The 45,729-nt window shown below is 42.8% G+C and carries 36 protein-coding genes and 1 tRNA gene; 16 read left to right on the top strand and 21 right to left on the bottom strand.

Features of this window, described 5'->3' with window-relative positions; translation table 11 throughout:
- Window positions 1-73 precede the first annotated feature (73 nt).
- On the top strand, window positions 74-517 hold the full coding sequence (locus B3D47_RS06855; protein WP_026056769.1) for a DUF2726 domain-containing protein: 444 nt from the start codon (window positions 74-76) through the stop codon (window positions 515-517).
- An 18-nt stretch (window positions 518-535) separates the two neighbouring features.
- Here B3D47_RS06855 and B3D47_RS06850 read toward each other — a convergent pair whose 3' ends face one another.
- The 6 genes from B3D47_RS06850 to glnA all read right to left on the bottom strand — a co-directional run bounded on the left by B3D47_RS06850 (window position 536) and on the right by glnA (window position 5,426).
- Complete coding sequence (locus B3D47_RS06850; RefSeq protein WP_005221434.1) at window positions 536-802, bottom strand: hypothetical protein; 267 nt, start codon at window positions 800-802, stop codon at window positions 536-538.
- A gap of 119 nt (window positions 803-921) precedes the next feature.
- On the bottom strand, window positions 922-2,091 hold the full coding sequence (locus B3D47_RS06845; RefSeq protein ID WP_228127683.1) for an alpha/beta hydrolase: 1,170 nt from the start codon (window positions 2,089-2,091) through the stop codon (window positions 922-924).
- A 164-nt stretch (window positions 2,092-2,255) separates the two neighbouring features.
- Window positions 2,256-3,134: a 4-hydroxybenzoate octaprenyltransferase gene (gene ubiA / locus B3D47_RS06840; protein ID WP_004893927.1), complete on the bottom strand. Its 879-nt coding sequence runs from the start codon at window positions 3,132-3,134 to the stop codon at window positions 2,256-2,258.
- 6 nt (window positions 3,135-3,140) lie between these two features.
- Window positions 3,141-3,662 (bottom strand): chorismate--pyruvate lyase family protein, encoded by a 522-nt coding sequence (locus B3D47_RS06835; RefSeq protein ID WP_017401580.1) that lies wholly within the window; start codon window positions 3,660-3,662, stop codon window positions 3,141-3,143.
- On the bottom strand, window positions 3,655-3,930 hold the full coding sequence (locus tag B3D47_RS06830) for a hypothetical protein (RefSeq protein ID WP_004893922.1): 276 nt from the start codon (window positions 3,928-3,930) through the stop codon (window positions 3,655-3,657). The genes B3D47_RS06835 and B3D47_RS06830 overlap by 8 nt, the downstream gene beginning before the upstream one ends.
- Before the next feature lie 86 nt (window positions 3,931-4,016).
- A complete protein-coding gene (gene glnA, locus B3D47_RS06825) occupies window positions 4,017-5,426 on the bottom strand; it encodes a type I glutamate--ammonia ligase (RefSeq protein ID WP_004810587.1) in 1,410 nt (469 codons plus the stop codon).
- An 808-nt stretch (window positions 5,427-6,234) separates the two neighbouring features.
- Between glnA and B3D47_RS06820 the strand changes: the two genes are divergently transcribed.
- From B3D47_RS06820 to B3D47_RS06790, 7 genes are all read left to right on the top strand, one after another.
- On the top strand, window positions 6,235-6,819 hold the full coding sequence (locus B3D47_RS06820) for an anthranilate synthase component II (RefSeq protein WP_004893775.1): 585 nt from the start codon (window positions 6,235-6,237) through the stop codon (window positions 6,817-6,819).
- A gap of 6 nt (window positions 6,820-6,825) precedes the next feature.
- Window positions 6,826-7,872 (top strand): anthranilate phosphoribosyltransferase, encoded by a 1,047-nt coding sequence (trpD, locus tag B3D47_RS06815; protein ID WP_034434201.1) that lies wholly within the window; start codon window positions 6,826-6,828, stop codon window positions 7,870-7,872.
- Between the two features lie 20 nt (window positions 7,873-7,892).
- A complete protein-coding gene (gene trpC / locus B3D47_RS06810; protein ID WP_005221426.1) occupies window positions 7,893-8,699 on the top strand; it encodes an indole-3-glycerol phosphate synthase TrpC in 807 nt (268 codons plus the stop codon).
- A 350-nt stretch (window positions 8,700-9,049) separates the two neighbouring features.
- Window positions 9,050-9,733 carry a Smr/MutS family protein gene (locus tag B3D47_RS06805; RefSeq protein ID WP_005221425.1) on the top strand — a complete coding sequence of 228 codons (684 nt, stop codon included), beginning with the start codon at window positions 9,050-9,052 and terminating at the stop codon, window positions 9,731-9,733.
- Window positions 9,734-9,826: 93 nt separating this feature from the next.
- Complete coding sequence (gene folE, locus B3D47_RS06800) at window positions 9,827-10,375, top strand: GTP cyclohydrolase I FolE (protein ID WP_171063874.1); 549 nt, start codon at window positions 9,827-9,829, stop codon at window positions 10,373-10,375.
- Between the two features lie 95 nt (window positions 10,376-10,470).
- On the top strand, window positions 10,471-10,830 hold the full coding sequence (locus B3D47_RS06795; protein ID WP_005221423.1) for a cupin domain-containing protein: 360 nt from the start codon (window positions 10,471-10,473) through the stop codon (window positions 10,828-10,830).
- A gap of 256 nt (window positions 10,831-11,086) precedes the next feature.
- Complete coding sequence (locus B3D47_RS06790) at window positions 11,087-11,650, top strand: DUF4385 domain-containing protein (RefSeq protein ID WP_005221421.1); 564 nt, start codon at window positions 11,087-11,089, stop codon at window positions 11,648-11,650.
- A gap of 1 nt (window position 11,651) precedes the next feature.
- On the opposite strand, the gene B3D47_RS06785 is transcribed toward B3D47_RS06790, so the two are convergent.
- The 5 genes from B3D47_RS06785 to hemE all read right to left on the bottom strand — a co-directional run bounded on the left by B3D47_RS06785 (window position 11,652) and on the right by hemE (window position 17,689).
- Window positions 11,652-13,055: a diguanylate cyclase gene (locus tag B3D47_RS06785; protein ID WP_034433947.1), complete on the bottom strand. Its 1,404-nt coding sequence runs from the start codon at window positions 13,053-13,055 to the stop codon at window positions 11,652-11,654.
- Between the two features lie 178 nt (window positions 13,056-13,233).
- Window positions 13,234-15,120 carry a DUF4105 domain-containing protein gene (locus B3D47_RS06780; RefSeq protein WP_005221418.1) on the bottom strand — a complete coding sequence of 629 codons (1,887 nt, stop codon included), beginning with the start codon at window positions 15,118-15,120 and terminating at the stop codon, window positions 13,234-13,236.
- Window positions 15,121-15,192: 72 nt separating this feature from the next.
- Window positions 15,193-15,663 (bottom strand): DUF3015 family protein, encoded by a 471-nt coding sequence (locus B3D47_RS06775; RefSeq protein ID WP_005221416.1) that lies wholly within the window; start codon window positions 15,661-15,663, stop codon window positions 15,193-15,195.
- A gap of 138 nt (window positions 15,664-15,801) precedes the next feature.
- A complete protein-coding gene (locus B3D47_RS06770) occupies window positions 15,802-16,608 on the bottom strand; it encodes a DUF817 family protein (RefSeq protein WP_005221414.1) in 807 nt (268 codons plus the stop codon).
- 10 nt (window positions 16,609-16,618) lie between these two features.
- Entirely contained in the window at window positions 16,619-17,689 is a 1,071-nt protein-coding gene (hemE, locus tag B3D47_RS06765) for a uroporphyrinogen decarboxylase (RefSeq protein WP_005221411.1), read from the bottom strand.
- Between the two features lie 198 nt (window positions 17,690-17,887).
- Here hemE and B3D47_RS06760 point away from each other — a divergent pair, with 198 nt between their 5' ends.
- The 3 genes from B3D47_RS06760 (at window position 17,888) to B3D47_RS06750 (ending at window position 21,263) form a co-directional block, all read left to right on the top strand.
- Window positions 17,888-19,111, top strand: a complete 1,224-nt coding sequence (locus B3D47_RS06760) for a L,D-transpeptidase family protein (RefSeq protein WP_253169665.1) — start codon at window positions 17,888-17,890, stop codon at window positions 19,109-19,111.
- A gap of 163 nt (window positions 19,112-19,274) precedes the next feature.
- Entirely contained in the window at window positions 19,275-19,973 is a 699-nt protein-coding gene (locus B3D47_RS06755) for a pirin family protein (protein ID WP_163166667.1), read from the top strand.
- Window positions 19,974-20,291: 318 nt separating this feature from the next.
- Window positions 20,292-21,263, top strand: coding sequence for a methyltransferase (locus tag B3D47_RS06750; protein WP_163171656.1), 972 nt, complete (start codon window positions 20,292-20,294; stop codon window positions 21,261-21,263).
- Window positions 21,264-21,425: 162 nt separating this feature from the next.
- Here the strand turns inward: B3D47_RS06750 and B3D47_RS06745 are convergent, their stop codons facing one another.
- Complete coding sequence (locus tag B3D47_RS06745) at window positions 21,426-32,687, bottom strand: ESPR-type extended signal peptide-containing protein (protein ID WP_286860798.1); 11,262 nt, start codon at window positions 32,685-32,687, stop codon at window positions 21,426-21,428.
- A gap of 602 nt (window positions 32,688-33,289) precedes the next feature.
- Here B3D47_RS06745 and B3D47_RS06740 point away from each other — a divergent pair.
- Both B3D47_RS06740 and B3D47_RS06735 read left to right on the top strand, forming a co-directional pair.
- Window positions 33,290-33,964, top strand: coding sequence for a response regulator transcription factor (locus tag B3D47_RS06740; protein ID WP_286860795.1), 675 nt, complete (start codon window positions 33,290-33,292; stop codon window positions 33,962-33,964).
- A complete protein-coding gene (locus B3D47_RS06735) occupies window positions 33,874-35,793 on the top strand; it encodes a sensor histidine kinase (protein ID WP_228722195.1) in 1,920 nt (639 codons plus the stop codon). Before B3D47_RS06740 ends, B3D47_RS06735 begins: the two co-directional genes overlap by 91 nt.
- A gap of 202 nt (window positions 35,794-35,995) precedes the next feature.
- Here the strand turns inward: B3D47_RS06735 and B3D47_RS06730 are convergent, their stop codons facing one another.
- The 3 genes from B3D47_RS06730 to B3D47_RS06720 are packed head-to-tail and all read right to left on the bottom strand — an operon-like array spanning window position 35,996 to window position 37,705.
- Window positions 35,996-36,868: an MBL fold metallo-hydrolase gene (locus tag B3D47_RS06730; RefSeq protein WP_163172731.1), complete on the bottom strand. Its 873-nt coding sequence runs from the start codon at window positions 36,866-36,868 to the stop codon at window positions 35,996-35,998.
- Window positions 36,869-36,870: 2 nt separating this feature from the next.
- Window positions 36,871-37,287, bottom strand: coding sequence for a DUF6691 family protein (locus B3D47_RS06725; RefSeq protein WP_004893727.1), 417 nt, complete (start codon window positions 37,285-37,287; stop codon window positions 36,871-36,873).
- 1 nt (window position 37,288) lies between these two features.
- Window positions 37,289-37,705, bottom strand: a complete 417-nt coding sequence (locus B3D47_RS06720; RefSeq protein WP_004810628.1) for a YeeE/YedE family protein — start codon at window positions 37,703-37,705, stop codon at window positions 37,289-37,291.
- A 120-nt stretch (window positions 37,706-37,825) separates the two neighbouring features.
- Here B3D47_RS06720 and B3D47_RS06715 point away from each other — a divergent pair, with 120 nt between their 5' ends.
- On the top strand, window positions 37,826-38,146 hold the full coding sequence (locus B3D47_RS06715) for an ArsR/SmtB family transcription factor (protein ID WP_286860790.1): 321 nt from the start codon (window positions 37,826-37,828) through the stop codon (window positions 38,144-38,146).
- Here the strand turns inward: B3D47_RS06715 and B3D47_RS06710 are convergent.
- The 4 genes from B3D47_RS06710 to dsbD all read right to left on the bottom strand — a co-directional run bounded on the left by B3D47_RS06710 (window position 38,143) and on the right by dsbD (window position 42,097).
- Window positions 38,143-38,505: a YidH family protein gene (locus B3D47_RS06710; RefSeq protein WP_286860788.1), complete on the bottom strand. Its 363-nt coding sequence runs from the start codon at window positions 38,503-38,505 to the stop codon at window positions 38,143-38,145. The genes B3D47_RS06715 and B3D47_RS06710 overlap by 4 nt on opposite strands.
- Window positions 38,506-38,612: 107 nt before the next feature.
- Window positions 38,613-39,353 (bottom strand): thiol:disulfide interchange protein DsbG, encoded by a 741-nt coding sequence (dsbG, locus tag B3D47_RS06705; RefSeq protein WP_286860786.1) that lies wholly within the window; start codon window positions 39,351-39,353, stop codon window positions 38,613-38,615.
- An 18-nt stretch (window positions 39,354-39,371) separates the two neighbouring features.
- Window positions 39,372-40,220, bottom strand: a complete 849-nt coding sequence (locus B3D47_RS06700; protein ID WP_286860784.1) for a TlpA disulfide reductase family protein — start codon at window positions 40,218-40,220, stop codon at window positions 39,372-39,374.
- Window positions 40,217-42,097, bottom strand: a complete 1,881-nt coding sequence (gene dsbD, locus B3D47_RS06695; RefSeq protein ID WP_286860782.1) for a protein-disulfide reductase DsbD — start codon at window positions 42,095-42,097, stop codon at window positions 40,217-40,219. Before dsbD ends, B3D47_RS06700 begins: the two co-directional genes overlap by 4 nt.
- A 166-nt stretch (window positions 42,098-42,263) precedes the next feature.
- Between dsbD and B3D47_RS06690 the strand changes: the two genes are divergently transcribed.
- A complete protein-coding gene (locus B3D47_RS06690) occupies window positions 42,264-42,938 on the top strand; it encodes a response regulator (protein WP_286860780.1) in 675 nt (224 codons plus the stop codon).
- Window positions 42,931-44,295 (top strand): sensor histidine kinase, encoded by a 1,365-nt coding sequence (locus tag B3D47_RS06685; RefSeq protein ID WP_286860778.1) that lies wholly within the window; start codon window positions 42,931-42,933, stop codon window positions 44,293-44,295. The genes B3D47_RS06690 and B3D47_RS06685 overlap by 8 nt, the downstream gene beginning before the upstream one ends.
- 626 nt (window positions 44,296-44,921) lie before the next feature.
- On the opposite strand, the gene B3D47_RS06680 is transcribed toward B3D47_RS06685, so the two are convergent.
- Together B3D47_RS06680 and B3D47_RS06675 are read right to left on the bottom strand one after the other, a co-directional pair.
- Window positions 44,922-45,012, bottom strand: a tRNA-Ser gene (locus tag B3D47_RS06680).
- Window positions 45,013-45,099: 87 nt separating this feature from the next.
- Window positions 45,100-45,729: FAD-dependent oxidoreductase (locus tag B3D47_RS06675; protein ID WP_286860776.1), on the bottom strand; the 630-nt coding region annotated here is incomplete at its 5' end.

Below are 45,729 nucleotides of genomic sequence, written 5' to 3'. Positions count from 1 at the left end.
AGGTGGGAGAGCCAAGATTCTCGAAGAACCCACTCATTATGAAGTGGGTTTTTTATTTGCCCTAAGTTCTGCTGTGTTTCATTTGAGTCAGATTATTTTTTTTGTGATTGGCTGTCTGGCAAGTTTCGCTTTATTTTGCCTGCTCTTCCCGCACCTGTTTACCCGCCAGCAAAAATTTTATCCCAAACGTGTCATTACTGCCTTTGAAAGCAGGATGTTTACTCGTCTGAAAGATGCTTTTCCCCATCATCATATTTTGGCACAAGTTGCTTTCAGTGCCTTGATTACTCATGACCAGATGAATATGCGGAGTAAATTCAATCGCAAGGTGACTGACTTTGTAGTGATGGACCGGGAATATAATGTCGTTGCAATTGTAGAGCTCGATGATCCGAGTCATTTTGGCAAAGAAAAGGAAGATGCAGAACGCGATGCCATGCTGATTGCAGCAGGCTATACCGTTGTCCGATACACGGAAATACCGAGCATCAGACAACTACAACGGGATTTAAGATAATAAATTTATATAAAATACTTATTGCTGAATATTGGCCTCTGAGGCTGCCTGCACATCTGTTTCAGCATTTTCTTGCTGTTCCACTGCCTGCTTTTTCTCAGCTGCCTCTCGTGCTTCAATTCGGGCGATCATTTCAGTCTGCTGCTGTTTATACTTTTCCTGATTTTTGGCATCACTATTTACAGCCAGAAATGCCATCGTGACCAAAAAAATTGGAATACATAAAGCCAGGGTTCCAAAAATAACCAGTTTCTTGACACTGCGGGGTTTTGTCTGTTGCGACATAACAAACCTATACTCTTGACCTAAAATCTTGAGCCACTATAACAAACTCAGATGATTGCTCAAGACTTAGCAAGATAACAAATAAAAAAGGAGCCGAAGCTCCTTGCAACATTCTATTTCTATTGATTCATAAACTCGTCTACTTTGTCTACAATAGCAGAAATATTCTGCGTCATAATCGTTTGATGATTAGCATCTGGATCAAGAAATAAATCATCATTATCCATTTCTTCTGCAACCTCTAAAAGTTTCGGAAACAATAATGTTGTAGTTATATAAGCAGGCACAGTTGTATCTTGTTCACCCTGGAATACATATACAGGTTTAGGAATTGGATTTTGTCCTGGCAAGTTTTCCTCTAAATAAGTACTCACATCATCATCCAGGATAAAGTTGGGTTGCAAAGCCTGATAAGTAGCGTACGTTCCACCATTATCAATATAAGACTGAATATCATTCCTAAAACCTTCAGCAACTCGTGGTGAACATTCAACTTCCGCAATTTGTGCAAGAGGAACTTTAGTTTCCAGGAAAGCCTGACTGTATTGGAAAGCTGGTCTTTCTGCCTTAATTCCTGAACTTACAATTGCCGCATAACCATATAAGGTTCCAGCAATCTGTTTTGCCGCCTGGATAGCTTCCGGTGTACCGGGATCTGCAACAGTAGCAGCAACACCCAATCCATAATTTAAAGTTTCTGCCAGATAAGACGCTGGAGCAATTGCTACTGCACCCTTGTAATCAAAGTTAGTTAGCACACTACTAAATTCTGCAGCAGCAAGCGCTGCATGCCCACCTTGTGACCACCCTACCACGCTCCACTCATCAGCTAAAACATTGCCATAATATTTTTTAGCTTCGCTAATAGCAGAAAGAATAGAATTGGCTGCACTTTCAAGATTTAAATAAGGATGTGGTTCATTATTATTACCCAGACCCTCATAGTCTGGTGCAATGACCGCATAACCGCGCTCTACCAATTCCATGACCAGATCTTTTTCCTCTCCAGTTAATGGAAGACGTGAAGGAGCACATTTGTCTGCCGCTCCGGTCGTGCCATGCGCCCAAACCACAATCGGCCAACCACCTGCAGGTGGTGTACCTTTAGGTGTAAAGACCAAGGTTGTAGCACGAATATTTTTATCTTGAACGCTCTGCATGCTATAGCTGAAAATATCATGACGGTCGACCATTGCCTTTACTTCATCATCGACTGCATAGATTTGTACTGGATTAAATCCGATAAATTCATCATCACCGTCATTACATGCTGTTATTAACAGTGTCATTGAACATATGACTGCCAAAGAAGTTTTTTTGAAACCGTTTTTCATTATGCTATTCATATTCTAATCCCTTATTGTTGTTAATCTTTTTCATGGAGCAGATTTGAATTAATCATAAAAAAAAGCACCCTTATAGGATGCTTTTGTTATGAATTGACAGTATGCAGTTACAGAAGTGCAGCAAAGATTCCCAGGAAAATCATCAGGCCAACCCAACGGTTATGCCGAAAAGCCCAGAAACAGCGCTGCGGATCTTTGTCTCTGGTTTTTAACCACTGGTAAGCAAAATCGATTGCTACCGCAATTAAACCAATCAAGCCAAATGGAACGAGTAAGCCTTCGACCCATAAGGCTGTGCCAATCAAAACAAGACTAATGACCTGCAGTACACTGATGATTTGAATATCATATTGACCAAATAAAATGGCAGTCGATTTCACGCCAATTTTCAAGTCATATTCACGATCGGTAATTGCATATTGGGTGTCATATGCTACAGTCCAGGCCAGATTACCAAAATACAGCAACCAGCAGGTTAAATCCGGAGTCTGCCCTACTGCGGTATAAGCCATGGGAATGGACCATGAAAATGCCGCACCCAAGAATACCTGCGGTAAATGCGTATAGCGTTTCATAAAAGGATAAATGAAAGCTAGAAATAAAGCCCCAAATGACCAATAGAACGTTTCAATCGGTAAGAAGAACAGTAAGCAGGCACTAGCAGCCACCAGCACCAGGAACACCATCACTGCTTCTTTACCACTAATGATTCCAGTTGCCAGTGGACGTGTTTTGGTTCGCTCCACATGTGCATCCACCTTTCGGTCGGCAAAGTCATTAATGGCACAACCTGCTGCACGCATAAGGATGACACCAAGAATCATCAGCATCAGAATACTCAGATCAGGTATTCCCTTTGCAGCCACCCAAAGTGCCCACATGGTGGGCCAAAAAACCAGTTCTGTGCCAATAGGCTTATCAAAACGACAAAGATAATAATAGGCGCTCAGACGTTCACGCCAGCTAATTGCTTGTGCAGTTGCCATATCAAGTTAAGCCTGTTGATTTTCTATATATTGCTGGAAAGCCGGTAAAAATGTTTCTTGTACGATAAATTTACAGCCATGCCAAGTATAACAGCTCTGGCGGGTCCACCCATCTTCAAGATAGATCACACGACGCTCACAATACGGATTGGTACGCTGGAATAACAACCAGCCAATCGGCTTCGATCCAATATGCTGAAAAATCCGTGCCCGTTTTTGCAGGCTTAAAATCGGGAAAATACTTTTAGCCTTCACCCAAGGTTGTTCATCACAACCATATAAATAGCTTTCCCGCACCCAAGAGGTATGCTGATGTGGCATCCTCATCCAACTGGCATTTTCAAAGCTTAATCGCTGAAAATGTTCTTTTAACGGCCGCACCCTAAATTGCCCATCTGCCAAATCAGTTAGTTGCTGGGTCAATGATCCTGATGCATATAGCCATTCCCGAAATACAGCTGGTATCTGCTGTCTAGGCTGATTCTTAAATTTTAAACTCACAACATTCCCAACTTCATGATCAGGCATTATCTGTCTTGGCGATAACTTCATATTTGCCACTTGGCAGTTTTTTCAGAATTATTCCATCTGTGGTGATATAAAAGCTTTGCGGATAGTCATAATCCAAAGCCAATTCAGGATTTCGCAATGCAATGAATTCCACCTGCTTATAACCTTCAGGTGTACGTCCGACTTCTATATAGGTCACTTCAGAAAAATTCAGTTTAAAACCTTTACTGTGATCTTGCGGATCAATCCAGGGAAAAAAGCCAGTATGTTTTTTACGTGCTGCCATAATCATTTATCTTTAATCAATAACAGCATCATACAAAAAAACCCGCACTAAGGCGGGTCTTTTTTACAGTGAAATTCTTGGAAGAATTACAGGCTGTAGTACATATCAAATTCAACTGGGTGAGTAGTCGTGTTCAGACGACGAACTTCTTCAGTTTTAAGCTCGATATAGGCATCAAGCATTTCTTTAGTGAACACACCACCTTTAAGCAGGTAATCCTGGTCCGCTTGAAGCGCTTCAAGAGCCATTTCAAGACTGTGTGCCACTGTAGGGATTTTAGCCTCTTCTTCTGGAGGAAGATCGTACAAGTTCTTGTCTGCAGCTTCACCTGGGTGGATCTTGTTCTGGATACCGTCAAGACCAGCCATCAACAATGCAGCGAAACCTAGGTACGGGTTCATCATTGGATCAGGGAAACGTGCTTCGATACGTTTGCCTTTAGGGCTAGAAACGTATGGAATACGGATAGAAGCAGAACGGTTACGCGCAGAGTAAGCCAACATAATTGGTGCTTCGAAGTGCGGTACCAGACGCTTGTATGAGTTTGTAGACGGGTTAGTGATCGCATTCAATGAACGTGCGTGTTTGATCACACCACCGATGAAGTAAAGTGCAGTTTCAGAAAGACCTGCATATTCATCACCAGCAAACAGGTTCTTGCCATCTTTAGAGATTGACATGTGAACGTGCATACCAGAACCGTTGTCGCCTACCATTGGTTTAGGCATGAAAGTCGCAGTTTTCGCGTATTGGTGCGCAACGTTCCAAACAGCATATTTAAACTGTTGTACTTCGTCTGCTTTACGAACCATTGTGTTGAAGCTTACACCGATTTCAAGCTGGCAAGATGCAACTTCGTGGTGATGTACTTCTACACGGCCTGGGCCCATGATCTCTTCGATTTTTGCACACATGTCTGCACGCATATCGTGGTGAGAATCTACAGGAGGAACTGGGAAGTAACCGCCTTTAACACGTGGACGGTGACCAGAGTTACCTGATTCGTAGTCTTTGCCAGTTGACCATGCAGCCTCTTCAGCGATCAATGTATGGCGAGCGCCAGACATGTCGATTTCCCATTTTACTTCGTCAAATACGAAAAATTCTGGCTCAGGACCGAAAAATGCAGTATCACCAATACCAGTAGATTTCAGGTATTCTTCTGCACGGCGAGCGATTGAACGTGGGTCACGGTCATAACCTTGACCAGTTGAAGGTTCAATGACATCACAAGTTACAACAACTGTAGGCTCAGCGAAGAACGGGTCGATAAAACCTGTTTCAGCATCTGGGCGTAAAATCATATCTGACGCTTCAATACCTTTCCAGCCAGAGATTGAAGAACCATCGAACATTTTACCGTCTTCAAATGTATCTTCATCAATAGTGTCTGCTGGGTAAGTCACGTGTTGCTCTTTACCTTTAGTGTCTGTAAAACGGAAGTCTACCCATTTTGCGCCACTTTCTTGGATGAGTTGAAGGACCTTGTTCGCCATGCTCAATTTGCTCCGATGTTTTTTTGTTGCACTTACTAAGTGCGTGTTAGTAGTTGGTAGTTATTAAGCAATTACCGTACCAACTTTTAAAAGTATAGCTAAAATCTTGAAATCCTTATGAGAATACGTGGATTGAAAGAAATACTTTCGGCCTATTATACTGTCTGTATAATTAAATGCACTATATTCAAGCATTCTCTGTGATTTTTGTTTCGTTAGATTTCACACTGCACCTTAACAGTGCGGTAAAATCACTATAGATGTTATTTCTGGTAAGTAATGATGAGCTTATGTAGCTTTTATAAACTTTAGGTGAGTTCTTAATCGATTTAAAAAGTATTTTTGTATTTTACTGCAAATATTCAGTTTTTCTTAAAAACTAAGATTAAGAAAATGCTCACCAAATTGAGTCACTTTGGATAAATAAACGATAAGAATACTATTCCATTTTCTCCGCCTGCTAATCAACTATTGTTTTTTAAAGCAACTTATAAAAAAAAATTAAAACATCAAAATTATGTGTACATATTTTTTGACCTTAACTTACTTTTAGTTATTTACTATTTTTTGGTTATATCACCGTGTGTGTTGAGCCTTATCAACCCTGTTCATTTGGCTAAGCAGAAAAATTGGGCAAATTGTTGCGCCGTAGTTTCAGATTATTTGCTATGATGATTGTCGCTTTATTTTCACACAATGAAATCAACAGTTTAATCAGCTTTTCTAGCTAGCTAAAAAACTGCTAATAAAGCACGCTCTGAATTACTCAAGCACAATTTAAGTGCATTAATTTCAATAGGTTAAGCTCATGCTTTTAATGATCGACAACTATGACTCCTTTACTTACAACATCGTCCAGTACTTTGGCGAGCTGAATCAAGAAGTAAAAGTAGTCCGTAATGATGCCGTGACTTTAGAAGATATTGAGCGATGGCAACCTAAATATCTGGTCATTGGCCCTGGTCCATGTTCTCCAAGTGAAGCCGGTATTTCTATTCCTGCGATTCAGCACTTTTCTGGCAAGATTCCGCTATTAGGCGTATGTCTCGGCCATCAAAGTATTGGTCAGGCATTTGGCGGTGACATTGTGCGCGCTAAACGTGTCATGCACGGCCGTCTATCCGACATGTATCACAGTGACAAAGGGATTTTCAGCAACCTGCCTTCTCCATTTTCTGCGACGCGCTATCACTCACTGGTGATTGATCAGGCGACCTTGCCGGAATGTCTGGAAGTGACCTGCTGGACCAATGAAGCAGATGGCTCAATGGAAGAAATCATGGGCGTAAAACATAAGACATTACCTGTTGAAGGTGTGCAGTTCCATCCGGAGTCCATCCTAAGCCAGCATGGCCATCAAATCTTTAAAAACTTCCTAGAAATTTATGCGTAAATAATGATGAATATTCAACAAGCTTTAAACCATATTACAAAAAACATTCACCTGACTCAGCCACAAATGGAAGACGTGATGCGTTGCATCATGTCGGGTGAAGCCACCGATGCACAAATTGGCGCCCTGATGATGGGTCTACGCTTAAAAGGCGAAAGTATCGATGAAATTACTGCTGCAGCACGTGTGATGCGTGAATTAGCTCTGAAAATTGATGTCAGCGATTTGCCATATTTGGTCGACATTGTCGGTACAGGTGGTGATGGTCAGAATTTATTTAACGTCTCTACTGCTTCAAGTTTTGTGATTGCGGCTGCAGGCGGAACTGTTGCTAAACATGGCGGTCGTGGTGTATCTGGTAAATCCGGTTCATCCGATGTCCTAGAGCAAGCAGGTATTCGCCTTGATCTGAGTCTTGAGCAAAGTGAACGTTGCATTCGTGAAATTGGTGTAGGGTTTTTATTCGCCCCAAATCACCACAAAGCCATGAAATATGCCGCTACGCCACGTAAAGAATTGGGTTTCCGTAGTATTTTTAACTTACTCGGCCCGCTTACGAATCCGGCTGGAGTAAAACGCTTTGTCATTGGTGTCTTCTCGCATGAATTGTGCCGCCCAATGGCTGAAGTGCTTAAGCAACTCGGTGCTGAACATGTCATGGTGGTGCATTCACAAGATGGTTTAGATGAAATCAGTTTAGCATCTAAAACTTATGTGGCTGAACTCAAGAATGGTGAAATCACTGAATGGGAAATCATTCCTGAACAGGTCGATATTGCCTCTCAAACCTTAACAGGTCTAACCATTGACAGTGCTGCCGACAGCTTAAAACTGATTAAAGACGCGTTAAGCAAAAAGAAATCTGAAATTGGTGAGAAAGCCGCAAATATGGTGGCGCTTAATGCTGGTGCAGGTATCTATGTAGCTGGTTTAACCACCAGCTATAAACAAGGTGTTGCTCTTGCCCATGACATTATTTATGGGGGGCAAGCTCTAGAAAAAATGGGCATTTTGGCAGAATTTGGCAATACGCTCAAAGAATACGACATCTAAGACAGCAGGAATTTTTAATCATGGTAGATATCGCAAATACAATTCTAGGTAAGATCGTAGACCGGAAAAAAGAAGAATTTGCTACACGTCTGAAGCAAAAAAGTTATAAGGATGTTGAAGAGCTGGCTCAAGCTGCCACACCTGTACGTGGCTTTGCTCAATCATTGCTGGCTAAGCACCCGGGGGTGATTGCTGAAATCAAGAAAGCGTCTCCATCCAAAGGCATTATCCGTGAAAACTTTAATCCAGCGGAAATTGCCGCACAGTATCAGGATGCAGGCGCTGCATGTTTGTCCGTCTTGACCGATGTGGATTTCTTCCAGGGTGCTGATGAGAATATTCAGATTGCACGTTCGCATTGTGATTTGCCAGCCCTACGTAAAGATTTCCTGATTGATCCTTATGGGGTGATTGAAGCGCGTGCTTTACATGCAGACTGTATCTTGCTGATCGTGGCTTGCCTGTCTGATCAGCAACTGGAAGAAATGTCGAAGACTGCTTTTGAGCATAATCTGGATATTTTAGTCGAAGTGCATGATGAAGCCGAACTTGAACGTGCGCTTAAACTTTCAGATCGCTGCCTGTTGGGTGTAAATAACCGTAACTTGAAGACCTTTGATGTTGATTTAAATACCTCACTGCGTTTAAAACAGTTACTCGATCCATCTCGCTTGTTGGTGACTGAAAGTGGTATAGCAACACCTGCAGATGTCGCGATGATGCAGGAACATGATATTCATGCCTTTCTGGTTGGTGAAAGCTTTATGAAACAGCCACGTCCGGATCATGCATTCCGCGACCTGTTTGGTGAACCAGAAACTGTATAAAAATTTTCAATTCAGGGCAAAATTCGTTTTGCCCTGATTCTTCCCACTCCCTGAATCAACTTTTAGACCTTCTAATTTATCTGTTTTTCTGTTCTGCCCCAGCTTGAAATCTCTCTCTAAAATTCAGCCTATCAGCCTGGATATAATCAAATACATTCTGCTTATATGAACAGTAAGACCTAAAAAATCAAATAATAAACGTGAGCTCTTATTGTATATTCACGTTTAAATTTCATTTAAATATTCACTTGAACAGAATACCTAAACAGTATGCGCGCAATGCAGTTCTCATTTTCTTGAATCAGGACTATAATTTATCAATATTTTCGCATCTTGCATGTTTTTTGATTATGAGCAAACACGATTCTTCGCTTTCCAAAGATCAGTTTAATTTGCTGAAGCAATTTAAAAAACAGATCAGCAATCCACAGCCACGCGTTGAAGTTGAAGCACCTGCGGTGAAAACACCTGAACAGGAACAAGCTGATGAGCTGGAATTGTTTCGTAAACAGATGCAGGGTGTACAAAAAATCGATAATAGCAATATCGCAAAAATCGAAAAAGCCGGCAAGAAAAAACCGGATGCACAGACACTAGCCAAACGTGCTGCTGCTGAAGGTCCGATGCAGACTGATGAAACTGCCCTTTCAGATACCCAAGCCATGCTGAATCCAGTCGGAAGTCAGGCTGCGCTGAGCTATCGCATTGCGACCCTCCAGCATAAAGTCTTTGAAGATCTGAAAGCCGGCAATCTGCGCTGGTATGAAGCAGTCGATCTGCACGGCTGTACCGTGGAAGAAGCACGTGTTGCAGTATTGCAAATTATCCAGATGGCGAAAGATGAAAACCAGAACGTGATTAAGATCGTGCATGGTAAAGGTCCGGAAGCCATTTTAAAGACCTACGTAAATGGCTGGCTGCGTCAGCACCGTGATGTTTTGGCCTTTGTCAGCGCACCTGAAAACCAGGGCGGTACTGGCGCTGTGCTGGTTCTGCTCAAGCGTGCGGAAAAGAATCCAAAGTTCAAACAGTAATCGGAATTAACTCCAAATTAAGGCAATGTAATAGTTTTCTGCTACAATGCCGTCCTTGTTCTATCTCAGTGTAAGTGAATACGTCATATGACTATGCAGCAATCCTACGCAAACATTCTTACTGCCGTTGGTGAAGATTTAAATCGCCCTGGTCTCAAAGATACGCCTGTGCGTGCTGCGAAAGCGTTTTCGTATTTAACTTCCGGCTATAGCCAGACTCTGGAAGAAGTGACCAATAATGCGGTATTCCCGTCTGATAACCATGAGATGGTTCTGGTCAAAAATATCGAATTCTATTCGCTGTGTGAACACCATTTATTGCCATTTTATGGTCGTGTGCACATTGCTTATTTGCCAGAAGGCCATGTTTTAGGCCTGTCTAAATTTGCCCGTATTACTGAAATGTTTGCACGTCGCTTACAGATTCAGGAAAATCTGACCCAGCAAATTGCAGAAGCAGTGGCTGAAGTGACTGGCGCACGTGGTGTGGCTGTGGTGATTGATTCTGCGCATATGTGCATGATGATGCGTGGTGTGGGCAAGCAGGAATCAACGACACGTACTGTTTCTTTTGTGGGTGATTTTAAAACCAATAAAGAAGAACGTCGTGAATTCCTGAGCGCAGTACCTGAAGCTTATTAATCGTTTTGATTTCAAAAGCCTCGACACTTGTTGAGGCTTTTTTATATGTGCTTTAATTTGTTCAATTTCAGATAACTTTAGCTTGAGGATTCACTATGTCATCGATTTGGTTAGCAGGTCACGGTTTAACCCAGAGTGAAACCACAATTGATTATCCCCGTCCTGATCGCCTGGTCACTGGCAATCCTAAACGTTCTACACAAAGCTTGTATGATCATCCCAATATGAATTGCGGTATCTGGGAATGTGAAATAGGTGCATGGAATATTGTGTTCGCTGAGAATAAACAGGAATTCTTTACGGTCATTGAAGGTACAGTTCGCCTGCATGATGCCAACAAAAAAAGTTATGTAGAAATCAAAGCAGGTGATGCAGGTATTATTCCGCCAGGCTTTGTCGGTACTTTTGAAGTGGTACAGGCAGTCAAAAAGTACTTTGTCGTAGTTGAAGCCTAAAACCTGCTTTTGCAGGTTTTTCTTTTTTAAAGCTATAAATAAATTCTACTTCTACAATTCATTACAGCATCACTACCCGCTTTAGCACTCTTCCATCCTACATTATTCCTGATCATCTGTGCATTTATGCAGATTGATCTGCTTGTGTATATGCACTTAATAAAAAATACATACATTTTAAGAAAGCTCATGGACTTCAAAAATACAGACAGGCATTCATGGTTATAGGGGAAATATAGATACATAAGGAGAAAATATGACGATTAAAAAAGTTTCAAAAAATGTTCCCCGTAAAACCTCACGGGCAGTTTCGACCAGTTTTGATTACTCGCTGGATTTTGAAAAAATTGATTTTAGAAAACGGCCTGAATTGTACCGGATTGGACGTGGTGAACAGGGCGTGCTTTCAGTTGAACCGTATAAATCGGAAATTTTGCCACATTGGCGTTTTGCCGATGAAGAGAAGGCTCAAGCAAGCAGCACTAAGATTTATGCCATGTTTATAGATTATCTGGAAAAAGAAGATTTTATTGGTGCGGATATGGCACGTAAATTCTTGCAGATGGGCTATACCCGTGCCCGCCGCTATGCCAATCATAAAGGCGGTAAAAAATATGACGGTCCGGTGCCAGATGACAAAAAAGGATTGAGCGGCGCCCACGGCAGAGACGAATTACCTCGTCAGCGAGAAGATCCCGTGAAAGCTGCCGCAGCACGTATCTTTAAACAAAAATGGGATGAAGCCAAACTGCATCCCGAGTACATTAAGCAAAAACAGAAATTTAAAGACTGGATTGAATCGCTGCAATCCCATCAATAATTTAGGTCAGTGATGGCGTATTCAATACTCGTGTATCCGGGTCATTTTTTGCCAGATACACTCGATTACGACCAGTATTTTTTGCTGCATATAAAGCTGTATCGGCAGTATCCAGGAACTTCTGGTAATCTGGATGACCGTCATAAATCACACAGCCAATACTCACGGTAAACTTGAACTGAATACCCTGTGCAGTCGTGATTATGCCTTCTTCAATAAATTTACGGATATTTTTTGCAATATTCATGGCACGGCGTTGATCGGTATCGACCAGCAATAGCAAGAATTCTTCACCACCCACACGGAAAGCATAGTCACTGCCCTGACTGTATTTCTGTAATCCATCCGCAATAAATTTCAGGGCCAGATCACCCGCCGCATGACCAAATTTGTCGTTAATGGTTTTAAAAAAATCGGCATCCAGCGCCAATAAGGCAAGCGGTGTCTGGTTCTGACGTGAATAAGTAATTTCGCGGGAAATAATGGTATTTAGATAGCGACGATTGAGTAATTGAGTCAGGGAATCATTACCCGATTCAATATATTCTGCCACCTGAAATAGCTGATCAATCAGATGCTGAATCTCACGATTCAGCTCACGAATCTGCTGAATCAGGTTCAGTTTTTTTGTTTTGTCCTGACATTCTAAAATGATCTGATTTAGCGTATCGACCTGATGAATGCGTTCAATAATTAGCTGAACTTGATCTGAGCCGGTAAATGCATACGAGGCTTTATGAATAAACCATAGGCCAAATTCAGATTTGGACAGTAGCGGATGACGTAAGGTTTCCTGACCTGAGAACACTTTGTACATCAGCTCATTTTCCCAGTCGAGTAAGCAACTACGCTGCTTATCTTTTTGTACTGCAACATCCTGCATGGCAGAGAACAGACGATAACTATGCTTTATTTCCTGATTTTTGGCAGTTTTTGCCTCATAGGAACGGCACATGATTTCAGTGGCAAAGCTCATAACCTGTACCAGATAGCTACAGGTCGTCAGCGTCAGCAACTGTTCATCTTCTTCTAACAGCTCAAATATCTTGCGTTCAATTTCACGTACACCACGCATAATCAGCCAGGATGGAATACCTACCCGGGCATGGACATGACCTACGGTATGCTGTTTCTGTACTGCCTGTAAATAGTGCTTATTAATACCCACACTAAAACTTTCTAACAGCCATTGATGCAAGGTGTTGCGCAGGCGCTGCTGAATCAGATCGTCAGAAAAGAACTCTGCCGACTCTTTTTCCACCAGCATATTTTTATAAAACTCTTCCACCAGTATCAGGGCATTATCCTGTATAAACTGGAAGGCATGGACTAAATCATCTGATGAATAATTTTGGCATATATGCTGCCACTGTCCCGCTAGCATATCCATACATTCATTGTCCATACTCAAACACCCCAATAAATCAGGTGAACAATATATCAAATTTATAAGCTATCGTTATCCCATGCATCCATAATTTTGATAAAACGACATCTAAATCGGCCACAAGATCCTTATATCTTTGTAACTTCTATTTTTTATTTAAATCAGCAACTTTTAGAGATTTTACTCGAAAATTCACTTAAAAATAACGAATATAGTGTAAATGCAATGCCTGCCAGTCCAGACTCCCCTGCTGCTGGTATTGCCATCCAATCCGAATGGCATTTTGCATATTTAGGCTATATTGCAGTTCTGTATTCAGGTTGAGCATCCATTGCTGACTGTCATGCCAATAAGGGAGCTCTATCTGTACCAGACTGTTAATTCGGTCCGTCCAGATATTCTGACAGCCTGCGGTTGGTCCCAGGCCTGCACGCCAGCCATCATCAAGTGCTTTACCAGCCTGCACATGCGTTTGTAATTGCACATAACATAGATGTTCACGTTCGGCATTAGCCCAGCTATAGCCACCCTGTACCTGAAAATTGGCTACACCATGCTGCTGCTCAGTACTGAACCCTCCTTCCCGGTCAAGCGCTTCCTGTTTCCAGCCCAGATTAAAGCCCCAAGACAACGGAACCTTAAATGCATGAATCGGGTTATAAGAATTAACTGTTAACAGGTCCAGATGTTCCAGTTTTATACGATCATCACGGTATTGCAGCGCACCATCGAGAAATAATAATTGAGTGCCTGTGCGTAATCCGCCTTGTGGATCCATCAGATCATGATAAGCCTGACGGAAACCTAACTGAATCGCAGTTTGATCCTGTACCTGTCCAGCCTTAAATACGAAATTACGTGCATGATGGCTTTGTGTCGGATCTACTTTTGGAGTTTCTGGCTGCTGACGCTGTTTCTCTATGGCCAGCTGACTCCTTAATCCCAATAACTTGCGAAAGCGGGGTTGGGCAAATGCTTCATCTACTTCCTGACGCAGAAAATCCAGATATAAATGATCATAAGCCATTTCCAGTATCTTGGCCTGATCTTCAGCAGGATAATTCTGCAAGATCTCAGACATCTTAGCAGTTTCTGCATAAGCGACCTGATGTGCAGTTTTTGCCAGAACTTTACCATGCTGGCGAGATTGAGCCAGCAACTGGGTTTCGAGGGCTGGTCGGTAGATTTTTTCCCGAATCAGCCCCTGCTGCTCTACAACTTTTAGGGTTTCTACCGGAATAGTGGTCGTACCGAACTGTTTTTGCAGATTCAGTCCAGGTCGGACTAAGTCGAGCAGACCTAAGAGACGATATGAACAATTATCATTAATAAAATAATAAGGGAAATTGACCTGTTGCATTTCCCACAGATGCTGTACCAGAAAAGTGGTTTCTTCGGGCGTCAGATTAAGTTCATATTCCCATAAATCCCGGCTTTCAAAATCGCCATATTCTTTGACCTTACGGTAATAAGGCATCAGTGAATATTCACCCGGATATTGTCCGGTTAGGCCTTTCCAGGCAAAGGACCAGTTATCATTACTGTCTACGGTCGCTGCATAATTGACTGCATAAGAAATCAGCTTCAGTTCCTGCTGGTCTTTAGGGTCCAGACGCAGCAAAGTATGCCCAAACATTGAGCTCGGATTCCCCATAAAATCTGTCGCATAAATCAGGGTAGCTTTATAAGGCTTCACCTCCCCAATCCAGCGTTCAAGATCAGGGCAACTTAGCTCAGGCAATTGCTGCTCAGAGATATTTAACTGCTGCATGAGCCAGTGACTACGTGCGGGAAACTTGCAGCGCACGGACTGGTTGGGGGCAGCTGCTAAAAATAATGCCTGTATATTCTGCTGCATTTCCTGTTGCAGGTTACTTCCTCCCTGCTCTGCCAGAAAATAACCAGAGTAGCTGACCTCACTCTGACCTTTGCTATTGGCATACATTAAACGCTGCCAGGTTTCCGCCTTAAATAGCTGCTTCTGTACCGCCTGATCAAGATAAGGCTGAATATCTGGGGAAATGGTCGTAGCAAAACTTACGGGACTCGATAGCAAAGCTATGAGTAAAAAGGCATATTTCATTCAGTCAATGTATTCTTGGGTTTTTATAGTCATAAGAAAACCCTGCCAGTAGCAGGGTTTTTTAAGGATCCGTTAGATGTAAGATTTTAACACTTCATCTTTAGCCATCACGTTTTGTAATGAGCTCAAAACCTGTAAAGTATTTTGATTTTCTTCTGAATAGATTTCAGAGAAATTCTGCTTGGATAAAGTAAAGAAGCGTGCTTTATCTTCAGATTTAATATTCAGCAATTCTGCAAGTACATTCAGGCTTTCACCTTCACCAACAGCCATATCGCGTGCCAATGCTTCCGCATTTTCATTGGTAAACGTCACAACTTGTGCAGTGACTGTTCCTCCCTGACTACAACCCAAGGTACCGAAAGTAATCCCTAGCCATTGGTTAGTAAACAGAACGTTTGTAGTACCAGCAAGCAGTTTAGGAATAATGCCTGACTGACCTGCCCACACCTGACTACCGACACCACAACCAACATCATTGTCAGCCATCGCCAGGCTCGAACCAGTCGTTAATACTGCTGCGAGCATAATTTTTTTCAACATACTTATTCTCCGGTTATTCTCTGCATCTTTGTTATTGATATAATTATGTAATTTATATTACACATTAAGCAGATTAGCTGGAAGCTGATCGATACGCAATGTCAAAAACGTCCATGTTAACCAAAGAAAACATTAATTTTATGAAGAAGCTTTCAACTGCCAATTTCCTCTAGAATCACGCACCCCTAAAATCTTCATAACCAGAACCAGACTGAGCAATAATAACAAGTACCAGGAACCTAATTTTGCCCAGCCGACCATATGCCATTTTTCTACCTGACTTGGATAGAGCCAGATCTGGTAAAAGGTACTGATATTCTCTGCAATCCAGATAATAAAAGCCAGTAAAGCCAGGACCGGTAACATCGGCAACTGAAAGGAATGCCGGTTCAGCTGAAAGCGGATTTGAGTTTTCCAGAAGATCAGCGCGCTCCAGATAAAAAGAAGAATACGATAGTCTGGAATAAAGAACTTGCTCATGAAGTTAATATAGGACAACACGGCCAGTGCCATCATATTGGCAAAACCAGGCAAGTGATTAAAAGAGACCTGAAACAGACGTAATGAACGCGCAAAAAAACTGCCTACAGCTGAATACATAAAGCCTGCAAACAACGGGACGGTTAAGATCTTGAAAATGGCGGGTTGTGGATAATGCCAGGAAGCAATCGCTGGATGAGTCAGAAAAATTTCCATCACCATCGCTAGAATATGAAATAGCGCAATGACTCTGGCTTCTGCCCAGGATTCTAATTTGGCATACAATAGAATGACCTGAATCACCAGAGCATAAAATAGAAGATAGTCATAACGGTAGAAGCCGTAAAACAGTTCACTCCCCATTGAAGCACTAAAAGCAAAAGCCAGCAGGAGTAAGATCCCAAATAAGGCAGCCGATGCTGCCTTATAAGAAAATTCAACCCCTGATTTGAGTAGGTCGATCAAGGTTTACATCCTAAAGATATTTAGCGCTGTACTCATGCACGGTATCAATAAACGCTTTAGGATGGGCTGGATCTACCCATTGTGTAATGCCATGTCCAAGATTTGCCACATAACCGGTCTTTTCACCATTGGCATAGGCATCATCCAACATCAGCCGGGTAGCTTTAGCAATTGCGTCTGGAGAACCATATAAGGTTGCAGGATCAAGGTTGCCTTGTAATGCTGCACGACCAGCAACAGTCTGACGGGCAACATTCAACGGCGTAGTCCAGTCCAGTCCAAAAGCATCTGCACCTGTTGCTACCATTGGCTCAAGCCACTGGCCACCACCTTTGGTGAAAAGGATCACAGGGATCTTGCGGCCTTCTTTTTCACGCTGCAAACCTGCGACAATTTTCTGCATATAATTAAGTGAAAATTCGATATATTCACGATGCGCTAGTGCACCACCCCAACTATCAAAAATCTGCACCGCCTGAGCACCTGCATCAATCTGGGCATTCAGGTAATCCGTTACTGCATCTGCCAGACGTGTAAGTAATGCATGCAGCACTTCAGGCTGTGCATACATCATTTGTTTGGTAAAGCGGAAATCCTTGCTGGAACCACCTTCAACCATATAAGTCGCCAGTGTCCATGGACTGCCCGAGAAGCCAATTAAGGGAACTTGTCCACCTAATGCTGAACGGATCGTAGTAACCGCATTCATGACATAGTCTAGATCTGCTTTGGCATTAAATGCTGGCAGATTCGCTACATCCTGCTCGGTACGTACGGTTTTATGAAACTTAGGACCTTCACCGGCTTCAAAATACAGACCCAGACCTAATGCATCCGGCACAGTCAAAATGTCCGAAAATAGAATGGCTGCATCAAGTTCATAACGGCGCAGCGGCTGCAAGGTCACTTCACAGGCAAATTCGGTATTCTTGCAAAGAGACAGGAAATCCCCTGCCTTAGCGCGTGTTTCACGGTATTCTGGTAAATAACGGCCTGCCTGGCGCATCATCCATACGGGTGTGGTATCTACAGGTTCACGCAACAATGCACGCAGAAAACGATCATTTTTTAAGGTCGTCATTCACATTACCATCAATCTTTGACATTCAAGACATCATAGCAAAAAGCCTCCATTTTTAATAACTTCACATTACTTTAAAAATCGATCATCATAAGTGAAGAATTAAGGGTGTCACAAAACAACTACTGCATCTCCATAGTTTTTCTGTAATACTTATTACGTTATTTAAATAGTTTATGAATAATTAGGTTGAATTACATGTTCGTTCGCACAATGCTCGCAATGAGTTTAAGTTGCATTATTGCAGGTACTGCCTTCGCTGCTTCTGCTACTGAACAGCCATTAAATCCCAAAAAAGTAGCGAGCGATGTTACGGTTCAAGACCCGATCGATCCGCTTGCTACAGAAGCATCAGCAGCCAAATCTACAGATACTCCTATTTCAGCTCAGGAACAAAGCGATCTTACTCAGGCTTCTGAGACCCTGGATGGACTGCAGGCAGCTGAAGATCAAAATGCGGATATCGGTGCTGCCCCAACAGCAGCCGCTAAAAGCACTTCTGCTCATGCCAATAAAGCCTCTTGGACGCTAGATGGTCTGAATAATGCTGAATGGTATGAAGACATCGGTAAAGGTCAGTTCCCTGTATACGCACGTGCACATGTCATGTTGAACAATGCTCATGCTTCGCCAGGTGCAATTGATGGAACCAGTGGTAAAAATACCCTGAAAGCACTGGCTTCTTTCCAGCAAATGAATGGTATCAAGCCGACCGGTACATTGACCAAAGAAACCTGGGATAAGCTGATAGAGTTGCAAGCATCTAAGCCTGCATTTGTCGAATACACCATTTCAGCAGAAGATCTGAAAGTACCTTTGGCAAAATCAATTCCATCTGATTATGCGCTACAGGCTAAAATGCCTGGTCTGTACTACACCAGCATGTCGGAAATGCTTGCTGAAAAATTCCACATGGATGAAGCATTCCTGAAACAGCTCAATCCGGGAGCAAACTTCAGCAAAGCAGGCCAAAAACTTCTGGTTGCCAATGTCCGTAACAACCTGCCAGAAGACATTCATTTGATTGTAGCGCACAAAGGTGCCAAACAGCTGTATCTGTTTAACAGCAAAAATAAAATGATTGCCTCTTTCCCGGCAAGTATTGGTAATACCAGTACGCCTTCTCCAACGGGTACTTATAAAGTAACAGGTGTGGCGCGTAACCCGTATTATAGCTATTCACCTTCTAACTTTGTTCAAGGTAATAATACCAAACCGCTTTCCTTACCACCTGGCCCGAATGGTCCAGTCGGTAATATCTGGATTGGTCTGAGCAAGAAATCATTTGGTATTCATGGTACGCCAAATCCATCGATGATTTCCAAGTCTTATTCACACGGTTGTATCCGTTTGACCAACTGGGATGCCAATGATCTTGGCCGTAAAGTGAAGTCAGGTGTAACTGTCCGCTTCCTGGAATAATCAGTTCTATATAAAAAATGCCCGCTTTCGAGTGGGCTTTTTTATGCTTCAATAAAATTCAGATCGTTGCAAAACTGCAATGATCTGTCGCATGGATAGGCTTTTTATAAAATAAATACAACGCTAAGATAGGATCATGTTAAAAAAATAGATGAGATGAAAAATGGATGCTTTCCTGCATAAAAGCGAAAACCGTGGTCATGTCAAAATGGGCTGGCTGGAATCTAAACACAGCTTTTCATTTGGTAACTGGTATAACCCTAAATATATGGGTATCAGCGCACTGCGTGTGATTAATGACGACTTGATCGATGGTCACCAAGGCTTTGGTCAACACCCACACGACAATATGGAAATCCTGACCTGTGTACTTAAAGGTACGATTACCCATCAGGACAGCATGGGCAATCACGGCGGGATTTCTGCGGGTGAGTGGCAACTGATGAGTGCCGGTACAGGTGTTCGCCATAGTGAAATGAACCAGGGTGATGAACAGGTCCATTTGCTACAAATCTGGATCATTCCAAACGAACATGATGCACAACCGAACTATCAGCAAATTAAGCTGGATCCACGTGAACAACCTAACCAGTGGCATCTGATTTGTGGACCAAATGATAACGCACCGATGCATATTCGCCAGAATGCTGAAGTGAAAACCGCAGTGATTAAAAAAGATCAGGCTTTAGCAATCAAAGCCTCTCAGCATATTAACTATGTGCATGTGATTTCAGGTGCAGTACAGATTGCCGAATACACCTTAAATGCAGGTGATGCAATCGCTTTCCTGGATGAAGTAGATATGAGAGCTCTGGATGATGCTCAAGTAATCTGGTTTGATTTGCCGGAAGTCAAAGACTAAGATTTTTATCAATTTTAGTTCTAAAAGGCTATTCATCTCATCTGCAAGGTGGATAGCCTTTATTTTTGATATCGTGAACTTATTTCTCTCTATGCAAGCTTGCAGATAAAAATAAATAATACCAATCCACAGCACTTCTTTACCTAAGAGTTTCCCATTTTCAGCGATGATTAAGCTTATTCATTTTAAACAACCGTCTATTTATAACGTACGAAGAAACTTAACCAATTCTTATGGCTATCCTTCGAGTCATTTTTTATTATGAGCACAACAGAATGATTACTTGATATTTTCTAAGAATCAGAAGAGAAAATCCTTATGAACCAGATCTTAGATATAAAAACCAGCCAACAGCAGGCCTTACTTTATTTATTGAATTTCTTAAAACAGCAAGACTATCAATTTACTGCAATTACCCCACTTTCTCATCAACGGATTCTGGATCGTAAACAAAATGATTTAAATAAAGAAATTACGCTCAAGGATATATTTGGCTGGAATCTTGGATTTAAAAAAACAGATCTTGATCCTGCGCTTTTTTCCATACTTGAAGAACATCAGCTTCTTAAATTTCAGGAAAACTTATATTTAAGTCAGGTACGGGTAGCTTCTCTCAACAATGCGTTATTTATTCACTCTGCCTTTCCGACCATAGAACAAGATGCAGTATTTTTTGGCCCAGATACTTATCGTTTTGCCTATCACTTGAAGCAACATTTAGCGAGCCGATCTGATCCATTGAAACGCGCAGTTGAACTATGTTGTGGTACTTCGGCAGCTGCCGTCAGTATCGCAAAATATTTTCCAGATTATGATGAGCTGATTGTCGCGGATCTTAATCCGAAAGCCCTGTTATATAGTCAAATGAATATCGACTTTGCTGGTTTAAAAAAAATCCATCCGGTACAGAGTGATTTATTTGCAAATCTGCAAGGTCAGTTTGACCTGATTTTTGCCAATCCCCCCTATTTAATCGACCCGTATCAACGTCAATACCGGCATGGCGGTGATGAGCTAGATGGCAATGCTCTCTCTTTTCGCATCATTAAAGAAGGTATCCAGCATCTTTATCCACGGGGATGTATATTCTTATATACAGGCGTTACCGTCACTCAGGATGGCAATCGTTTTTTAGCGCATTTAGAAAACTTAATGAGTCAGTATAAAAATATCAGCTGGTCTTATGAAGAGATTGACCCGGACATCTTTGGAGAAGAATTAGAACAACCGGCTTATCAGCATGTGGACAGGATTGCTTTGGCGTTAGTGAAAATTGAAGTCAAACAATAATATTGTCGTCATTAAAAGTTCTTTATTTAATGGGTAAGTACTCAGAAAATTTATAAATTTTTATGAAAAATCTATAAAAAATATCCCAGTAATTTATTGATATTTTAAAGGTTTATCTTTAATAAAAAACCGGCCTAAGCCGGTTTTTTATTAACTCATCTATTACCAGTTCAGCTCTAAACCGATACTTCCGCCTTGATCACTCGAACTTGATGAAGCGTACTTTCCATAGTACTGACCAAAAATTGACAGATTGGTAATCGAGGTCATTTTAAAGCCCACATTCATATCAAAACTATTACGTTGTGGTTCACCACCTTGTGTCCTAAAGACATAACCTGGTGCAGAAACAAAACTTGCATCCATTTCTCGTTTGCTAGACAACTCATGGCTGAATGCAAAACGGGCATATGGCTGAATCACGCCTTCGCTAAAGACAAAGTTTTTGTCAAACTGCGCACCGATGAATAACGGCGCACTATAGACACTCGTTTTTTCATACTGTAAAGCCAATGGATCTGTACTTTCTAACGCCGATTCGCGGAATGCTTTTGTATCTAGTTGGCTATACTGCGCTCCGATAAACGGGGTCACATTTACAGCATCTAATTCAAACAGACGCCCCGTCTCTAAACGCAGACTGTAGGCATCTGCCTTAGCTTCACCAGTCAGATTATTTTCAACACCTGCCACCTGAACTATTGGATCTAGAGCAGGATCAATGAATGCATAACGATTTACTTCGGTTGAAACTTGGTCATATCCAATCAAAGCTTTTACGTATGCGTCCTGAATACGATGTGAAGCAAATATATTCACTCCTTCAAAGTCCATTAAACCTGTAGTCAAACGGTCCTGAACTTCATACTGGGTCTTGCCATTGCTATATGCCACACCAACCAGCGTATTTGGCGATAGCGCATAGTCCAGTCCGACCATGGTACGATAACTGTCGCTATTGACATTTGCCATGCCTGAAGATGTTTTGCCACGTTGCTCCTGCTCGCCATTGTGACCTGCGATCCATAAGCTCCATTTATTATCTTCCAGACAGTTTTTCACATCTGTACGTGCAGAACCGGCTTCATTTTCAGCTGAACAACTTACTGTAGCAAATCCATTATTTTGGGCATGTGCCGATTTCGAACGCCAAAAATCGATATGCATCGAAAGGTCTGACATCACACCTGCATTTTGGGTGAAGTACAATTGTTGGCTAGCCACACTCCCTTCACCACTCAATAGATTATACGTTTCCTGTAAAGCCTCTAAATCAGGTCGGTAGAATAGTGGTGCTGCAACAGGTCTAAATGTTGCAATTTCTGCTAACTGGATTTGATTAATCACTTCACCCAAACTTGCAGCATTTTGACTTAAGCCAGTAGGTGCAAAATTAATATTTGAAACAATCGCACCGTTACCATTCATCAAGCTGCGATTATAGGTCGCAACAGCAGAAGCAACTGCATCTAGTTTTAAAGCACTGATATCAACTGTATTCGCATTGATAAAATTAAGTGCAAAATCACCAGGTTTAACATAGCCTGAATCCATAATATTAATAGATAGCACGCCATCGACCACTGCATTACCACTAACATTTAAGACATCGTAATTTGGTGTTGCCGCAGCCAAAGCTCGGGCATTTATACCGGCTGAAGATGCTGCAGATTTAAAGTTCCAGTCCCAGAATAAAGTTCCCGATTGCTCCTGACTGAAGTCCCCAATCAAGTCAGTTTGACCAACCAGATTTACCCCCGATACCGCCCAGTTCGCTTCATTACGGGCCACCCCATTAATCACTTGTGATTGACCTGAAATAATCCAGCCATCACCTCTATTATTCAATGCATTTGTACCTGAACCTAAATCCAGATTTCCTGTGATAAAACCAGTGTTGTTAATCGTGTCTTCGGCATTACCGGCCAATACGGCATTTGCATTTAACAGACCAATATCAATCAAATCATGTTGACCTGATAAATATTGACCAAAGACGTTATCAGATGCGGATCCGGTCAAGATACCTGCGTTATGAATAGCGTTGTCACGTCCATCAATCAGACGAATCGCAGCACCCTCTGCTGATCCACCACGAATCAGTGCATCTGCAGTGTTGTTAATGATAATCGTGCCCGCATTAAAGCCTGTACTTTGTGCCAAAATCCCTACAGAGCCAACCCCTGTCGTATAGATATTGTCATGCTGATCCACATTCACATTACCTGCATTACCGCTCACTAATGCACTCTGAGCAACTGTCTGGTAACCAGTAACATTACCTGAAGCATCAACGTTATTGCTATAACCCCCACCATTTGAAATGGATTGAGCAATAATACCGTGGGCATAATTACCGAATGTGGTAATCCCTTTAGATGGAGTGGTATCAGTACCAGATGCTGCAAGTTTTCTTGTCGCTAAGGTTCCATTAGTCACGCTTACGTCAGCACCGTTTCCCATACCATTGCCAGCGCTTACATTGCCATTGACGACACCCGCAGCAAAACCGCCACCACCACCAATGGATTGCGCAACAATTGCAGACGAACCATCTGTGGTTGTTTCAATATATCCACTATTACTTACAGTAACATCTTCTGCATGACTGTCAGCATTATCTGCTCCACCCAAAACCAACTGATGGCTAAGTGCTGTAGCCCCACCACCCCCAGAGATGGATTGAGCAATAATCCCTTGAGATAATTTATCTTTGGTAAATAAAACACCAGAGTTACTAACACTCACTGTATTGGCTAAGCCTGTAGCGCCTTCTGCACCTAACTGGGCAAATTGACTGATTTGATCAATGCCACTGCTTAGCCCCCCACCGCCGCCAATCGATTGGGCAACGATCACACTTGAATTTTGTCCAAAGGTAAAAGCTTCACCTGCATGATCAACTTGTACAGCCCCAGAGATACCGCTCGCACCAGCTGATGCACCAGCGACAAGTAGGCCAGCTGTACTACCCGTCGAACCACCACCGCCAGCAATAGACTGTGCAACTATGGCCTCTGAAGCATGACCTGATGTCTGCACGGCACTATCCGGACCAAGGCTTAATCTGACTGTTCCTGCATCACCACCTTTAACAGATCCTGACATTAAATATTCTTTAATATACGGCGTCACCCAACCAGACACCTTTTCAATCACAGTATCTGCAAGGTCTAATGGCTTCATTAATATTTTATTGACACCGCTTCCTAAACCTATGGATTCAATTTCATCGCGAATTTCATCCGTTGAGAAACCTTTGGTACTACCTGCAACACCACCACCACCACCAATGGATTGCAGCAATATACCTTTAGAGTTATTGCCTAAGGTTTGGATCTGGGCATCATGTTTTACAGTTAAATCGTTACCATTACCACCTGCAGAACCGTTCCCCCCTACAGATAACATTGCACTCTTGGTTTCGTTGTTTTTATTGCCGCCATCGCTGTTTCCGCCAACACCACCACCACCGCCAATGGATTGAGCTAAAATTGCGGATGAGTCATCTCCTAAAGTCTGTAGATTTGAGAGGTTATCAATGGATACAACACCGCCATCACCACCTGCGGCTCCCGCTCCACCAACAGCTACAGTTCCGCTAGCATGACCACCTACACCACCGCCACCACCAATAGACTGTGCAAGTATTGCTGATGAGAGATTTCCTTGAGTTGCAATCGTAGTCAGTTTAGCTTTACTTCCACTCAAAACTTTCACTAACCCGCCGTCTTGCCCATTATTAACAGGTAAATTGGCTCCAAAACCATTTAGTAAAGTCGTGAGTGTTCCGCCACCTAATGCAATGGTTGCCTGTTCCACACTGCCACCAGCACCACCACCGCCCCCAATGGACTGCGCCAATATACCTTCTGACATTGTGCTTTGTGTATAAATAGAGCCTTGGTTATTAACAGAAACCTCACCACCTTTACCCGCCATGGATCCTGAACCACCAATACCGATGGTTGATTTTCCATCTGAATCTCCACCTGCACCACCACCACCACCAACGGATTGGGCAAAAATACCACGTGAGGATTTGTTCCCAGTATACAAATCGAGTTCGTTATTGACAGTTACAACACCGCCATCACCACCCGCACCGCCATCGCCACCGAGTGCAAATAAACCCCCATCTGCTTTCTTAATAGTCTGTTTAACTGTCTTCGGAGCATATATATCATTACCGTACTCATCTTTTTCACCAGTAGGTAAATTGACCTCAATTTCGAAAGCAATTTCAGGTGTCCCCCCTTCGACAGTACCACCTATACCACCACCACCACCAACTGATTGAGCAAAGATCGCGTCGGAGAATTGACCTTGAGTCATGATGAAATTCTTGAGCGTAAATGTAGTCTGATCCGCTCGAGTGAATTCAATTTCTCCAGCTTCCGCATCGAGTCGAGTATTTACGATGACATCACCACCATCACCAGCAGCACCATCTGTTAAACGGGGCAAAATTTTTGCAAGTTCATCTGCACCTAAGTTAGATAATGATTCTTTGAGTTTGTCGAGCAAGTGACTCATCTCATCTTGGAATGCTCCACCACCGACACCAATTTTGGAACCCGAAGTATCACCACCATTACCACCGCCACCACCAATAGATTCAGCTAAAATACCTTTTGAATTATAGCCATTGGTCATGATTGAATTGGCATGTGTGACACTCACATCACCACCATGACCACCTGAACCATAATAACCGCCAATTCCTACAGAAAAATTAGATGAACCTGCCTTTTGGGCACCAGTGATTGTCGTAGAGTTTGCAAATGTGCTACCACCGTCGCCCCCACCACCACCAATGGATTGTGCGTAGATACCGTTCGAACTATTTCCTTGAGTTTGAATTAAGCCTTTGGTATTGACGGTAACAGTATTAGCATCATTTCCAATCCCACCTAAGCCACCAATACTGGTAGAAATCGATGTTGATGGAGGTGAAGATAAGTTTTCATTTTTTAGTTGATCCGCACATACTTCATCGCATTGCATATTCACTGCGAGTGTTGAGGCATTACCACCATTACCCCCACCACCTCCAATGGATTGTGCTTGTACTGCGCTTGAACGATCACCTTCGGTATAGATATCGCCCGTATGCTGAACATCCACTTCGCCTGATTTATTCCCTTCACCAGCGAAACCACCTAGTGCAAAAGTAAATGACGTTGTTTTCCCTTGAGGTCCTACAGATGGTGCCATTAAAGTACCTGAATAGGCATTACCACCATCACCTCCACCGCCGCCAATCGACTGCGCTAAGATGGCTTGAGCGCTATCACCTCGTGTTATCAACAGCCCATCATTCTTCACTGTGACTTTATCGGAGAAGCCTCCATCACCGCCCCAACCACCTACTGCAGCTGTAATAACAAAATTACTTTTTATATTAATGCCTTTGGCATCAAATGCAGCTGAAGTACCACCATTACCACCGCCACCACCAATCGACTGTGCCTTAATTGCTTGTGATTTAAAGCCTTTTGTCAGAATGGTTCCAACATTATCTATGTTGACCTTGCTACCAGCATGTCCATCACCACCAGCCCCACCCAAAGTAAAACCAAGTTGGTAGGAGTCAGCTTTAGCTAAATTTGCAGTGATTGCCATACCGCCATCACCACCGCCACCTCCAATGGACTGTGCAAAAATACCCACCGCCTCTGTACCATACGTATAAATATCGCCCATGCGGTTCACAGTCACCACATCAGCGCTGTTTCCATTACCCCCGAAACCACCTACACTCGCATTTGCTTGAAATGTTGCAACATTACTAGACAGCGATCCTGTTACAGCAAAACCACCATCACCACCGCCACCGCCTAGAGATTTCGCATATACTGCATGCGAATAATCTCCTTTTGTAATAATTAAACCTTCTGAATCAACCTGAACTTGGCCCGCTAAACTCCCTGAACCACCTTTTCCGCCCAGTGTAACGCCTAAATCAATTCCTGTTCCTTCGGTGGCATTGATATTCACATCGAGTGCTTTACCGCCACTACCACCACCTCCACCAATGGATTCAGCCTTAATACCTATCGCATTTATACCTTTGGTGACAATATTGTCTGTGCTATCCACATAAACATCACCCGCACGGTTGCCTGTACCACCACCGCCACCAATCGTTACACTTGCAGATAATGAACTACTTTGAGGCTGAGGCGTACCTGGTATACCTTTATTATTGCCATAATTTAAGCTAAAGTTCCCCGCAAATCCGCCTTGACCACCGCCACCGCCAATGGACTTAGCCGCAATACCATGAGACAGATCCCCTAGGGTCGAAATGGTTGCAATATCTTCTAAGGTTTCAGCATCTTTTAATGAAGCCTGATTATTCGAAATAACAGTTACATCACCCGCCTCATTACCTATACCACCCCCACCTCCAACACTTGCAGTAAGTGAAGCTGCTTGTACTTTGGCATTGGTTAAACTCGCAGAAATGGACGTACCACCTTTACCGCCATTACCACCAATCGATTCAGCGAGAATAGCACTTGAGTTTTTACCCGTCGTTTCAATCAGAGTGTTCTGATTATTAACCAAGACATCCCCAGCTACACCACCATCACCACCGCCACCACCAACGGCAACAGCCAAGTTGGTTGCAGACCGGCCTGAACTTAATGTGCCATTAATGCTAAGACCACCTGTGCCACCATTACCACCTATAGACTGGGCAACAATGGCATCAGCATTCATTCCCGAGGTTTGAATCACTTTAATGTCATCAGTATGGGTGAATTGTTTTCCAACGTTCACAGTGACATGATTGAGATTGCGCTCTCGCTCTAGTTTTTCAGTCAAAATGGCCGCTAAATAGTTTTTCCAGTCCCCGTTGTATTGATCTACAGTTGTCAAAACTCGTTTAGCTTCAAAATCACTCATTTGAGGAATATTTGAGAGATCAATACTTCCCCATTGGCTCTGATCAATGTGAATAACATTTTTTTGACTATCTATTTCTTCTGTTCCATCAGCTTTAACCTTGTTACCGACCTCATTCACATTACCCTGAGCTGTAACAATGTAACCTTCTGATGTCACCTCATAACCTTGATCGTTATACCGCTTTCCATCAACTAGATAGTTACCATTCTGATCTCGCTCACGCCCTTCGGCATCTACAATTTTGTTATCATCTAAGATGAAATGACCATGAGCAGTAACACGATACCCCTCACTATTAACAATCTTTCCTGCACTATCAAGTAAACGCCCTTCTTCGTCGACCTTTTTACCACTTAAGTTTCGATAAGTCCCATTTACATTTAAACGGCCATACTGATCTTTCAGATCATTACCATCTTTATCTTTAAAGGTAGCCACGCCGCCACCTTCTCCACCAATAGAAACTGATGCAGTTGTAGCAGGACCATTGGATAAAGACACAGATGCATTTATGGCGTTACCACCGCTACCGCCATTACCATTAATTGACTGTGCAAGAATCGCATGTGAAAAATCACCAGCCGTATTGATATTGCTCTGGCTATTTACTTCAACACTTTTCGCTGTACCACCATTTCCCCCATCTCCACCAACACTTGCACCTAAGCTCAATGCAGCAGATGAGCCCGCTGCGGCAGAAACTGCCAAAGACATTCCACCTTTACCACCTGTACCACCGATTGACTGTGCATAGATAGCAGATGAATTGTGCCCCTCAGTCGCAATATCAGCAAAAGAATCGACATTCACTGTGCCTGCCTGACCACCATCACCGCCAGTTCCGCCCACAGCGACACTGGCTGCAATAGCACCTACTTTTGATGCGCTTAGGCTAAATGCACCTGAAAAACCACCACTACCACCGCCACCACCAAGTGATTGAGCAAGTATGGCATTGGAGTTATTACCTTTTGTGCCAATAATATTATGGCTGGTCAGCTCTACAGATTTTGCAATGCCTCCACTACCACCTTTACCCCCAACTGCCGCACTTAAAGCTACAGATGGGAGACCGCCTGCATTTACAATACCAGCCAATGACCCAGTCGCAGCGATACCCAATGCCATGCCACCATTACCACCATCGCCCCCCATAGATTGAGCCGTCAATCCAGTTGAATTTTCACCTTCTGTAAATATTGCATGATGTGAGGTTAAGGTCACAGCTTCGGCTGAACCTCCCTTGCCACCAGTCCCACCAAGTGCAACACCTGCACTCAAACCACCAGCGACATTTACATTGGCAGCAGCTCCAATAGCATATCCGCCATTACCTCCAGAACCACCGATAGACTGCGCCAAAACTGCACCCGAGTTAAGACCTTGTGTTATAACCACGCCTTCCAATGCAGTGGTTTCATCACCAATAACCACTTCGACAGCACCAGCTTTTCCACCAGTCCCACCTGTACCGCCAACGCCAATACCAGCTCCTGCCAAGGCTGAGCCAGACACACCAATTGCATTGCCGCCATTACCCCCATCTCCACCGATAGATTGGGCAATAATTGCCGTGGCGTTATCACCTTTTGTTATTATTCTTTCTGCAAGTGAATGTATTTTAGAAAGTTTTGCAGTACCACCTGCACGAGATTGACCACCTAAAGAAAGTCCGGCGCTTATGTTACCCAATGCACCAGTAATTGCTGTTCCTGCATTACCACCGCTGCCCCCAATAGACTGACTTAAAATGGCAGATGAACTCGTGCCTTGAGTCATAATATCCGCGCTATTGATGACGGTAACAGAATTACTAACACCTCCCGCACCACCTGTGCCACCCAGTCCAACTGCGCCAGCATACATTCCTCCCGAGAAGCTATACACTGCTCCTCCTGCACCGCCATCACCACCGATCGACTGCGCAACAATAGCTGACGAATCAGCTCCTTGAGTATGGATTAAGCTATTATTGTTGACTTCGACAGTTCCCGTTGTACCTCCATGTCCACCTTCTCCCCCCAAACTTAAGCCAAGGCTAAAACCAACTGATACACTGCCAGTTCCAGCAACACCACCATCACCACCTGCACCGCCAATGGACTGTGCAACAATAGCAGCTGAACGATCTCCTTGAGTAAGAAGCTCCCCACTTAAAGTATCAATCCGCACATCACCAGATGTACCTCCAGCACCACCATCTTTAGCCATCGCTAAGCTAAAGCTAAATCCGCCGCCAACACTATTAGATACTGCATAACCCGCATTACCACCACCACCGCCAATCGACTGTGCTTTAATTGCGTTAGATTGATTTGCTTTTGTTGAAATCCTCGGCTCAGAACCATCAGTACCACCATGACGAACCTGGACATTACCTGAGTCACCTCCAGCTCCACCTTTGCCGCCCAGCGCTAAACTGACAAAAGCCCCTGTTGCAACTGAATTACCACCATTACCACCACCACCGCCAATCGATTGGGCCAAGATACCAATGGAACCAACTTGCTGTGCTTTTTCTATTTGTCGTTCACTATCATTATTTGCTGTAGATAAATAATTTGTTGTTATATTTGCATTATTATTGACAGTAACCGTAGTACCGTGACCACCTTTACCGCCATTGGCACCGAAAGAGACTAAACCTGTGCTTAGGCCTGCATTACCACCACCGCCACCAATGGACTGTGCAATCACCGCATGTGCACCATCACCGAGGGTTGCAATATCTCCACCAATGGTATTATTTACTCTAACTACACCTGCATTACCGCCACCAGCACTACTTTCTGTCTGCTTTCCACCCAATGCCACCATGCCAGCAGTTAAACCAGTATTACCACCACCACCACCAATAGATTGGGCAACAATACCGTGTGATGACTGTCCCTCAACTGTCAGTTGATTACTATTCGTGACATCAACAATTGAACTATTACCACCTGCACCATTCATAGAGCCTAGTGTAACCAGTCCAAATCCACTACCGCCATTACCACCACCACCGCCAACCGATTGCGCAGTAATCGCATTGGATTGTGTTCCTTTAATTACTATCTCAGCTTCATTTATAATTTTTACATTATTGGCATTTCCACCATGACCGCCTTGCCCACCCATCGATACAATACCGATACTGGCACCGGAGGAACCGCCTGCTCCCCCCACCGATTGTGCTAAAAGACCATTACCATGTGATCCAATAATTTCTATTCGGCTTTGGCTATCTGTATAAATTTCAACTTCGCCAGCTTGTCCAGCGTTATTTCCTTTACCACCAGATGAGACAATACCTCCAGCTTTACCACCATTACCACCATCACCCGCTGCACTGATCGCAACCACGCCTGATGAATAATCATCATTAATCATGATGTGAGTATTGAATATATTTGCAGATGCTTTTTTGCCTTCTCCGCCTACATTCCCTTTTCCGCCCCCAGCGTCAATCGTATAAGAACCACCACCATCACCACCATCACCGCCCTGAGACTTCACTAAGACGCCGGTACTGCCTTTACCTACCCCTGTTGCTCGCGTTGACGCAACAATAGCAATGTCTAGATCATGTAAGTTTAGAACCGAATTTGAAGCATCCCCACCTACACCGCCCGGTTTTCCTTTTCCACCTAAAATATATTGCCCGCCATTTCCGCCATCACCACCGCGACTGCTTAATTCCACAGCGGTCGCTGTTTTAGTAAAGTTGAGCGTCTGATTTTCCCCATGAACGGAATAGTTCAGTTCAGCATTAAGATGTTGACCTGATGTACTGGTCTGGTCTCTATCTTCTAAATCTATATTCAAATCATAATGCGGAATTTGAACACTTTTTAGATATGTTTCTTGACCAGTATTTGAATCGACATTGAATTCTAAAGTGACATTTACCGTAGTTGTGTTTATTGCTGAAGCCACACCACTCGATGAATAGTTAACGGTATTGACCTGATACCTAGGATTGACTTCATCTAAAAAAATGTCATTTCCATCTACATCATGTGGAGTGAATGTAGCCTGCATATATTCACCGCTTGGCACACCTCCACCATTAAACGCCCCATCATTATGGTAAATGACAACAATTGGATCTAAGCCGTTTGTTTCAGATATATCAGAGTTCACAACATAGCTATATTCCCAGCTCGTCCCAACATCCCCACCTGGTTTACCCGCTTTGGGCTTAACAAATAATGCACCTGTACGGCCATTACTACCATCATTAGCTCTTGCTGTAATCGAGATTACTTGATCGGTATATGCTTGTTCATGGCTTTGTTTTAATACAACAGAATCAAATAAATTGGTAAATGACTTACAAACCTCATCTGGCATACAAAGTTCATTTTTAGCGAATGCGGGAATATGTATCAAACTGATGAGTGTTGTAACGGAAAGAGCAGCTAATTTTACTGATGATCTTTTCCCTTTTCTTTTTACATTCTCTGCAACTGCAACCCATGCCCCTAAAGTTTCATTCCAGATAATACGGTAGATGTGGTTCATGACTTTCTATCTCATGCAACGACTCTCATCTCAATGTCAATTAAAAAAATAAATAAAAACATATATTTAAATTATTAAAATTGACGAGATTAAAATGCAGTCCTAGTTAACTCAATCCAAACACCTGTTACAAAAGTGCATGGTTCTCCTATCATGAATTACATCAATGAAAAGAAACTTTACATATCCCTGAAAATTGGTATTTTCCAAAATTATTCATCTGATTTAGGTCATGTTTAGAAAACTAAATGCTCCATAAATCTCCCGTTAAAATCATAAAAATTTTCGGTCAACTAAAAAAATGGCATTTGTTCATTTCGATTTTTCCTAGTATTTATTCTTCTTATAACGAAACGAAAAAGGTTAGAGGTGTATTGAACGTATGGAATAGAACAGAAAAATTTGATATTTGTTATAGGAAATAATGCATAAATTGTAAGTTAAAAATATCCGCTCTAAAGTATTAAAAATATTTGTAATATATATAAAATTTAGGCTACATTAATAAAGCACCACAACGACTGAATTATAAATAGCGTCCTTTCCTGCAGGCGCATGCTCTTTCATAAAATGCACTTTGATTTGAGGGAGACATCAATCTGATGCTGACGTACGAAATGGAATTACCTGCCCCCATATTAGTTTTAGAAGATGATATTTTCATGCAACAACGGACTGAAAAACTGTTGCGAGAACTGGGCTATACTTCCGACGTCATTTATTATGCGCAGTCAGTTAAACAGGCGCATACCTTCATTGATCAATATTCTTTTGCACTTGCCTTGATCGATCTCGGCTTACCTGATGGCTCAGGACTAGAGGTCATTCAAACCCTACATCATCTGAATGCAGAACTCCCGATTCTGGTCATTTCGACCTGCTGCACACAGAACATTATCCTTCAGGCCATCCATACCGGGGCAACAGGTTATTTTTTAAAAGAACGTGATGACTTTGAAATATTACTCTCCATACGTAATGTCATTGGGGGAGGTGCACCAATCGATCCTTTTATTGCGCAGCAAATTCTGAAAAATATTTCTTTTGAATCAATAGAAAAGCATTCAAACCTAGAGAAAAATGATTTACTCTCTAAACGTGAATATGAAATTTTAAATCTGGTCGCTCAGGGGATGAGTAATAGAGAGATTGCCGAAGCATTGTTTCTATCAAAATATACAATCGAATGTCATATCAAAAATATTTATCGCAAACTTTGCGTGAGCAACAGGTCGAAAGCTATCCATACTGCACGCACTATGGGGTTAATCTCTTAATTTTATGCCTGCTGTTTTTCTTCGTCTGTCAATTGCATGCCCAATCACCAGAGTCTTCCTCAACCTCCTGTAAAGCATACATTACAGAAAGTTTTATCGCCAAAGCAATTCCTAATAACCCTGTTGAACGACCAACAACAGGCTGGGCAAAAGTCGAGCACTTTCCTGATTTCATCAATTCACACTGGAAAGATTATAAAGGTAATGCCTGGTATAAAATTCACTGGACCTATGACTGTAAAAATAAGCCTGACCACCCCCTGAGTCTTGTTATTAGTCATATTAATATGGCTGGAAAAGTCTATTTAAACGATGATTTACTTTGGAAAGATCAATCTTTAACTGAACCACTATCACGAAGTTGGAATATTCCACGTAGCTGGCAAATTCCCATCTCTGCTCTTAAGACAAAAGAAAATACGATCTGGATATATGTAGCAAGCGCATCAATTCAGGAAGGAAATTTAGGTCATGTCCATATTGGACCTTATAACCAGCTACTGCCACTTTATCAAGAGTATCAATTCAAGCAAAAGACATTGATTTCAATTGGTTTTTTAATCAATGTAATTATTGGTATTTTTTACTTTATGGTATGGATTATATACCGTAAGGAATCAGCATATCTCTGGATCAGTGCGAATGTCTTGTTTTGGCTCGGCTATTCCCTGTTCTTTCTGCTGTATTCAACCCCACTCAGCAGTATTCAGGTCGACAGGTTGCTCGCCTGGTTATTTTCAACCTATACCTTGGTCTCCTGTGTTTCTATCTGGCGCTTTGCCAATCTGAAATTTCCTCGAATTGAAAAACTGCTTTTGTTTATATTTTTTCTTGCCACTGCTGTACTCGCAGTTATTCCAGATGAATATTTAAAACAAACTATTCATTTCTTTTTCATCCTTAATATGATTATTTTCTTATTAGAAAATTCTACTTATCCATTTTTAACTTATAAATCTAAACAAATTGAAGTGTATTTAATGGCAGGATTACATGCATTTTTTGTTCCGGTTGCGATTCATGATGCTTATCAAATCCTGACTTATCAAAATGAATTCTGGTCACCTTTTATTTCACCATTTAGTGCTTTATTCTTAGGGCTTTTACTAGGTCTGCGTTTATATCGTAACAATAAGGTGATTTCACGATTTAATAAAACTTTAAAAGACGAAATTGATAATGTGACTCAAAAACTCAGTTCATCTTTAAATTCTCAGTACCAATTAGCTTTAGAAAATATTCGCCTTCAAGAACGCGTTAATTTATCTCGTGATTTGCATGATGGTATTGGTGGTTCAATTGTTCGTTCAATCGAACTGGTGAGCCGCAATGATCATTTAGAAAAAGAAAAATTTTTATCGATTTTAAAATTATTAAGTAATGACTTACGCCAGATTATTGATCATGGTTCAAGTCTGGATGCAAAAATACCTGATAGTCCAATATTATGGGCAGCGCCAACCCGCCATCGCTTTATGGAAATTTTTGATGAGCTGCACATTGCTGCACATTGGCAAATACCAGATAAATGGAACAAGTTGCCCACACCTCTGCAATGTTTAACCCTGACACGTATTCTTGAAGAAGCACTGACCAATATTATTAAACATAGTCAGGCAAGTGAGATTAGTATCGGGCTTGAACAGACAGAGCAGGCATTAATCCTGAATATTCGGGATAATGGCGTCGGTTTTGATCCTAAATGTATTATAGAAGCCAAGCATATAGGGCTACAAAGTATGAAAATACGTGCTCAACGTGCGAATGGTACACTGAATATCCTGTCTTCAGGTCGGGGAACTCATATTCAGGTCATGTTAAGTTTTTAAAATTATTTAGGATAGTTAAACACCTATTTTAATATATCAAGACTAAGCTGCTCTTTTCCTCCGATGCTTAAATGTAGTGTGGCACAGAATGAGGTGAAGTATAGAAAGAAAATAAAATGATCTGGCATTTTCCTTTTATAATCAAGTGTTATGAACAATAAAGCCCTGTATCTACAGGGCTTACAGAAACAGCAGCTCAAAATTATTTAAAATAATTCAATGGCAATTTCAAATAAGACACACCATTGGCTTCAGGCTCAGGGAACTGCCCTGCTTTCATATTGATCTGAATTGCCGGCAGAATCAGTTTCGGCATATTTAAAGTAGCATCACGCTGATGTCGCATTTCGACAAACTCTGCTTTACTGGTGCCTTCGTGGATATGAATATTCTGGGTTTTCTGGGTGTGTACATCAGTTTCACACACATAATCATGACGCGTTGCAGGCAAATAGTCATGACACAAGAACATACGAGTTTCAGGCGAAAGCTGATACAGTGACTGTACCGAATCGAATAAAGTCGATGCACTACCACGCGGGAAATCGCAACGCGCTGTACCATAATCCGGCATAAACAGGGTATCACCTACAAATACCGCATCCCCGATCACATAGCTGAGACAGGCCGGTGTATGCCCTGGTGTAGGAATATTATAGGCATCCATTTCACCAATCTTGAAATGCTCATGATCCTCAAACAGGTAGTCGAATGGTTGCAGGGCATTAAACTGTTTTATGTCCAGATGATAAATCGCACCAAAGGTTTCCTGTACCACAGAAATCTTCTGGCTCATGGCAATTTTACCACCCAGTTCTGCCTTGAGATATTGCGCTGCAGTCAGATGATCAGCATGTACATGGGTTTCTAGAATCCACTCGACCGTTAAATCCTGCTCTTTAATATAGGCAATAATTTTATCGGCATGAATAGTTGAGGTACTTGCTGATGCCGGATCATAATCCAGAACGCTATCAATAATGGCGCAGGCCTTGGTCTCCGGATCACGTACAACATAACTGAAGGTATTGGTATCTTCGTGAAAAAAATCTTTTACTATAGGTAAGTTTGACATCATTAAGCTCCTGACCATTTACGGTGAATCCATACACCCACCAGCATTGCTACAATAAAATAGAGCACTTGATAGTGGCCCAAACCGATCAAGGTGAAACTTGGCGCCGGACAGATGCCGGCAATGCCCCAACCTGCACCAAATAAAACCGCACCGGTAATCAGTTTCTTATCTATCTGATTATTTTTAGGCAAATCAATAGGCTCATTAAATACTGTTTTCGGTTGAGCCTTACGTACTGCTTTCTGGAAAGGAATAAAGGCCACTGCAATCGCGCCCATCATGACAAAGGCCAGACTGGCATCCCAATCACCAAACAGATCCAGAAAGTCGAGTACCTTTTCAGGATTGGACATGCCCGACACCATCAGACCCACAGAGAATAGAGCACCAAATAAAAAGGCAAACACATTTTTCATTTTAGAATGCTCCTGTGATATGACGGATAATATAAACGGTGACAAAACCTGCAAACATAAAAGTCATCGTCGCGACAATAGAACGCTTAGACAGCCGACTAATGCCACAAATTCCGTGACCACTGGTACAGCCCGACCCCAAACGTGTCCCGAAGCCTACCAGCAGACCCGCCACAATCATCATCAATGGGCTGGCATTCAATTCGATTTCAGGTTGTACAAACAGACCATAAATAAACGGTGTGATGATCAAGCCTGATAAAAACCAGATCGCAGGCGTTTTAAATACAGTTTTTGGGTTTAATACCTGCCCAACCAAACCACTGATTCCTGCAATACGGCCATTGACGTACAGATAGCCGACCACTGAAAGTCCGAGCATTAAACCGCCAATAAATGCGATGAGGAAGTCATGCATGATGAATCAATCCCTATACAATATACTTTTTTATATTATATAATAAAAAATAATAATCAAGCAGTTTTATGGTAAATTGTGTAAACTGCACGGGCTACATCAAAGGTTTCGAGGACATCTATGGATATGATTGCTGCAAATGCCAAAATTGATTTTTCACAGGTCGATTTCGTCAGCCAATGCCTAAAAGTTTTAGCCAATCCTGATCGTCTGAAAATCTTATGTATCTTAGTCGACGGGGAAATGAATGTTCAGGAAATTGAAGAATCTACCGATATTCATCAACCTACACTTTCACAACAGCTGACTGTACTGCGTAAGGCCGACATGGTTGGCACCCGACGTGAGGGCAAACAGATTTTCTATCGTCTGAGTGATCCCAAGGTCTTGAGCCTGATGCAAAAGCTGTACGAGCTGTATTGCGCCAAACCCGCTTCTTAGTGCAGCCAAAAAGAAATGATCAGAAGCAGTCCGCTAAAAGCAGTAAACAGATTTAGCCATACGGGATACTGGGTGTAATAACCTTCAATAAATTCCGGCGGTCGCAGTGATGTCAACCCCCGTCGATATTGCAGGATTGAGGCGAAATTTACCAACATACCAAATACAACCACCGCAATTCCCAGCCATTGTGAATAAGCTATTTTCTGTGCATAAGTGTCTGGGTCCACCAGTTGCACTAGCAGGTTGGATTTTTCAATCACAAAACCAAAAGCAATTAATGCCAAACCACTCCGGTTCCACGCCAGAGCGGTTCGTTCCAAAGCAAGCAGTACCCGTGGATCATCCAAATTTGACATATCTTATCTGCTCTTCATGCTTAGCCTATCCACCAATGTAAATCTGGATCTCAATCATGTATAGGTATTTTAAGTAAAAATCACTTTTCTATCATGTAGTTAAAATATTATTGTTCAAAAATTTCCTTGACGTCCATCGCCAGACCTTGAGCAGATTTAAATTCACCCTGATTATTTTTCCAGGCCATCGACGGTGTGGAGAAAAAGCCGTATTTCCCCATTAGGGCCTGGTTGGCATCAATTTTTGCAGCAATTTCGACAGGAATCTTTTCCATTTTCTTGAGCTGCTTTTTGCCTTTATTCTGGTTCATATCGTTAAAAACTGCCGCTGGATCTTTCGACATTAACAATGTTGCCACCTGACCACGGCTTTCTTCGCGGATCACACCGACCTGAATATGACGCAGCTGTACCTTGCCTGATTCGACCCAAGGCCGGGCCGCCTGCCAGAATTTATAGCAATATGGACAATTTGGATCGGAAAAGACATAAACCACCCGTGGTGCATCTGGCTTGCCGTCCTGGATCCAGGTCGATTTTTCCAGGGTTTTCCAGACATCGTCCAATACCGCTTTTTTCATATGCTTTTCAATCTGCTCATTGGACAGGCTTTTCCCTTGTGCATCAAACAGTTCGCCCTTGATATAATATTTGTCATCGTTGGAGATAAATACCGTATTGGAATACTGGTCTTCATGCCCCACCCAGCCGGTCATTCCTTGCGGTGCCGGAATCTGTTTTACAAACACAAAACCCTGTTGTTCAATATGCTGTTTAATATTTGCCTTCGTGTGCATGCTCATGATCAGGAACATACCTGCACCAAGCACCTGGTAAATTTTGTTCATACTAAGTTCTTCCGTTTTTTAAGGTTGATCTGAAATTCTGTTTAAATATTGCTGCAACATGGCCGGACTGAGTTCCCCCATATGCCGCTCGACCAGCTGGCCTTGAGCATTAAAAAACAGCGTCGTTGGCAAGCCAAAACTATTCAACTGCTGGGGGAGTTCACCATATGGATCCAGCAGGACATGTTTAAATTGAAACTGATGTTTTTTTAAATAGGCATTTACAGTTTCAACCTCCTCACCCTGATTGAGCATGACAAAATTCACTTGAGGATGTTGCTTGGCTGCTTTGGCCAACACCGGCATTTCGCGATGACACGGCGGACACCAGCTCGCCCACAAATTAATTACCGTAGGCTGGCCAATGAATTGGCTGAGTGAAATCTTGTCTGTACCCAGATGCTCCTGTTCTAATCCAGCAAAGACTAGATCAGGAAACGCTGCTTCAGTTTTTAGACTGGATTTGAACGCGAGCCCAAGCCCGATCCAGAGTACAAAGATGATCAACAAGATGGCTTTGAATCGGGTCTGCAACTGTCTGTTTCGAATGACATACCACAAAGCACCAATCAGCACCCCTCCCCATAAATGGAAACCTTTGTCCTGGATTTTCAGTATGTCGATGGGTGCTGCAAAATACAGCTCGGCATTAAGCAGGACGAAAACAAGACGCGCACCCAGCATCCCCAGCAAAAAACTGCTCCAGAGCAAATCCTGACTTTGTCCAAGCAGCCGTTTAGACCATGAATACTTTCTGGCTAATCCAAACAGCACGGCAGATAACAGCATCAAGCCAGTGGCAACAATTATGAGTGTCCAGGGCAACATCAAAGGTCCCAGATGTAGCGCATCACTTGAAATCATCATGGTTGTTCCCCTTGCAGTTGCTGCAATTTACCGAGCAAATGTGTTGCGCTAAAAGTTCCTGTCAAGCGCAACTCGCGCTGTTCCTGATGTGCTGCATTTAAAAATATAAAGGTGGGCGGACCGAGGATTTGCCATTCTTTTAGCAGCTCATCCTGACTTGGATGATAGTGGGTCAGGTCTAATTTGATACGAACCACATTTTGTAAAGCCGTCTGGACATCACTACGTGGAATCACTTCCTTTTCAATCGGTTGACAGGCCACACACCAGTCTGCATAGACATCAATCACCACTGGCTGTTCGCGATGCTTGGCTAAAACCTGTTGCAATTGTGCGGCTGTGCTGACCTTCTGCCATTCAAGCCGTGATTCCACATGGGCGACCTGTACCTGACTCCAGACATGATAGAGCTGCATACCTCCTGCATAGACCAGTAAACCACTGAGCAGCATCAGGACTATTTTCGATACAGACCGATGCACATGGGGCAGCATCTTGAACAAGAAATAGCCGGAGCAGATGATCAGTACCACGCCCAAAAGGCTCAGGTATAAAATGCCGGGCAATAGAGGGCGGGCAAAATACAAGGCCAGGGCCAGCATGACAAAACCAAAACTAAACTTCAGGCGATCCATCCAGATGCCAGGCTTGGGTAAAAGATGGGACCCAAATACGGCAGCAATAAATAGTGGCAAGCCCAGCCCAAGGCCTAAGACGAACAGATAACTGGCTCCCAGCATTGGTTGATTAAGCTGAGACACATAGATTAAGGCACCGGCCAACGGTGCACTCATACATGGCCCGACAATCAGTGCCGCGATCATGCCCATAAGACCAGCACTAATCAACGTGCCACCCTTCTGCTTTTGCTGCCATTGATCCAGACGCTGCAACATGCCTTGGGGTAAGGACAGCTGAAATGCTCCGAACAGATTAAGTGCGAACAAAACAAACAGAATACTGAAAATACTGATGAATACCGGACTTTGAAACCAACGCTGAAAACTGTAACCGAGCTGTGCCACAGCAAGTCCCATGACCGCATAGACCAGTGCCATACCCAAAACGAAAACCAGCGCAATCAGTGCCGCACGGTAGCCCCGGTGCTGCTGGACCAGAATACCCGTTAAAATTGGAATTAAAGGTAAAGAACACGGTAAAAATGCCAGCAGAATGCCAAGCCCGAGAAAAATCAGAGCATTAATTAACAGACCTTGTTCTGACAGCAGACTTAAAAAATACTGGTCATTGTTCCACTGGCTATTCATGCCTGCTGACGAAGTTTGATTTTTAGGGTCTGCAATAGGCGGGTCATTTTTCTCTGTTAATTCCACCTCAGGCTGCACCACAGGTTCAGAAACTGCAGCGACTTGCATTTCCTCTACCTTTTCTTCAGCCAGCGCTTGATTTGTACTTGGAGTTTGCTCTATAGCTTGGAGCTCATCTTTCTGAGCAGTCAGAATCTGTTTGTTTGCTTCTGGCTGTGCAGTACTGGCCAGCAGTTTTGGGGTTTTGCTCAAGTTTTGCGCTGGAAATAAACCATCTACATCAGTTGTTATTGTGGTGCGTTGCACCGGATAACATAAACCGCTTTCTGCACAGCCCTGCCACTGCACCGCAAACTGCTCGTTGGGCTCAACATTCAGATTGGTTTTGACTTGCCCATAATGCACCTGAGTCAAACCGAAATTGGGGTCGTCTTTGTCTTCGGGTTTGGGCAGTGCCAACTTGACTGGGATCTGCTGATGAGACACTTTAAGCTGGTCATGATACAGATAATAACCCTCTGCGATTTTCCAGCTAAGCTCTACCTGATCCTGACTTGTAGAAACCACCTGAAACTGAAATGCCTGATCTGGTGGTAAAAAAATCTGCATATGCAGTTCCCGGCATGATTCCACCGCCGATCACGGCACCCAATATCCACTTCAACATCCAGCTGATCTCCTCCTGTTAGGACTGCATTATTGAAAAACTAAAATTAAAGCAACATTAACAGCCCAAATCATTTATAAAATAATGGCAGTTTGATCAGGATGTTCTATGTTTATTGTATTGGTTGAGGATGATCCCTATATCGCACAGAGCATTTGTGCTGCTCTGAACTATCTGAATATTTCAGTAGAGCATGTCAGTCACGCACGTGCTGCGGATTATTTTATCCGGCATACTGCAGTCGATTTGTATTTACTGGATTTAGGCCTGCCGGATCAGGATGGCCTGGAGCTGCTGCATAGCTGGCGACGCGACCAAATTGATCTCCCAGTACTGGTATTGACGGCGCGGCTACGGACCAATCAGTGCGTTCAGGCCCTGAATGCCGGTGCCGATGACTACCTGACCAAACCTTTTGAGCTGGAGGAACTGATTGCCCGGATTCATGCCCTCACCCGTCGCCACCGCGGCTTTGCCTCGAATACACTGCAATTTGATGAACTGGTTCTAAACCGGGATACCCAGACTGTGACCTATCAAAACCAGGCCGTGAATTTATCTCGCCGTGAATTCAGCCTGCTGAAAACCCTGATGAGCCACCCCAATCAGATCCTGAAAAATGAACAGCTTATTGATAAGCTCTATGGTTTTCAGGACGCTATCGAGAGCAATGCCCTGAATGTACACATTTATCACCTGAGACAAAAACTGCATCCAGACTTGATTCAAACCGTTCGCGGTGTGGGATATATTTTCAAACCGTTTGAGCAGCGTCATGTTTAGTCACAGCTTGAAATGGCGTCTGGTCATGAGTCTTTTGGCCGTGTTTATTGTGCTGTGGAGTGCAGTATTTTCATGGCTGTATATTGACCTGAAACAGCGTTTACAAGACACGCTGGATCAACGCTTATCGGCATCTGCGCAAATGGTTGCCTGGCTGATTCAGCAATTACCGCTAGATAGTCTGGGGGATGCAACCTTATCCAAATTAGCCAAGAATGATGATGCAAACCAGTTAATTGCCTGTGAAGTCTCGCTTTTTAGCTCTGACATCTCGTTAGGTAATCAGGTAATTGCCAAAACACGCGGTGCCCCCCAAAATTTAAGCCAGCGACCAGAAGGATTCAGCACCTGGCAGAAGGGTGATACGGAATGGCGCAGTTATGTCCTGCGTCGTGGTGATATTCAGGTGGTGGCGGCAGAACGCATGTTCTTGAGGGATACCTTACTACAGCAGATTCTACAGTCCGTACTGGTTCCCTTAGTCTTCTCACTACTGATCTGTATTGCCTTGATCATCTTTATTATCCGCAGACAGTTCCGGCCTTTGGATCAGCTCAGTCAATACCTGAACCAGAAAGACCTTAGCTATTCAGAGGCGGCAGATTTTTTAATGCAGCTCAAGCCTGCAAGCATCCCTCAGGAAGTACAGCCTTTTGTCAACAATTCCACGCAGTTGATTCAAAAACTCAATGACAGTCTGCAACAGGAGAAAGCCTTTAGTGCCTATGCTGCACATGAATTACGCAGTCCCCTGACTGCAATTAAAACCCATGTACAACTGGCCCAGCTGATCGGTCAGCAGCAGCACCTGCCTGAATCCATTCAGCATAATTTGCAGCAGGCCAATGAGAGTATCCGGCGTTATACGCTGTTACTCGAGCAGCTTTTATTGCTGACCCAATCAGAAAACAGTATCCAGGCAATGCCTGAGGCCATCTGGCTTCGCCCTACACTTGAGAAAGTTCTTGCAGACTTAGGTACACGCTATCCAGAAATGAACAAAAAAATACAAGTAAACTGGGACAACTTGGGCGAAATTCAGCTGCCTGAATTTGTGCTGTATACGGTACTGAAAAATCTGCTTGAAAATGCCCTGCTGCATGCACAGGCTGCCCATATCTGGATTTCCATGCAGCCTGATTGTCTGGTGATTGAAGATGATGAACAACAACTTATAGCAGAAGATCTTCCATATTTAGGACAACGCTTCTGGCGAAAATCTGCTCAGCAGCATGGCCATGGTCTGGGACTGGCATTGGTTAAAAGCTTGCTAGGTAATTATCAATACCACCTTGGATTTCAGCAGCGTCAGCCAGTAGGACTGACCATCAAAATTCGACGATATATTCAAAATTAATTTGAATTTAATAGATCTCTTTTATAAATCAAAAAATGATCGTGCTATTTATCTTTAAATGGATACTAAAAGTGTCTTCTCTCTTTGGGATAAGAAACACTGCCTCGCAACAGGATGAGCGGGTGGAAAGCTCTTCCTAAGGAGCCTGTTTCGCAAATCTTCTATGGAGAAGTAATTGTCTTGATAGTGATTAAACATAATTTATGAAAGACTCTAATAATCATGCAAACATAAAATTCTTAATTTCCCCCTAAAGCTGAAGTTTTATTTTCTGTTATTTAAGTTTGAGCACTTGCTCCCATGAGGATCAGTATCAATACATAGATCAAGATTTTCGCCAGCTGAAAGCTTTATTATTTTGTCCAGATGAAGTTCTGCTTTTTTAACCTCTATAGTGGTTATAGCGCTCAATTAACTCAAACCACGTTTAATCCTATTTACCACACAAAAAAGGTCTAAGTTTTAGCTTTTGGCACTTTTTATCTACTTTATCACTGTCAATCTATCTCAGTCGTTTATATGTCCCCCACATTCTAATTTTTACTTTAATTTAATGATTCAGGTTCCGCATTCAAAATATCCAGGCAATAAAAAAACCCCAGTCATTGACTGGGGTTTTTCGTATCTGGCGGAAGCGGTGAGATTCGAACTCACGGAGGGGTATAAGCCCTCGTCGGTTTTCAAGACCGGTGCATTAAACCGCTCTGCCACGCTTCCATGTGCGCCATCATACGGAGCTTTTTCTCACCTGACAAGTGAAAATTACAGTGAATGCAATCAACTGCATATAGTTTCATCAAATCCTTACAATCTGGCTGCCAGTTCAGCACCTTCACGAATCGCGCGTTTGGCATCCAGCTCTGCCGCCAGTTTGGCACCACCAATAATATGATACTTAGCTATAGTTTTTTGACCTTCAACAGGCATGATTTCTTTCACTGATTCCTGACCGGCACATACCACAATCGTATCTACGCGTAGCAATTGGTCATGTCCATCCACTTCAATCCATAAGCCTTCATCAGTAACCGACTTATACTGCACACCCCGCAGCATGCGTACACCATGTTTTTTCAATTGTGCACGATGTACCCAGCCTGTGGTTTTCCCTAGACCAGCACCAAGTGGTGTGGTTTTACGTTGGAGCAGATAAATTTCCCGGACTGGTGCTTCAACCTCCGCAGGCTGCATTCCTCCTTCAGTCACATAATTTGGATTTGGGTCTACTCCCCATTCACGCTTCCATTCATCTACAGGTATTGGATGGGGTTGCAATGGCGGTTTTAGCAAAAATTCAGATACATCAAAACCAATCCCTCCTGCACCAATCACGGCAACTCGATCTCCGACAGATGCTCCATTCAACACTTCGGTATAGGACAAGACCTGTGGCGCATCACTACCCGCAATCTTCAAGGCGCGTGGTACAACGCC

Origin of the sequence: Acinetobacter sp. UBA3461, from assembly GCF_002381195.1 — a bacterium.
In the GTDB taxonomy this organism is placed as follows: Bacteria; Pseudomonadota; Gammaproteobacteria; order Pseudomonadales; family Moraxellaceae; genus Acinetobacter; species Acinetobacter schindleri.
Note: the sequence above shows the minus strand (reverse complement) of the source record. Positions and strands in the feature narration are given on the sequence as shown.

What these genes read in the sequence shown, in the direction of transcription:
- B3D47_RS06850 (WP_005221434.1), bottom strand. Translation starts at nt 802, where the DNA reads ATGTCGCAACAGACAAAACCCCGCAGTGTCAAGAAACTGGTTATTTTT.
- B3D47_RS06845 (WP_228127683.1), bottom strand. Translation starts at nt 2,091, where the DNA reads ATGACACTGTTAATAACAGCATGTAATGACGGTGATGATGAATTTATC.
- ubiA (WP_004893927.1), bottom strand. Translation starts at nt 3,134, where the DNA reads ATGGCAACTGCACAAGCAATTAGCTGGCGTGAACGTCTGAGCGCCTAT.
- B3D47_RS06835 (WP_017401580.1), bottom strand. Translation starts at nt 3,662, where the DNA reads ATGCCTGATCATGAAGTTGGGAATGTTGTGAGTTTAAAATTTAAGAAT.
- B3D47_RS06830 (WP_004893922.1), bottom strand. Translation starts at nt 3,930, where the DNA reads ATGGCAGCACGTAAAAAACATACTGGCTTTTTTCCCTGGATTGATCCG.
- glnA (WP_004810587.1), bottom strand. Translation starts at nt 5,426, where the DNA reads ATGGCGAACAAGGTCCTTCAACTCATCCAAGAAAGTGGCGCAAAATGG.
- B3D47_RS06820 (WP_004893775.1), top strand. Translation starts at nt 6,235, where the DNA reads ATGCTTTTAATGATCGACAACTATGACTCCTTTACTTACAACATCGTC.
- trpD (WP_034434201.1), top strand. Translation starts at nt 6,826, where the DNA reads ATGAATATTCAACAAGCTTTAAACCATATTACAAAAAACATTCACCTG.
- trpC (WP_005221426.1), top strand. Translation starts at nt 7,893, where the DNA reads ATGGTAGATATCGCAAATACAATTCTAGGTAAGATCGTAGACCGGAAA.
- B3D47_RS06805 (WP_005221425.1), top strand. Translation starts at nt 9,050, where the DNA reads ATGAGCAAACACGATTCTTCGCTTTCCAAAGATCAGTTTAATTTGCTG.
- folE (WP_171063874.1), top strand. Translation starts at nt 9,827, where the DNA reads ATGCAGCAATCCTACGCAAACATTCTTACTGCCGTTGGTGAAGATTTA.
- B3D47_RS06795 (WP_005221423.1), top strand. Translation starts at nt 10,471, where the DNA reads ATGTCATCGATTTGGTTAGCAGGTCACGGTTTAACCCAGAGTGAAACC.
- B3D47_RS06790 (WP_005221421.1), top strand. Translation starts at nt 11,087, where the DNA reads ATGACGATTAAAAAAGTTTCAAAAAATGTTCCCCGTAAAACCTCACGG.
- B3D47_RS06785 (WP_034433947.1), bottom strand. Translation starts at nt 13,055, where the DNA reads ATGGACAATGAATGTATGGATATGCTAGCGGGACAGTGGCAGCATATA.
- B3D47_RS06780 (WP_005221418.1), bottom strand. Translation starts at nt 15,120, where the DNA reads ATGAAATATGCCTTTTTACTCATAGCTTTGCTATCGAGTCCCGTAAGT.
- B3D47_RS06775 (WP_005221416.1), bottom strand. Translation starts at nt 15,663, where the DNA reads ATGTTGAAAAAAATTATGCTCGCAGCAGTATTAACGACTGGTTCGAGC.
- hemE (WP_005221411.1), bottom strand. Translation starts at nt 17,689, where the DNA reads ATGACGACCTTAAAAAATGATCGTTTTCTGCGTGCATTGTTGCGTGAA.
- B3D47_RS06760 (WP_253169665.1), top strand. Translation starts at nt 17,888, where the DNA reads ATGTTCGTTCGCACAATGCTCGCAATGAGTTTAAGTTGCATTATTGCA.
- B3D47_RS06755 (WP_163166667.1), top strand. Translation starts at nt 19,275, where the DNA reads ATGGATGCTTTCCTGCATAAAAGCGAAAACCGTGGTCATGTCAAAATG.
- B3D47_RS06750 (WP_163171656.1), top strand. Translation starts at nt 20,292, where the DNA reads ATGAACCAGATCTTAGATATAAAAACCAGCCAACAGCAGGCCTTACTT.
- B3D47_RS06745 (WP_286860798.1), bottom strand. Translation starts at nt 32,687, where the DNA reads ATGAACCACATCTACCGTATTATCTGGAATGAAACTTTAGGGGCATGG.
- B3D47_RS06740 (WP_286860795.1), top strand. Translation starts at nt 33,290, where the DNA reads ATGCTGACGTACGAAATGGAATTACCTGCCCCCATATTAGTTTTAGAA.
- B3D47_RS06735 (WP_228722195.1), top strand. Translation starts at nt 33,874, where the DNA reads ATGTCATATCAAAAATATTTATCGCAAACTTTGCGTGAGCAACAGGTC.
- B3D47_RS06730 (WP_163172731.1), bottom strand. Translation starts at nt 36,868, where the DNA reads ATGTCAAACTTACCTATAGTAAAAGATTTTTTTCACGAAGATACCAAT.
- B3D47_RS06725 (WP_004893727.1), bottom strand. Translation starts at nt 37,287, where the DNA reads ATGAAAAATGTGTTTGCCTTTTTATTTGGTGCTCTATTCTCTGTGGGT.
- B3D47_RS06720 (WP_004810628.1), bottom strand. Translation starts at nt 37,705, where the DNA reads ATGCATGACTTCCTCATCGCATTTATTGGCGGTTTAATGCTCGGACTT.
- B3D47_RS06715 (WP_286860790.1), top strand. Translation starts at nt 37,826, where the DNA reads ATGGATATGATTGCTGCAAATGCCAAAATTGATTTTTCACAGGTCGAT.
- B3D47_RS06710 (WP_286860788.1), bottom strand. Translation starts at nt 38,505, where the DNA reads ATGTCAAATTTGGATGATCCACGGGTACTGCTTGCTTTGGAACGAACC.
- dsbG (WP_286860786.1), bottom strand. Translation starts at nt 39,353, where the DNA reads ATGAACAAAATTTACCAGGTGCTTGGTGCAGGTATGTTCCTGATCATG.
- B3D47_RS06700 (WP_286860784.1), bottom strand. Translation starts at nt 40,220, where the DNA reads ATGATGATTTCAAGTGATGCGCTACATCTGGGACCTTTGATGTTGCCC.
- dsbD (WP_286860782.1), bottom strand. Translation starts at nt 42,097, where the DNA reads ATGCAGATTTTTTTACCACCAGATCAGGCATTTCAGTTTCAGGTGGTT.
- B3D47_RS06690 (WP_286860780.1), top strand. Translation starts at nt 42,264, where the DNA reads ATGTTTATTGTATTGGTTGAGGATGATCCCTATATCGCACAGAGCATT.
- B3D47_RS06685 (WP_286860778.1), top strand. Translation starts at nt 42,931, where the DNA reads ATGTTTAGTCACAGCTTGAAATGGCGTCTGGTCATGAGTCTTTTGGCC.